This window comes from Pseudobacteroides sp., from assembly GCF_036567765.1.
In the GTDB taxonomy this organism is placed as follows: Bacteria; Bacillota; Clostridia; order Acetivibrionales; family DSM-2933; genus Pseudobacteroides.
Genome location: NZ_DATCTU010000097.1, coordinates 1 through 45,343, shown reverse-complemented (window position 1 = coordinate 45,343; position 45,343 = coordinate 1). Strand labels below are relative to the sequence as shown.

Genomic DNA, 45,343 nt, shown 5'->3' with positions numbered 1-45,343 from the left:
GGTCAATTTTAAGTGTAAATCCTAGGGTTTCGATGTAATCATTTTTCAAATATGCTAAAATCCTATATTCTATGAACTAAAGGGTCAATTTTAAGTGTAAAAACTTTAAAAAAGGGGTCAATTTTACTTGACAATCTACAGTAAAATATAGTTCAAATATTAACGGCATTTATACCATAAGAAATAGATGGAATTCAGGATGGTGCAATAAATGTCGCTGATGCTATTCAGGTAGCAAAATATTTCAATCTTGATATAAGCAGTCCGTCCTGAGTATGATAAAAAAGCAGATTTAAATATGGACTTTACAAAAATATTTCAGATTTAATAATAATTGCTAAAAATTTCGGTAAGACGACTAATTCATATGATTCAAAGCATAGATTTGGTTGGTATTCATCCCTCAGCAATTAACTCGAGGCATGGCGGATAGCAAAATGTAGTTCATATATAACAATATACAAAATACGAAAAGTGGTAATGTTGTAAATCCAGGACATTAAGAAGGCCGGTTTAATTCCGGCCTTTATCAAGCAATCTATTTCAATGTGGATAGCTTATTGGATAACAAGTTAATATAGCTGTCAATTTTGCTGCTATCCCCACTGTCTCTGGTTTCCCATAATCTAATAATCATGTTTCCCTTTTGGAAAAATACATATGTAACATATGTATCAGTTAGTTGAAACATTGTTTCTGCACTTGATCGTAACTGGTTCTTGTACGTAACGAAATATCTATCATTTTCCGTTCCGCTACTGTTCATAATCCCATAATCTTTACTATAATTTTTATAGTTGAAATTGTATGATTTACAGGCATTCTCCACACTGTCAAATACAGATACCTTAATATCTAAATGAGCTCCTTTAGGGTCAACACCTGTTAGCATTTCAATAATTCCATCTGACCGTTTTACTGACACCGCAGTATTTACGCCATTGGTAGTATTAACTTCGAATGAGCTAAATGATTCAATGCTCTCAATAATGTCTTTAACACTTTTTATATTTGAAGAAATTTGCAGATTCGTCATTGGTGTAACAACTATATTTTCTTTTAACCTGACATTTCTAATACAAACCTTTTTTGAAAAAAGTAACATTACCACTGCTATTAAGATCAATAGAATGCCAGTAAGTCTTAAGGCATTAAACCCATTTTTAAATTTAACAATTAGTATAATTCCTGCTGCTATTGTAATTAAAGATGTAACTATAACAATTAAAAAACTTATTAATCCATTGCGAAATGCCATAAATTTTCTCCTCACCTATTTCCTTAAATGGCTTTCAAACTCTCCGTTAAAAAGTCTGACTTTTAGATGCACAGTAATTAACATCCTTCATAAATTGTGTAATAGCATCTTTTGTCTTTTGTTCTGTTGCCTTATACCTCTGACTTCCAAATTTCTCTCCAGAATCTATCGGATCATAGCCACCTGCCGGATTTTTTACAAGATCGTAACGTGGATCATCAAATATCTTTATTTTATCATATCCACTATTAGCATGATGAGCATTCACACCAAGTGGGCCAGTATCCCAATCCATATGTGCATCAATATCTTGATATGGATGTAATGCTTTTCCTAACTGTTCAAGAGATTTTTTACGTTGTTTTTCTCTTTCCTCCATCAGGCTTTGTAAACAACTATTTTTTGCTTTCTCTTCACTCATGAAAACCTTTTTGATTTTATAGGAATATGAATTTTCTATATTTGCAACATTGTTGGCATAATCTTTTTCAGCATTATTCCATGTGTCAACAGATTTTTTATAATACTCATCAAAGTGTTGCTGTCTTGTATCTACGCCAGTACCTTTGGTTTGATCAAAATGCCAATCCTGTGTCGCTTTAAGGAAAGGACTTGTTGTAGGGTCTGAATCAACACCGTTATCAGCATTTCCAACTATACTTCCATATTTTTCATTATCTAATAATTTTGAGGCTATCTCAGTTGTTACATCTTTATGGACTAATTCGCCCCAATGTCCACTTGGGTCAAGATACTTAACAGGATTATTTTTTACATATGAATAGAGGTTTAATCCATCGCCTCTGTATGTGTCTTCTTGTGTAAACCTACCAACTACAGGGTTATAGAACCTAGCTCTAAGGTAATATTGTGCTGTAACTTGATCATACTGCTCTCCAGCATACCTGAATCTATTCTGCACCTTCTCTACAGCTTCAACTGTATTACCAAATGCATCATACTGATACCGATTCACTACACTTCCGGCTGCATCAACCAATGCCGTTACATCACCGTGGGCGTTGTTGATATAATAATAACTCTTGCCCGTAACTTCCTTGTGAGCAAGAAGCTCATACCCCCTGATGGAAGAATGCTTGAGGCTTCCGCTTCCATCTAGTTCCGACACTATATCTCTTCCGCTGAACACAAACCTACTAACATTGCCGTTTTCCTGCACCTCATACCTTAGACCTTCAGGGTCATAAACATTTTTAATAAACCCTCCTGCCGGGCTCTGTACAGATGCTGTCCTGTTAAAGCAGTCGTATGTATACTTTGTTATACCCCTATTGCCGCTCTCCTGAATCAGATTGCCGTGGGGATCATACTGGTAATTAGTATGTGCAGCTCCTTCAACCTTCTCTACCAATCTATTTCTTTTGTCATAGCTGTATTCTTCTTTGATATTACCCTTTATTCTACTTATTCTGTTTCCTGCAAAGTCATATGTAAATATTTCTTCAACATCAGGATAAACCACTTTTTCCAGCCTGTTAAGCTTATCATAGCGAAAGCTTGTAACGCTTCCATTTTCAACTTTTTCAACCTGATTCCCATTGTTATCATAGAAATACATATGTGAAATTATTTCTTCACCGGCTTTATTCCTTGATATGATGGATGCTATATTTTTATCATTATCATAGCTGTATTCCACAGTTGTTCCATTACTATAACATATTGAGGCTACAGTACTATCAAGGTTGTAGATGTAGGTGGCTTCCTTTTGTTCTGCGTCCCATACCTCCGAAAGCCTTCCAAGTTCATCATACTTATAAGTTGTAAGTTTTCCTGAGATATCTTTAAGCTCAATAAGGTTGCCTTCTTTATCATACTTGTAGTTAAGAACAGGCTTTCCATTTGCTCTCTTGGACTTCAACTTTAAATTAGGAGTATACTCATAAAAGTAACTGACAGCACCATTGACAGCAGCTTTAAGGCTTCCATCCAGATTGTAGGAGTATTCTTCCCGATAGCCTGATGCCATATCCCTTTTTAAAACAATGTTATCATCCTGATTATATATATATTCACTGATTTTTCTGTTTCTGTCAACCTTTCGAACTAACCTTCCCTGCAAATCATACTTAAAGGAAATACTATCCCCCGCAGGATCTACAATCCGAGAAAGCTTATTTAAGCTATTGAACACATACTCGGTGATATTTCCATTTCCGTCTGCAGCACTTACAATATTTCCGGCATGGTCATAGCTGTATTTTTCAACACTTCCGTCAGCCTTCTGGATTTCTGAAATTCTTCCCCACAAATCAAGCTTGTGCTGGGTCAGGTTTCCTTGGCCGTCTTTAATTCCTGTTATATTGCCCATTGCATCATAAGTGTACTGCTGTGATGCGATTCCCCTTTGTTTTGCCCCAGGTGTTGATATTTCCTTTATTCTTCCGCCAATATCATACTTGTATTCTGCTGATAGCATTGCAGCATCCATCTTCTCAACAAGCTCACCGGCACTATTGAACATTCTCTTTTCTACCACATTTCCAAGAGCATCAATTACCCCTGTTAACCTGTTAAGGCTGTCATATGTAAAAGATTTTCCTATTCCATCATCGGTTTTTGGATCATAGTTTTTAGGAGATACCCTCTTTATCACATTGCCTGCATCATCATAAAACAGCCTTGTGACACCGCCTTCCCTGTCGATAACCCTAACCCTTCTGTTCATACTGTCATAATCATATTTTATTGAGTTTCCGTTGCAATCAGTTTCTTTAGTCAGATTGCCTGCTTTATCATACTCATATTTGGTAATACGAATTTCATCTTTATCTATAATTTTTCTGACCTCGGTGATTCTTCCCGCCTTATCATAGCTTATATGGGTTTTATAACCGAGGGGAGTTGTAATACAGGTCAGGTTGTAGTTGCCATCATAATTGTAAAGCGTCTGGGAAATAGCCTTTCCTTCCACTTTTTCAACAAGATCGTCTCCATCTACTTCCTCAGTCTTCTTTTCCAATAAACCTACACTATTATATCTATATCTTATTATTTTATTCTTCTTATCGTTTATCTTTATTATCTCAGTGGTTCTGCTGCCAAGGCAGTCATAGGAATATTGAATCCTTGCTCCAGTGGAATCGGAAACCTCAACTATGCGATTATTTTTATCATATACATAGCTTATGACATTCCAATCCTCAGGGTATTCCTTATCATCTACATACTCCCTTGAAACCTTTTCCTCAATCCTTCTTCCGGCTTTGTCATAGTTGTAAAGGGTAATGCTATATAAAGCCTTTGAATCCTTTTCATCAACAGGTGCCCTCTTCTCAATGAGCCACCCTGCTGCATTGTATTTGTATATAGTTTCATAGCCTTTTGCATTTGCCTCTTTGATAAGCCTGCCGCCATCATCGTACTGGTAGGCTTTTACCACATTCCCTTCAGGGTCCTTTATCATGGTAAGCCTATTGAGCTCATCATATACATATTCGCAGCCTGCACCATCATCAGTGTAAACATCATACTTTCCCGGTTCAATTGTCTTTATAACATTACCCACAGGATCATATTTTGTCCTTCCGACTCCTCCTGTTGGATATACATCTTTTATCCTTCTCTGGCTCTGATCATATATGTACTCGATACCAATGCCATCAGCAGCATCCTGATCATATAAGTTAGGGTTAATCTCCTTAATTACATTTCCATGGATATCATACTTTAGCGCCATTACATTGTTCAACGGGTCAATGGTTTTAACAAGCCTATCCATATTGTCATAATAAAATTTGTAACCTGTTCCTGAATTCTGCTCACCCGGAAGGAGTTTTTTTACGAGGTTGCCCATCAAGTCATATTCCATCTGGGTAACGTTACCTAATGCATCAATTTTTTTAATCACCTTGTTGATTTCATTATATGTATACTCTATAGTGCCGTAGGGTATGGTTATACCAATCATTCTTCCGGCTTTGTCATATTTATATTTAAATATATTGCCCTCAGCATCCCTTATTAAGGTAGGCTTATCAATATGGTGGTCTTCATATTCAAATTCTGTTATATTACCTTCCGGATCAACCCTCTCCAAAAGTCTTCCATGTTCATCATAGAAATATCCGGTTATAGAATATACATCATCATCAATTCTAACCTTTTCTTCAATAATATTTCCATTTGAATCATATAAAAACAATGTCGCGGAACCACCTGATGTCGCAGTTTTTATAAGGTTTCCAAAGCTGTCGTAATAGTTTGAGATTGTATAACCGTTGGGATATATCTCCTCAAGCAAATACCCCTCTTTATCATAAACATATTCTGTTGTCCTTCCTAGGCGATCTGTTACAGAATCCTTGTTGCCGTAAATGTCATATGTATAGATTTCACTGGTGCCATCTGGATAAACCCTCTCGGATAAAAGGTTTTGCTCGTTATATCTGTACCTTTCAACCACATTTGTTGCATGGAAAATAAAGACGTTCTCCTTATCATCTTCATTATATGTAATTTCAGTTATATTCCCATTTTTATCAAGTTGTTTTATTACCCTTCCCTTCTCGTCGTACTCATTTTTGACATATGGAACACCATTTTGGTCGGTAACTGTTGTAATCCATTTGGCTTCATATGTGTATTTTACTGTTCCGCCATTTGGCAGGGTAACCTCTGTGAGATTGTCCCCTGAGTATTTATATTTTACAATTCTCCCTATATTGTCTGTAATCTGGAGTACTTTACCGGAATTACATAAAAACGTTATTATTTTTCCACCAGGAGTTGTGAGGGTATCAATTTCACCTTTATGGTTGTATGCTAAAAGAAGTGTATTATGATTTTTATCCGATACAGATATGAGTTTTCCGTTTTTATCATAATTAAGGGTTTTTTTATCTTTACTTTTCAATAAGAATTGGCCTGTTTCCAATTCTGTCAGCTTATCTGACTCATCGTCATCGCTTACGTTTGCCCACAGGCCTTCATTTTTTTCATACTCCCTTACACTGCCATCCGGGCAAACGAGAGTCAGTTCATCGCCACGTCTTTCTATCCTGCTTTCAAATTCAAAGGTCCAGCCTTTTCCCATAGGGCCTGTTGATTCATCAGTTGAATTATACTTTCTTTTTATCTCAAGGTTTATCCCTCTGTCTTCAATCAAAAGGTCTTTTGCATCTATGTAAAAGCTTCCTGTTACCACATTAATAGGATCCCCTGAGGTACATACATTTTTTGCCGCCTGGCTTGTATTTTTAGGACTTTTTGACTTTTTACCGTTCCCTTTTCCTTTTTTTAAAGCCCTATTCTTTTTCTTTCTGTTTTCCTGCTTTAACTTCCCGGCCTTTAATTTTTCCAAATCATTTTTAGAAACCTTTGTGCTTTTCCAATTCATATTTTAGCACCTCACTTTAACGAGTGTACCCTTTATATCTGTCTTGCCATCCATTTTTATACTGCTTGCATTGCATACCATATCAATTCCCTTAGCTGCTTTAATATCTATCTTATCTGCATTTATAATCAGATCATTATCGCATTTTATTTTAAGCTCACTGTCAGTAAGTATTTCTATTCCCTTGTCTTCATGCAGGCTTATTAATACCTTGTCATCCTTTGCAGAAAAGGCAAGCTCCTTTTCTGTGTATTTGTTTTCCTTCTTAAACTTGGTCCTGAAATACTTCTCCTCTGGCTTTCCAATCTTGTCTCCGCCTTTTATCTTTCTTCTAACGGAATCAACAACAACGCCTTCTTCCTCTTTGTCAGTTGGAAAATAAAGTTTAACCCGGTCTTCCAGTTCAGGCATGCAGTACCATCCCGTATTTCCTTCCGAGGTATGTGTAGTTGCATAAGGAAACCAATATGCCTTATCCTTCTGCTGCTCCTTGTCAATATCAAGGTGAATCCTTACGTTATCTTCCTTTACTTCTATTACTTTACCTTCTACTGCTTTTTTGCAGGCCTTGCTGTTTAATAGAATATCTTGTGTAAGACCCTTTTGGGGTGTAAGAAAATATGAATGTCTTAATACACTGTTTTCAATATAGCTTATAGAACTATTCACATATAAATTAATACTGTTAAACGTTACAGAATCCCCAATATTCAAAACTTTATCAGTCTCTACTTCAAAGTAAGTAAAATCAGCGATATCTATACCGTCTACCTTATTTTCCGATAGAATTCTATAGTCTTCAACCTTTTTGCTTACATTGTAATTAAACTCCTCAAGGCTGCCTTTGCTTCCTCCCTCAGGGATTCCAAACCAGAACTTGGGTTTATCCGACAAGTAGTCTGCAACAAGACCTGTATTAAAATGTGAAGCCACCCTCTTTAAAAATTCCCAGTCAGTTTCATCATACTGAATTATAAACTTTTTTAGCTTCTCACCCTTCGCCGCCATATCTATAGAATCCCCCGGATAATCAGCTATAACCTTTTTTACAAGATCGGTATATGCCATGTCCTTATCTTGAAAAGAACGCCTTTTTAACTTAACATCCATATTGAAAGTAGATGAGGCCCCAACAAGCTCAATATAATAAATACCTCTTGCAGCCTTTATTTCTATTTCCGTCACAATACCCTTAAAAAGCTTGGTAGATGCAGAATTATCATCTGTCTGGGTAACTTCAATCACATCCTTTATGGTAGCCTGTTCAACATATTTTTCCTTGTTTTCATCTGATAAAATTCCAGATATGTGTATTTTGGAGTGATCGTTTATTCTATGCTCTATCCTCATGTTAAGGATAGTTTTAATATTATAAGGTGATTTGATCTTTATATTACCATACGCAATTGTAGTTTTGCTTCCCATAAAATCCCCCCCGCCTAAACTTTTAAGTTAAATCAAAATATAACTTCCAGAGTTACTGTCCGTTATCTGTTATACTAATCATCCCGCACCACATGCACATTGTCTTTGAGCTATCCAACATTGCAGGAAAATATTCCAATAAAACATCCATTTTTACATTAAACCAAGGTGTAACCGTTGCAGGTATGCACGGCATCTTTTGAAGCACACCGCTTGCTGCTGCTGTTGCGGCTGCAACTGTAGGATTGGCCAGGCTGCTGCATAATCCGAAGGGCATTATGTTCATCATTGGCTTAAAGTCCATCATGTTTCCCTGTGCCTTGTTGTTTATATAGATTTTGTGGTCTACCGGAACCTGAAAAGTACTTTCCTGACTGCCAAAGGTACACTTTAGCTTTGCACCCTGTACTACATAGCTTGCCATAAATAATCCCTTCTTTCATTGTTATATTAAAAGTTTATTGCTTACCCTGAGCCACCTTTTCCTCATCTTTCATTTTATTAAGATCGATTATTTTGTCTCCATATTCAACTTGTTTCTTTTTGGCTTCAGTAATCTCTTTCATCTCTTTTACTTCTTTCTTATCCTTAATATCTTTGTAGTCATCTTTATTTGGTAACCCAACTATGATCTCACATATCTCAATAGCTTTTTCATATCTTCCGATAGCCTTCTCATACTCCTTGTTTTCATAGGCCTTTGCATCTTTAACAAACTCCTCCATCTCTTTCCACTTATCCTTAACTTCTTTTGTGAAGTTTGTTAAAAGCTCTTTATCCTTTGCTTGGCCTGCAGCAGCTGCCTTTGCTTCTTCCAGCTTCTTCTCTACTTCCTCTATCTTTTTTTCAAGTTTATCTACCATATCGTCATAGTAAATATCCTCTGCTTTTTTTAAAGCAGCCTCATATACAGGCAGCGACTCCTTAAATTTACCGTCATCAAAAAGCTTGTTACCCTTACTGAATTGTTCTTTTACATCCAAACAATTTTTTGTGTTTTTTATCTTTTTATCTAATGTATTATACAACTCTTCTTTGCTAAATACATTGTTATCGTACTGTGAGAAAAACTTAAGACTGCCCATGGCATCGGTATAGCTTACCTTGGCGTTTTCAAAATCCTGTTTATCATACTGCTCATCACCCTCAAGAACTTTTTTTAATATGGAATGTTTTGTTTCTACTCTTTCAAGTGACTCTTTCTCATTAATAGCTTTAACAGCTTTTACTGCGTTAGCATAAGCTTCCTCTGCCTGATCATATAGCTTATCCTTAAGATTTTTGTCTCCGTCCTGCTCAAACGCAATTGCATCCTTCTCAAGATTTTTCTTTTTAACATTTCTTACAATTAGACCAATTGACGCAACAATTATTACAGGCACTAGGACCATTGCAATCTTTTTAGCCATTTTAAGCCTTTTATCCTGCCTTGGACCTTCTTTAAAAACCTTATTCATAAGTATTACTGCCAATGTATAATTATTTATGACCTTATTCTGCCTTGATAAAAACAAATCTTCAAGACCGCAGATAATTTCATTGGGCTCTTTACCTTCCTTTAAAGCTTCTACCAGATCCAAGCTGTCGATGTTTTCCCAAAAGCCTGATGTAGCTAGGATAACCGAGTCTCCGTCACACAGCTTAAACTTCTTTGATATAAAAGGAGTGAAGCCCTTTGCATGACCGATAAAGTTTGTTAGATTGTTACGCTCATCATGAAAATTGCACTCTTCGTCAGAAATCTTTCCTGCATCAACCATCATCTGTGCAACACTTTGGTCCTTGCTTCTGAAGCTGAAACCGCCATTCCTGAAGTGGTAAAGCCTTGCATTACCTGAAACAACCCAAATAATATTTGAATAGTCGGTAATCATTATTATCATGCTTGATTTAAGCCTCACACTTGTACTGTTCGCAATAAGTGTTTTGTGTACATGCATTATATAATTCTTTATTTTTCTTCTCGACATGGTTGGATTTTCCAGGAAACGTTCAAAAAAAGAGTTGGCTGCCAATTCAGCACTTTTTACCTCTTCATCCGAATCTAATCCATCGGCAGCAATGTAACATGCCACATCATCCAATTCCGTATATGCAAAAAAGTCTTTGTTTGTTCTATAAGTACCTGCTTCTGAAGTAAAACCTGTTTTAAATTCAATGCTGTTCTTCCTCATTTTTAACCTCCGGCATACATTACCCCTATATGATTAAGAATTGCTTTATTGGCATACTTCCAAAATCACTATAGTGGCATTATCCTGCTTTGGAAAATTCTTAGCTTTTATCATTTCAATTATCTCTTCAGCGGCCTCAAATGGTTTTATCTTTTCCATAAGAATGGTTTCCATTTCGATCTCTGTAATGCTGTTATATACACCATCACTGCACAATATTACCTTATCTCCATGTTTAAGCTTAATAGGCTTCTCACATATCTCAATATCCTTTAAAACTTCTGCACCCAGATAGCTGGTAATTCTTTTTTTCATAGGATTGTTCAGCATCTGGGCCTCAGATATTTTACCTGATATGTACTGCTGCTCAAGCTCCGATTCAAAAATGTGCTTCTTATTTAAGTTTATTAGCTCGCCATTTCTGAAAAGTGCTATGGCACTATCACCTATTGAAGCCCAGTAAAGCATTTCATCAGTTAAAACTACAGATACAAGGGTTGTACCCGATCTGGCACCCTTGGATCTGTCAAGGATCGCTCTGTTACTTAAACGCGATGTATTTCTGAAGAATTCTTCTATGGGAAAAATACTGTAGGAGTTGGAAAACTCCTCAACAAATGTATTAACTGCAATACTGGAAGAAACCTTACCGTTTGTATATCCTCCCATACCATCTGCCAGAACGGCCATTACTCCCTTTTCATTTTCTACAGTGGAAAAGCTGTCTTCCTGCTCGTCCCTTTTACCTATTGTCTGCCCGTTGCCAATGACAATATAGTTATCCTTTTTGGCATTTATCAATCGATACCTTACATAAAAGAGCAAACAGACTACTAATAAAGATGTGAGCACAAAAACATAGGGACCCTGCAAGTAATCAGTCATAAGAATCAATCCTCTTTATCATCGTTTTCCCAATCAAAATGCACACCGCATAAAGGAATAAATATCAATTTGCACTTTCCTAATTCAATAAGGTCATAGGGCGATAATTCAACCGGCACATAAGCAACCTCATTGTTCCTATAGACATCTCCTCTGCCGTCTCCGGGAATAAGAAAGAAGTTTCTTTGCTTTTGATTATAGCTTATTGCAGCATGATTCTTTCTGGAAATCGACATATCTCCGAGTATGGCAATATCCATCTCATCCGATCTGCCTATAAAGTTTCTTCCTTTTCTTATCTTGTAGTCTTTTCCCTTTTGCTCACCTTCGATACAAACAAGCCACCCTACAACAGGCTCAATTCCTAAAGGATCATCGGTTGTTTGTGTCTTCTCCCCATCTATTGCAGGCTGTGGAACTCTTCTTCCAGACTTCTCAAGACCAGCATCACAAAAAGGACATTTATTCCCATATCTTTTTGTATTATACATGTGCCCATTAGAGCATCTAACCAAATCGCTCATTTCAATTCCTCCACCTATTTATATACTATTTCATAATCAACTTCGTATTTGCTATATATATCGTATCCCCGGCACTCAGTTCATATGGCTTACCTGCTTCGAGTTTTTGCTTGAAGTCGTCGTTTTCTTTTTTAAGTCCGGTACCATTGGATGATCCTATATCCTCAATATACCAACAGTTATTGGAAAAATTCATTACTGCATGCTGCCTGCTAACCAAAGATGAGTATGTAGTTTCAGAAAGGTCTATATCAACCTCATTTTCATTAGAATTCTTTCCGATGAGTAATGATACCTTGCCTTTAATACTCCATGTCTTGATGCTGGAACCATCATCATCTACCAATACAACCTTTGTTATATTGGAGCTTGTCGTGCTGGTAAATCCGATTGTGATAACCTTGAACACTCCAAAACATACAATCAGCAGAATGGCTGCATAACCCAGATAGTCAAGTATGGGCTTGCCATTATCAACGAAGAATATAAAGTATAGTGTTATCAGAGTTATTACAACTATAAGAATATCAATTATCATAATCCACAGAGCTTTTTTCTTGTCAGAATAAGTCTCCATCTTTTTTTCATTGATATATTTCTTAAAATTATTCTTTACATCGGGTACTTTCCCGCTTTTATTCATAAAGCAACCCCCTCAAAAATAATCGACCTTACTTTTTCCTCTTGAATCCAAAGAATTGTTCAAAAGCTGCTGTGGTATCAAGAGGATTTTTCTTCTTTTCTCTTTGTTTTTCTGTCTCTATATTAACTTTGTTGGTTCTAGGGTTAAACCCGAAAAAACGCTCAAAGCTTCTTTCAACTTCTTCAAAATCAAATTTGGCAGGTTCTTCCGATTCAGATCTGGTGCTTTTCCTTTTGTCCTCCTGCCGATAGGAAGAATCACTGCTGCCATTAAGCTTGGCATCGTATGATTTTCTCTTATCTTCATCACTTAATGTGTCATACGCTTCTTTTATCTCAATAAACTTTTGCTCTGCCTCTTTGTTGCCCTGGTTCAAATCTGGATGGTACTTTTTTGCCAGCTTTTTGTATACTTTTTTTATATCCTCCAAAGTTGCATCTTTTTGAACTCCAAGAACTTCGTAATAGTTTTTCATAACACTGATCCTTTCAAGGCACTTTAGATACTCAACTGTAACAATCAATCAAATTTAATCCACTTCTACCCTTTTAAGTTTAATTCCAATATAATCGCTTCTGATAATACTTTCTACTACATCGAGATTGACAATAATAAAGTTCTCTCGAACTCCACTTACTGAGAATATGTGCTGACAATTTAATTTACTTCTGTCAAGCACCAGTCTCTTTATTGTACCATCCGGATTGAACTCGCTTGATTTAGAGAGACATTCAACCTTTTTAGGCACAACAAGATGGTACAATGAGGTTTCCATATGCTTGGGAACACCTAGTATAACCGGTTTATAAAACTCATCCTTACCATACCTTTCAAATACCTGCTTAATCTTATCGGATATAAGCAAAACAGGTTTTTCAATAATGTCTATAAACTCACTTTCGTCCTTCTCTTTTATGTAAACCATAACGGGGTCGGTATTTAATGCTTCCAAATCTCTGCTTTTAACCAGATCCTTGTCAACTACCTTTGACAATCCTGACGGCTCCGCAAAGTTTATGAATCTTTCGTCCTGTGAAATTATATAGTAATCCATCCTGTTTCACCTGCATTTATAATTTAAGATTAAATAGGCTTTTCACTTCTAATATATTTAAATAATTATTATGTTCTTTCTCTGCTCTTGATCTAATGCCAGTGATTGTGCATCACTGCCGGAAACCATTGCATCCTTAAGATTTGCTTTGTTAAAATTAACATTTTTTAGTATGGCTCCCCTCAAATCACAGCACCTAAGGTCAACATTTTCAAAATTAACACCTTCTAAGTTTGTATTGCATAAAACAGCTCCTGACAATTGGGCATTTTTAAAACTACTTCCTGTAAGATTGCTTCCTGTAAAATCACTATAGGCTAAGTCTATTCCCTCATAATCCCCTTCTGACAGATCCAGATCTTTTAAAATCTCACTGCGGTATCCATATTCATACTTTCCTTCAAGCCATGATTTTATGTCACCAGAGTTTTTAACCCTTCTGTCTTCCTTGTAAACTATACAACTTGATGCTTTATACTCACCTACACTAATATCAACTACTTCTTGCCTTTTTAAGGCTATATACTCATCTAGCTTTACAGCCTCGGGTATTAGCAGCCTTGCAAGATTAACAATATAGTCATTGTAGTATGATATTTCCTTAAACATTATTCTCTCAATATCCGGTTTTAGCACCTTGTTCATATAAAGCTTTCTGCTTTGCTCAAGCTCTTCCATAAACTCATCAAGGTATTTATAAGCCCATGCAGCATCATATTCTACAGTACAATCTGTTTTATCAAGGTAATATAGATCGCTAAATGCGTCTAGACGGTAATTATGTCGTTTTTCCAATATTCTGATTCGCAGAAGAGAAAAACAAATATGAGCTATGCTGTCTTTTATGCCTTCCTGCTGCAGCTTTCCCGCCTTTATGCATAGATTCTTAAAAGCATCCAGCATTCCTTGGGCAAGAATGTTCTTGTTAGTTTCATAGAAACTACTCAGCTCGCCAAGCTTTTTTTCCCTGATTTTTAAAACATAATTATCATTAAAATGCCCTATAGCCTCAAACCTTTTCATAGAAAGCTTCCTTTCTACATAAAACCAAATTTTTAGCATGTATGTTTAGTTTAGTAGATAGGATCTAAAAGGCAGAAACATCTGCCCTTTAAATCCTATTAAACGCTATTCGTTTAAGCTTTGATTACTAAAGTTGCTCATAAGATTACCTTATGCTCCGTATCCGCCTTCAATCTTAACGTCTTTGATGTTTTCCCTCTTCTGCTTGATTATAAGAGTAAATTTACCTTCACCTTCAGTTTCATTGAATTCTTCTATGTAGTCAACACAGAAAGCTTGAGTAAAAGTGTATTCTCTCATAACAAAGCTGCCTGCAGTTTGAGTAACTACAATATTCTTATAAGGCAATGCACTTTCAAGTGTCCATTTAGCCATTTTCTTAGTATCTTCTTCAGCAGCTTGCAATAAATTGCCCCTAATTTCAAGGATTGCTCCAACGTCATGTGACCTTGCGTTTGAATCATCAGGAGTATCTGTTTTGTAAACAACAGACTTTATAACTTTCTCGTCAAGATTAAAGGAATCTCCTCCTCCCCCTATACTTGCAGGTGTTGCAGCTAGTTTAAATGCCATAATTGAACCCTCCTTATTGTTTATAATATTTTTTATATATATTAATACTCAACCAAGCATTAATACCGGTCTTAACATTGATTTTAATTCTTTGTAATCAATACTTCCAGGTTCTTTACATTACCATTGAATGTCAAATCAATCTGGCACATGTTTGTCATTTCATCTATTGAATAATTCAAGTCATCTCCCGGTTGAACAATAGAGTTAATGAATTTATTGTCATTCTTCCAAACTTCCTTCTGGCTCTTCGGATTGTTGCTGAAGAATGATTCTATTTTATCTTGCTTGAAGTCGTTTGATGTGAACCTCAAAATTCTTTCAATATATGTACTAACTGTGGTTTTATAGATGGAATCAAATCCGCTGTCTGTCATAGCAAGGCTTCTGGCTTTATAAACAGTAATCCTCTTTACGTCCTTACCATCAACCTGTGCGTTTTCAGAAGAAAATACAAAACCAAAGCTTCTTTTATTTATTTCATCTTTTATATTATTGGTAAAACCAGTTATTTCCTTAGCCATTGTTGTTACCATTCTTAAGCTATAATCTTCTCTTTCGATATCAAATCTTACGCCTGGATAATTCCTGCTGGCGTTTTTGAAGATTTCCTTAAGGTACTCGGGGCACTGGTATGCACCCACAATACCAGCCGCTACATATGAAGCATCAACATAAACGCCCTGTATCCAAAGCTTCATTATATCTTCTTTTGAGTCGGAAACTTTTACTTTTCCATCCTCTGTTTTTTGAATTATTGTATCAATAACAACGCCCGACTTGTCTTTAGGTATGATTGTAAAGTTAGGCAGACAAGGGATTGCAAACTCACTGTAATCCTGCCTTGTCATCATTTGACACTTATCCATGTATTTATCAACACCCATTGTTGCTAAGTTGTTGAAGGTAGTTTCGTCGTTTGCCTGGAAGTTGAAGAATACCTGCACCCTATATTTTTTAAGTGTCTGCAGCAGTGCTGTAAGGGATTCCATTGTATTTCCTTCCTTTTTAACTTCCTTATTTCCGGCAAATATGGCTCTTCCTATTTTTGGTTTTCCGGCAGACTCTAATTCAATTGCCGGAACGATTCCGAACCAAACAGTATTTGAAAAATCATTTTTTGCATTTACTGTATTGAGGTATGTTTCAAGCCTTGGCATATTGTTGCTTTTTACAGTCATATCAAGCTTATTATTTGATATAATAAGTGAAGGCCTCATTCCTCTAGTCTTTGTGTTGTACTGGTCAAAGAACATCTTCACACCAAGTATCTTTTCAACTAATGGTTTGGATGCTTTTACAAAGTCATCCTTTGCCTTTGTATAAAACTCAAGGTATGCCCTGTAATTTGCAATTTCCCTGTCAATATCAACTTCTGTCAGAGTAGCAGGAAGCGGGCAGAATGTTCTTACCACAAGGTCCTTGACGTAAGAAGAAGGTGAATCGGTAACTGAATCATAGTCTGATTCAAAAATTGTTACAAGACTGTTATTGCTGTTTTCTGAAACGAGCATCAGGGCATTGCTCTCTTCCTTGGGGGCTTCAATTATTTTGAGTTCTCCTGTTTCACCTATTGTAAGCATACCTACCTGCACTGCCTGAGCCTCACCGCCGCCTTCACCGCCGCCTAACAGAAGTCTGGTCTTGATATCTTCTATCGCCAGGGGTAGCATAGCCATAACATTGTTATAATTTTGTCTTGCTTCTTCAAATTTGTAATTGAGTTTGTCTCCTAAATCAAGCTTTTTTGGATCTCCTTCATCAAGCTCCTCATATTTATCAAATAGGTAGTGGATTTCTTTTCTTGCTTGTCTTATGTCATCCATTACCTTTTTGGGAGATATCATATCAAGAACCTTATCGAATCTGAAGTCAACGTTAATGATACCTTGGCTTCTTTTTGTATCAATCAAAGTGAAAAGCATTTTAAGAAAATCGTTATTATGATCAAGTTTAATTTCTGAAATATATTCGGGTGGTATATTCTCAGGTCTTTTCAGTGTATAGACAACCGCACCCTTTCCATCATCAGCGGCTGCATTGAAAAACGAATATACACTCGGTGAGAATTTCTCCAAAAACTCATCGAAGTTTCTGACAAGCAGCTCCCTGTTTATCTCTTTGATTTTTTCGTCATCAAGACTGTCTATTCCCTTAACATCACCCACAAGAGTAAGAAGATCCAATCTTTCCGGGTTGATTTCTTCAAATAGAATGCTTCTATTTGTTTGATTAATGATATCCATTTTTATCCCCCTTAGTTTCTCAAATAATAAAAATCTTTAAGGCAGTGCCTCTGTGATTTTTAACTTCTTCGTATATAAAATGCATTTTGACCATTAAAATCATAAACCGCTGGCAGTAACAACGTCATTCTTATCTTTTTTCTGCTTTAAATAAAGGCTGAATAATCCTTTCCCCGATGACGAAGAATATGTTTCTGAATAGTCCACAATGAAAGCATTAGGAAAAGTTACCTTTCTTACAGTCTTTTTATCTTCTCCTATAACTTCAACATCAACATTTCTGTAAGCCTGGCCGTCGTCAGACGGCAGCAGAGACCAGGAGTATAGACCTATAGTGGATTCTCCATACCCTATCTTTCCCACTATTTCAAGTACATTTCCTACAAAATTTGATTTGGCATCAGAATCATTAGGCGTATCAACCCTGCAGCTTACTGACTCTATACAATGCTCTAGATTAATACCTCCGGATATTGTTACTTTAAAAGGCATATCTCAGCCCCCCCTTATTATTTATTTTAAAATTAATGTTATTTCTTTCTTTTCTGGATTCCATATTGTTTCCAGCCCCAGATTTTCACTTACAAATCTTAATGGAACCATCGTTCTTCCATTAATTATAAAGGGTGCGACATCCAATTTTGTCATAGAACCGTTAATCATTGCATAATCAATATCAACATAAAGCCATATTTCTTTGCCTCCATGTGAAATGGTAACTTTTCTTTCTTTTTCGTTCCATCCGGTCTGTGCTTTTATGATATCTGCTATATATCTTACAGGTATTCCTGTCCTTCCATTCCTTATTGTAGGTGCTACGCCTGCATCCATCTTATACTCTGTGCCGTTAACAGTATAAACCGATTTACCTACATAGAATCGTATAAATGCACCTGTAGTAGGGGCTGGTGTAACTTTCGGATTAACAGTTGCTGTTGGCGATCCATACACAGAAGACGTTACCGTCGGATTGCTAATACCAATATCCTCTTTTGTTAAATCAGTCTTGGTTAGTCTGGCAAAAAGATCTTTTAATAACTTTAGCTTTTCCTTTGGTATATTAGTTGTACTTTTCGTGGTGCCTGTAGTTGTATCTTTGATTGTATCCTTAATATACAATGTGTTTAAGTACAGCTTTTCAATACCCCATGTGTCGGTAAGCTCATTGTTACCTATATACAACTCCTTAAGATTGAGAAGACCATTTATAGAAGAAACGTTTCCAATTAAATTATTGTTTAATTTCAGTACATTAAGCTTTTTCAACTCCTTCAGCGGAGTAATGTCCTTTATTTTATTCCCTGACAAATCCAGAGTAGTTAAACCCTGAAGCCTGCTAATTATGCTGATGTCTGCTATAGCATTACCACTTAGTGTAAGACTTTCAAGATTGGTCAAGTTCTTTAGCGGCTCTATGTTTACTATGCTGTTAGTTGAAAGATCAAGTTTCTTAAGGTTTACCAAATAATTGAGACCTTGGATTGTAAGAATCTTTTTATTGCTTGCATTGAGGTCTGTAATTACTCTTATATCCTTTGGTTCCAACTTTCCCTCAGGTTTTTTTATATTCTCCCTGATGGCCTTTTCAAGATTGCTGTCAAACTTCAAATCAATAGTGATGTCAGTCTGCCTGATATTCTCATAATACTCAGCTATAGGTGCAAAAACGTCCAAATTGGGGTGATTATCCTTTACAAATAACGCAGTTATACCCTTTAAATTTTTAAGGACGGATAAATCACTGATATTGTTGTCTGTCAGGTTCAAGTATGTAAGATTCTCAAAATATTTGAGTTCGTCAACACTATTTATACCTTTTCCAGACAAATCCATTACCAGAACATCCTGTACATCAAATTTGAATATATCCCCTTCAGGCTTTTTAATCAATGCACGAACTGCAGCTTCAAAAGCTTTATCCTTAAATTGAATGGGGGCATACCCATTTACATAAATTCTTTTTTGCTCAGGTACAACATTTACTTCTCCACCAAACTGTTCCACTATATACCTTAGCGGTACCATATATACATCTTTTGGTGTCGCAGGATAAGTCCCCAACACATTAAATGGAACCTGGTGAGAAACCCCGTTTATTATTATAGTTTTGTTACCCCTTGCTATTGTTATCTCCCTATTCAATTTGGAATAAGTAAGTTTAAATGTATCGGTTGAAACAGGCACAGCTTTGATACCAAGTGCGTTACATAGTGCCTCCATCGGAAAATATGTAATCCCGCTAACCTCAACGGGTCCCGGCTCTGCTTTAAGTTCATTGTAATTTAGATATACAGTTTGCTTTGGTGCATCCTCAGCATGGAATACCGTTCCAAAACTGTTTAAACACAATATAAATGCAACCATTGTTACAAGGCTTATAATTGACTTCCTTTTTTTAATTACCATGTTTATCTCTCCTCTAAGCTAATTTATATTATCAAAAAGCAATATGCGGTTTTGTAGGTGTCGGCGTAGGTTTAGGCGTCGGTGTTTTTATCTTGGTTGGGGTCGGTGTCCTAGGCGGCCTTGTTGGTGTTCTGGGTGGTTTTGTTGGAGTTTTAGGCGGTTTTGTATATATTACTTTTTTTGTATTTGTCGGTGTTGGTTTAACTTTTGTTGGCGATGGCTTTGGTGTATTTGTAGCAACAACAATCGGCGTGTTGGTCGATACCTCAGCTGTAGCTACAGTTGGCACCTCAGTGGGAGTTTCGCTTGGCTCCTCGGCTGGCTTTACCACAGGTACTTCCGTAGCCTCAGGTTGCACTTCAGAAGGAACAGGCGTAATATCAGACACAGAGGTAGTCACCGTTGGAGACGGATTAGAACCAGGCACATCTTTGCCCGGAATAATAAATGCCGCTAATAGTATGGCTATAAAATTAACTGCTATCAGCCCTCTAATAATGTTTAAGACTTTTAGGTATTTCTCATTATTATCCATTATATCCCACCTAAATATATAAATTTTATAGCAATTAAGAGTATAACTCCTTTGCATGAATAAGATATGACATTGTCTTCAACCAAACCCTATGTAATATCTGACCATATTTAGTGTATCTAATAAAATATGCTAAATATTGATATTTAACAGCAAAAAAATATAAGAAATTACTATTAAGTGTACGCCAATCTTTGCCGATAATATTATATTTTGTTGATTATGAAAAAATTCTATCATACGCATTTTAACATGTCAATGTGTTCCATATAAGGTATATTTGTATTTTATTTGTATTTTCTTTGTATTAAACTCATAAAAAAAACCCCACATTTGACACGCCAATTATGTTTATTTTTAATTGGCAATCCGCTATGTGAAGCATTACCCTGCAACAATTGACAATTTATTTAATTTATGTTCATAAAGCACTCAACCCTTTAACTGATGTGTGCTGTCACCAGAATATTTATGTTTTCGTTTTTGCCTATAAAATTCTACGTAAGTAAACGCCTTTAAGGGCTTGATTGACGAAAATCTCTTCCTGTAATTGAGAGAAAGATTCTTCATAATTGTCCGTGAATAGCTCCTAGATATCTCATAATTGCAATCCTTAAGTTCCTCAATATCATCTCTAATACGCCTGTCCTGCGAGCTTGGCGGTGTTATTCCGCTTAAATAGTAATATATGGTAGCAGCAACGCTGTAAATATCCGAGAATCTACCTTGCTTTGAGTCCTTGGAATAAAACTCCAATGGTGAATAACCTGGAGTAAAGAATATTTTCTTTGCTTTTTTATCTTTATAGTTTACTGCTGAACCAAAGTCTATTAATACAGGCCCTCTGTCTTTATTTATAATTATATTGGCCGGCTTAATATCTCTGTGTATTATACCCTTTTTATGAACATGATCAACTGCATCTATCAAAGGTATAAACAGTTCTTTAAACAGATTTGGAATAGATATCACCTTTTCATCCTTCATATGTTTGTTAAGAGTTTTTCCTTCACAATACTCCAAAACAATGTAACCTGTATCGTTTTCCTTAAACTCATCAATACATCGTATTATATTCTTATGATTAAACTTTTTTAGAATTGTCCCCTCATTTAAAAAGCCCTCCACCGCCTCGTCATATACCTTTTTATATGACGGCATCCTGTAGACCAAAGTCCTCCCATCCATGTCTCTTAAAACTTTGCCCTTCGGATAATATTCCTTTACTATGCATTCCAAACCGCATGTTATATCCTCACACAAGTATACTATGGACAAATCGCTGACATGCAGTTCTTTTTTGATTTTGTAACGTTCCTTAAGTATAACTCCTTCTTGAAGCCATTCATACTCCATTTAAGCCCTTACCTCCATCGAACCGCCCATTATGGCAAAGTTTACTATAACTCAATAATAACTTTGACACATCACTAAGTCAATATACTAAGGCATGAATGAAGAATAGATAATGATTGTACAATAACCATGGGTTTTGTAAAAAGATTATACAAAAATCGTACAATGCAAAAAATATTGATAAATTTGTAAAATATGATAAAATTAATTCAAATAGATGGAAACATTACCGTTGTTTAGATCATAAAAGTTACTATATGAAAAGTATCATTGATTTTACATTTGGCGGAGCAACTTTTCATATTTATAAAATATTTATATAAATTTTTTTGAAGAAATGGAGGGAGTAATATGTCAAATATTATTGCTGGTCACGAGATACAGATATTGCCATACGATATTCATCCCACTGAACTCACCATTGTACGCAGAATCAACGAACACGTTCGTGTTAACTTTACGGCTATTGTTCCGGAAGGCCAAAAGGATAAGTATATACAGATGACTGATATACAGTCCAAGATTGAAATCAATCATAATGGGAAATCTTCATCTACGCAGCTTTTTAAGGGCATTGTAACTAATATTGAAGTCAGATCTTTCAGGGATGTGTTCTATCTTGAGGTTGAAGCCGTTTCCTATACATATAACCTTGACATAAAACTTATAAGACGCTCCTTCCAGGATAAAAGTATGGCATACACCGACCTTGTGAGAGATGTTATTAAGGATTACTCCGGTGCAGACTTTATAGATGAGGCAGCAAAAGCCTCCAAGCTTGACAAATTTATCATCCAGTACGATGAGACCGATTGGGAATTTTTAATTCGAATGGCTTCGCGATTTAATACAGGACTTGTTCCCGATCCAATATCTGATAAACCTAAATTCTGGTTTGGGGTGCCTCAGGGAGGAAGCAAGGAGCTTGATGAATTTAATTTCAGTGTATCAAAGAAAATAAGTGATTTTAGATATTCGTCGGAAAACTTCATAGAAGGCATTGACGATAAGGATTTTATCTATTACAAGGTGGAAACAGATAAAGTATTAAACATAGGGGATTCTGTGAACTTCCAGAAAAAAGCCCTCTATGTATGCGAATCCATCGGCGAACTTATCGACGGCGTATTTAAACATGAATATACACTATGTCCTAAAAAAGGTTTAAGCCAGGATCTTATATTGAATGAAAAGGCAGTGGGCTGCTCGGTAGAGGGAAAGGTAATCGAAATAAAGGAAGACAATATAAAAGTCCATCTGGAAATTGATGAAAAGCAGCCTAAGGATAAGGCTTTCTGGTTTCCCTATTCAACGGCTTATACCACCGAAGGAAACACTGGATGGTACTGTATGCCGGAGCTTGAAGACCGCGTGAAATTGTATTTTCCTACGAATAAGGAAGAAGAGGGAGTTGTTACAGATTCAGTAAGAAGGCGAACAAAGGGCGGAGACTTTATAAAGGACCCTGATGTTAAGATATTCAGAACCAAGTTTGGTAAGCAAATACTGTTTAATGATAAGGAGATCATCATATCTGCCAAAGATGGTGAGGTTCTTATAAAACTTATCGAGGATAAAGGCATCGAAATATATAGTAAAAAGGATATTAAAATAGTTGCAGATAAAGGAATCTCCATGGAGTCAAAACAAACAATACAGATATCTGCAAATACAGGTATCGGAATCAAATGCAAAAACAGCCTGATTGAAATGAACGGGGTCACTACAATAAAAGGCGATCAGGTTAAGACCAACTAAGGATTATATTGAAAGTGATAAATACTATTTTAAGGAAGAATAGATATGGAAGACATGACTAACTTGAAGGATGTAATAATCCCTGAGAGATTAAGCAAAATGAAGGACTTGCAGCAGCATAAGCTTTTAAATGACATCATGAGGGATTTCCTTACAAACCTTATAGATTACCAGGACAGTGCCAACAAAAAGCTTGTCGAAAGGGTTTTCAGCGAAATCCAGGATGATGAAAGCAGATATGATGTCTTTGTTACAATTGCAAGCAAAGAAAATGTTAGTCCTATAGACGAATTCTTGTTTCCTGTTTTCCCTGAAGAATTAGAAATTAAAGAGATTAATTCTTTAGATATACTTGATGGAATAAAAAAGGGTGAAGACATAAAGCTCTCAACTATATTTCTTAAGTGCAGCTATACTGAAATTAGAGAAATAGCCAAGAGTGCCCGTAAATATTCCGGTGAGATTATCACAGACAGCAAGAAATACAGGATTAAGGTAAAGCTTGTTCACAACAAAACCTATTCAGATGAAGTTGAAAATATATATAACATTTTCCAAAAAAACAGTATAGCCTGGAAAACACTTAATAATCCATACCTCAATAAGTTTTTTGATGTAATACTTACAGGCTGTGAAGGTATGATCAATGAAGACGAGGAAATACAGGAGATCAACTTTAACCTGGAAGAATATGAACAGTACAGGCTGTCTGATGTGGTCCTTATGTGGAATATTCAGAAGTTAAACCTTAAAAGCGATGGTTTCCCAATGCCTGCCATAGATAATGTCAACTTTGAACATGCCATATCATTAAATAAACTTGGATATGAAAACGGTTATCTGGTAGATGTGAATGAGGCCCTTGTAAAATATATTAAGCGAACTGAAGAGGAACTAATCATCATATCCCCCTTGGAGCTGGCAAGCACCTGGGATATACTTAAGATTGCACAAAATCCCGAGGAAGAAAAACGCAAAACCAAACATGAACTGGTATCCAACCGTCGTAGAGCAGGTTTCATAAATAGATTTGCTCAAAAACAGAATTCACTCATAAGGACCAAGGGTGAAATAGCCAGGATAGCCAATTCTTTTGATGTATCAAAATACTTTGAGCTTATCAGTATAGAAATACTTCCCGGTAAAATAGGATCATCAACAACCTATGATCTAAATGCATTTATAGTAGATGATATCCGAATCGGCAATGACAAAAAGATCATGCACTTAAAATTCAGGTCGGATTATATGGACAATTACTTGATTCATGACCATTTAAGCTTTATAGTGTCTGAGATCCAGATGTATTTTCCCGAATATGAATGTAAAGGGGAGCTTGTATGAATTATATCTGGGATATTATCATAAAAGCACGACAGCTCGGAATAGATGAGACAAAAATCAAGTTTTTAGCTGCTAAAAGTTATTCTCCATACATGGAGCTCAGCAACGAAAATATAAATTTTAAGGATGTCCAACAGGAAGTAGAATTAAACCCATACTACAGATTTTATGAAATTTTCAAATACTTTTTCAGCCTAGACAATTTTGAGGACATAGAGCTTAGGGAAACCCTATTTGATGTAACTATTCACTTCCTTACAAGCATAGACCTCATGTCGGGCATGAACAAAAGAGAGTTCTACTCCAGATTTGTCATAAAGGACATTGACAATGGGCTCTTTGGTAGGGAAATCAAAGAAGGCTTTCAATTATTTGAAAGGATGGATAGAATAATCATAGCCCAAAATATTATAAGGCTGTATATTACCGGAGAAGGACTATATCTTTTGAAGGATACTGTGAGAAGGATTTTTCATAAATCCACGATTTATGCCAATTATGAAACAATTGATGAATTGCTGTTCTATATACCTTATGCTAGAAATGAGCTTAATGTTGACAAGTTTGAATTTATAAAGGACATATTTCTGCCTATCAAGTTCCGTGCTGAAGTGTACTGGATGGATCATTTCGGGATTATAGGAACAGATGAAACCATGAAAATAGATAATATCGCACTATATTAATTCTTATAAAATGCTTATATTTTGAGGGGGGATTTTTATTACTATTATATATAAAGATGGCATAAAAAGATTATATAAAAGAGCTGAGCTTATGGAGATGACCACCTACCAGCTTCGTAACATCTGTTACGACGAGAGACTTATCACAGGTATTGCTGATAACCTTGATAGGGAAAGACTCATATCTACCATATTAAAATACAGAAGTGCCGAGGAAAGCCTCCTTATCAAAGAATATAGGGAAATCGGCTTTGAAAAGATCAATAAAATAATCAAGACATACTTGGTTACTCCCCTTCAGGATAAGGAAAAGATCAAGATACCTGCTAAAATAACTCTATATAATGATATGGGTCTAAAAAAAGAAGATATGTACAGGATTGAGATTGAAAACGATATTGAGGAATCCAATGTACTTCTCATTAATGAAAATAACAATCTTTGCGGAATTTTTAATCTTGTAAAGGATCCTACAAAAGAAAATATTTACTTTCTTGTTGTAGAGAACAATCTCAAGATTGAGAAAATAAATAGCAGAAATTATAGCTTTCTATTCTTCAAAAAAGATGATTCGGAGTACCTTTATAAAGTCTATTATTCAGACAAGCCTCTTCCTACGCCAAATCTCCAGTACTATAAAATTCCTGTAATAGACCTGGAGTTTAAAGAGCTTGAAGAAACCGACACAGTTCTTGCAATTGACTTCGGTACCTCCAATACCACAGCAGGTGCCTTTTTGAGCAGCAGCTACGTATCTTCACCATGTTATAATGATATTTTGAATGAACGCATAAAGCTAAATGAAATTAATGTTGTAAAGTTTCTGGATGTAACGAAAAAAGACGAGAAATGGGTAGAAATCATACCTACACTGGTCTACGTAGCGGACTGTTTGGATTCTCAGAATGTTAAATACATATATGGATATGAAGCAAAAAACATTCTAAGAAGGTTTGATTATACCGGCAAAGCCAGTTTTTTTCAGGGCATTAAAAGATGGGTCAACAATTATCATAAAATGGAAGAAATATACGATGATAGGGGACGCACTGCATTAGTAAGCAGGGGCGATATAATAAGGTCCTATATTAAACATATTATTCAGACTGCCGAGCATCAGTTTAAATGCAAATTCAAAAACATACATATATCCAGCCCTGTAAAGCTCAAACAGCAGTTCTTAGAAATGTTCCAGGAAATTGTCCCTGAGTACAGGCTTGAAATCGAAGATGCCCTTGATGAAGGTATTGCAGTTTTATATAATACAATTGCCGACCAGATTGATAAGAACAAGTGTATTGACGGAGATGAATACAATGCACTGATAATAGACTGCGGAGGCGGAACTACCGACCTGTCCTCCTGTTCTTTCAGGATTGAGGAAGGCTATATTTCCTATAAAATTGATATTAACACAACCTATGAAAATGGTGACACCAATTTCGGAGGTAACAATATAACATACAGAATACTGCAGTTTATGAAAATTCTTTTTGCACAATATTACAAAAATAAAAATGAGGTTTTTGACATTGACCATCTCATCGACCTTCCAAGTGGTGATATATTTAGATACGTTGACGAATATGGTGTTTCCATGGTATATGAGAGGTTTGAGCAATTCTACAATGAGGCAGAAAAAGTAATTCCTACAAAATTTAAAGAATACGAAAACAAATTAGGTGAAGATTATCAGCGTGTCAAAAACAATTTCTACTTCCTCTGGGAAATCGCTGATAATATGAAAAAGGAATTCTTCCAAAAAACCAACATACTCAGAAACAAGTTTAATTGTACCGATATAGACGGCCAGGAAAGCGACCTACATATCACCACCCTTAATAAATGGTGTATTTCAATAATAGATAAAGGTACTTTCAAGACGGTATATGATGTTCCTGATATTGTATTTAATATAAAAGAAATCAACAAGCTTATAAAAGGCGATATATACGAAATTGTAAGAAAGTTTTTGGATACCTTTTACCAGAACAGAAAACTGCAGGACTATTCCATAATAAAACTTACAGGACAATCTTGTAGAATAGATATTTTTAAAGAAGCATTAAAGGAATTTGTGCCGGGTAGGAGCATAGAGTTCAAGCAAAGGAAGGAAGAAGACGAGAGCATTCCTGACCTTAAGCTATCCTGCTTAAGAGGAGTTTTACGTTATCTCAATTCCAAGAAGATCGGAGATATTGAGGCTGTCATAAGGAATAATGTTCCTGTTATACCTTACTCTGTTAGTGCTCTCACCTTCAATAAGCAGGAGAAATTGCTCATATGCAGCTTAGACAAGGTAACTCAGGCAAGAGGCTATATATCAAGGCCAATTGGAGTATTGGAAATAGAGTTTTCATTAAAGAGCCATGAAGGTGCTTTAAGGCAAAAGTATATATATAAGAACGATTTTAACGACTATAGACGAATCCTGCCTGAAGAAGTAACACAGGAGTACCATGGAAAAATAATGCAAGAAGACACAGATACAATACACAACGGTGAGGTTCGGTTCTTCCTATATGCTCACGATAGAAACTGGGGATTCCATGTAGTACCGATTGCCAGAAAGGAAGATCATCTCTATATCGGCAAAAAGAAGTTCTTTGCCTTTGAAGATGATTTATCCGAACTTGATTTCTTTGACGGTTTAAAATAGTAATACGGCTGAGGGAGGAGTTTTAATTGTTTTCGAATATTTTCCCTAACTTTGGAAAGGGCAGAATACTAAAAAAAGAGATGTTGGAGAATTTAAGGGATTTTCCAAGAGACTTTTTCGACATCTATTTTAAAGAATACTCAAATGGCATAATTGGAGGTACCGATATACATATAGGTGGCAACAACATCACCGTCAAAAGCGGTATTATTAAGCATCACGGTCGGATATATATGCTTACAGGCCAGCACGAATTTCCCTATTACAACACAAACAAGGAAGTTGTGATAAAGGTAAAATTCCTTGGTGACAGCTCTGAAGGAGACTTTAGCACATATAAAACCAAAATTTTTATAGACGATGTAATTGAAAAAAGCGATGATGAGCTGGAACTGGGTAGATTTAAGCTTCGTGAAGGTGCAATATTAAGGTCTGTTTACACTGACTTTTATGATTTTGCTACCGAGTTTAATACTGTTAATATAATAAATGCTGAGTATTCGGGATATAGTAAAAGCACCCTTAGCCCTGAAATATTAAGATATTTTTCAAGGATAGTTCTAAAGCACAACTCTGAAAACATATATGATGTCAGCTTTGCAATGCATTGTATAAGTGAAAATGAAGTTACCAGGGATATGATTCTGTATTACATAGCCAATCGTCTAAAAATGGAGTATAAGGATTATACCAATTTGCAGATTTATAAGCATTTAACAACAATTGTTAAAGAAATTGAAAGCGGCATAAAGAGGGTTGAATCACGCCCTAACAGGCCAAATAGAATAATTGTGGATTAATGCAGGCTGGGAGAAATTCTCCCAGCTTTCTTTATGAGAAAAACTATTATATATTTTATTATATTAAAAGTGTTGATAAATTTAATAGATTTATCACTTTAACTTAGCTATCAAAGCACAATCTCGAGCTTTATGAGCTTCGCCAGCACCTTAACGTCCTTCTTAAACAGAGTAGTCGTTACAAGGCTTCCCCTATTGCTTACAACAAGAAACTTTGAAGCGTCTATAGATTTAATTTGCCTTACAACCCTTCTCCCATTTATCTCAACAAAATAGATTCCGTCTTTTTCAAATTCATGAGTGCTGTGACACAATGAAACATCGCCCTTACCTATCCTAAAACCTGCCATGTCATCATCCTCTATGGACAAATAAAACACCTTATCCTTGGGATAGCCTTCAACCTTATTGGAAATTATGGGCATCTTCTTAGTATCCATAGCCTTGTCCATCTTATAATTGTATACCGGAACCGCTGCTAAAACTCCTGCCAATGCATCGTTCCAAACATCCTGCACAGGCTTTTCAACTATCCTGACTACTTTAGGATCAGGTTCAGGCTTGTTATATTTTTCATCATCGTATAAGTCAACCTTGCTTATTTCTTTCCTCAATGCCTTTGATATTTTATTTACCAGTTCCTCACTCAATATTTTTTTGCCTGATTCAACATCAATGATATAGGCTTCCGACACGCCAACAATTTTTGCAAGCTGCTTGTGTGTCATACCGACTTCCTTTCTCAGCCTGCTGATTTCATTACCTAGTCTACTCATATATATTCTCCTAGTTTAACGATATTTGTTTATACTGCTGCATTTCATCAATACGTATTATAATTTATTATCAAATTAGTTGTAATTAAACGAAAACTCTATTTCAATAACCATTATATTTTAAAAAAGTATCCCGTTCAAGATACTTGTCCTAGTCATGACTAAAATATTCTTTTTTCTACTAAATTAATATTCCCATAAATAAACTCAATTGGATTTAAAATGACAGAATTTTAATGAAAATAAGTAATTTTTTCGTTGAATTAAAATTTATTATATGGTATTTTTAAAATTACGATTGGATGGATAAAACATGAATTCCAGGAATATACTGCCTAATACAAAATTGTAATGCATATAAATACTAAGGGCTTTTGAAAATACATAATACATTTTGTAGCAAAACATATATGGCAACAATTGCAAGGAATATACTAATTATAATTTTTAAGGAGGAGTAACAATGATTTTGAAAAAAGGTTTTGTTAAGTATTTGTGTTTTATTCTATCAAGCATCCTGATTGTGAGCATGATGTCCACTGTCAATCTATGGGCAGTTACAGAAAATACTAAGGCTGTCATTGCTCATGATACTTCGTCATCAACAAAAGTGCCTGTGGATGAGAATGGTCTTGATTCACAGAAAAGAATGGTTTCTTACTTCGGATCACCTATTATTGACGGTGATATAGATGATGTTTGGAATAATGCACAAGAGGTTAAACCACAATGCATAATAGGCAATGTTTATGCTTCAGCCACTTTTAAATCCTTATGGGATGACAATGCTTTGTATGTCCTTGCAGAAGTAAAGGACGAATATTTGTCTGTACAATCCTCTAATCTATATATGCAAGATTCAGCAGAAATCTTTTTAGATGAGAAAAATGACAAAACTGTAGACTATAATGTTGATGATTTGCATTTTAGAGTAAATTATGAAAATTCCCCTTCCTCTGATATCGGTGATATAGAACGGTTTTACACTGGCACTAAAAAAACTGATGATGGCTATTTGATTGAAGCAAGAATTGCATTGAAGGACAAGCCTTCAAATGGAAAAGTTCTTGGATTGGATTTACAGATTAATGATGGACTAGGTCCAAACAGAGTCGGTACCATTAATGTTTTTGATTCTACAGGCAATGGTTGGAGAGACACCAGTGTATTTGGAGCAGTCTTGCTTACCGGAAAGGCAGATGGTGCAGTCAGTGGAGTGAATCCTTATAACCTTATGAATCTTATTAATAGTGCGAAAAAAATTGATTTTACACGTTATACAAATGAAAGTGTAGTAACAGATGCAATAAAAAAAGCAGAAGAAGTTGTTGCAAAAGAAAATGTCACTCAGAAGGAAATTGATGATGAATTAGAAGCCTTAAAGACAGCTATTGGTAAGCTAATTCTGACAGAAGAAGCAGCTAACGAAAAAGAATTTAAGTTGGTTCCTGATGAATATAGAGCAGATAATGAACAGCAAGGAACTATTGAAAAATTAGAGTATAGCGTAACTAATGCAGTTTATTCAGAAATAAAGGACACTAAATATCTAAATGTATACCTCCCTTACGGATATAACACATCTGATAAGAATAAAAAGTATAACGTTTTATACCTTATGCACGGTGGCGGAGAAAATGAGAATTTAGTATTCGGTGGACCTGGTGAGAGAAAAGAACTGATGAAAATCCTTGATAATATGATTGCAAAGGGAGATATTGAGCCACTTATAGTTGTAACACCTTCATTTTATGGTGGTAAAAATGATGTGGCATATTTTTATCAGGAATTGACCGATACAGTTATTTCCTTGGTTGAAACAAAATATAATACCTATTTACCATCAGCAAGTTTGCAGGGTATTAAGGCTTCAAGAGATCATCGAGCTTTTGGCGGATTCTCAATGGGTTCGGTATGTACATGGTACACGTTTATTAACTGTATTGACTATATCAAATATTTTATGCCGTTAAGCGGTGACTGTTGGGCACTGGGTCAGAAAGCTGGAGATAGTGACGCTCAGAAAACAGCAGAGTATCTGAATAGCATTCCTAAAAATGCTGGTTATACTGCACCTAAAGATTTTAAGGTGTTCTGTGCTACAGGTAAAATGGATCCTGCATATAATAACATGAAACCTCAGATAGATGCTTTAAAACAATTAAAGGATAGTTTCATATATTCGTCAGATACAACAAAAGGTAATTTCTATTTTATTGTAAGCGAAAATGGCACACATAATTGGAGTTTTATAAATCAGTACATCTATGACATATTACCTGATGTATTTAAAGATGAAAAATTAGCTCCTGTTCCAACTAGTACTATTGTTCCAACCAGCACTCCTACAACCAGTACTAACTCAGGCGGATCACAAGTCAATAATCAAACTTCCACTTCAACTCCAACTGCTACACCAACTGCAACTGCTACACCTACACCCGGTACAAAAACAGAGGAAAATAAGCCAAAACCGGCAGTTGGTTTTAATGACATATTGAATCACTGGGCAAAAGATTTCATAAACGATTTGATAGCAAAGAATATCTTAAGCGGCTATGAGGACGGTACAATCAGACCTGATAAAAACATATCAAGGGCTGAACTTACAGTAACTGTACTTAAAGCGATGGGATTAAAGCCATCTGAAAAGCCCGCATTGGATTTTGCCGACAAAAACAGTATTCCTTCATGGGCGGCAGGCTATATAGCATTGGCTAAAGAAAAAGGCATTATATTGGGATTTGATGATAAAACATTCAAACCTGATAAGAATTGCAGCAGACAAGAAGCAGTAACCATTATCATGAAAGCATTTAATCTTGGGGAATCAAATAATAAGCTAAAGTTTATAGATGCAAAAGATATATCAGACTGGGCATACAAGTTTGTAGCAAAATCCACTGAGTCCCAAATTGTCAATGGATATGAGGACAATACATTTAAACCCGGCAAAAGCATTACCAGAGCTGAAATATTTACTGTACTATCCAAGTGTTTGAAAAATAAAACCATATAGCGGACTTTTGTTTCCTTCAAAACCATCGTGAGCAATTAAAAATGATTTACTGAGGTTTAAAAGAAACCTTATAATCTTAAGAAGCATTAAGCCGGCAGCGTTTGAACATTTTTCAACAACTGCCGGTTTTTTATGTATGTATTATTAATAACACACTAATAACCTTTTTATCTTCATATTGATTGCTACTCATAAGAATTACAAAAGAGGCGTCTACCTATATTTGGCAAACACCCCTTTAGTCATGAGGAACGATAAATTCATTTATTTTTATACAACTGAATTAAACAAACGAGCAAGAATAATAACATCTGCCATGTTAATAGCACCGTTTTTATCAAAGTCACATATCTCGCTATAAACTAAATCACCTTTTACTGAATTAAATTTAGTAGCAAGAACTATTACATCAGCCATATTTATATAACCATCATCGGTTAAATCATAACTAATCTTCTTTGTAGGAGTTGGTACAGGTGTATTTGTCGGTGTGTTTGTTGGAGTATTTGTTGGTGTTGGAGAAGCCAAACCTTTAAATATTAGCTGTGAATACTGATATAAGCTTTCCTTCCACATAACAAAATCATGCCCACCTGCTCTTGTAAAATATGTATGTGCAACACCATTTTTATCCAAATGATCATGAACTCCCTTAGCATTGTTTATAAGACTATCTTGTAAACCACAGGAAATATAAATAACTCTCATATTTTTCTTAACCTTTTCTGCATCAGGTACAAGTACAGTTGGAGAATTAGTATTTGGTGCTGGTGAAAATGCACCAATATACGCAAATAAATCCATGTATTTAAAACCGAAATTCAATGACTGTCCTCCACCCATTGATAAACCGCCAATAGCTCTATTTTCGCGATTAGTAAGTACAGGATACTGTGACTCTATGTAAGGAATCAAATTATCTTTCAAATCATATTGAAAATTATCAAAAGCTGCTACCTTATCAGAAGCATAAATATCTCCAACTGACCTGTCATCAGCCATTGCACGGCCATTTGGCATAACTACTATCATATCGGCCAATTTATTTTCTGCATATAAATTGTCAAGAATATTTTGAGGATTACCTCCGTTTTTCCATTCATCATGATCGCCACCAATACCATGCAATAGGTAGAGCACATTGTACTTTTTGCTGGTTGAATACCCGGGCGGAGTATAAACGTTTACTTTTCGGTTAGTTTTTGTTGTAGTCGAATAATACGTCTGTGTTGTTATTGTTCCATGTGGAACGTTTTTTACTTGGTCAAATCCCGACGGTGCATCTGCTGATACAGTAATAGCTGAAAAATTTATGCATGTAACAACCACTACACTGCTAAAAAATACACACAAAGCCTTTTTAATCATAGTATAAACCTCCAATAAAATTTTGTTGATATTTATTAATGTAAATATCTATTTTGTTATTCATCTGGATATTTTGTTGAATAACTCCCCCTTTCAATTCTTTCTTTAGCTCATTTAACCAAAACAATACTATCTTGGGTATGGATAAAAAATTATATAAATATTGCAGTTCACAAATTTTTAGCATTTCATAATACTTTATTCGTTAAAAAATATTTTTTTGTGTTCTATCTATTTAAAAAATTCAAATATATTTAAGTATGACTTCTTGCTCACCTTTAAAGTAATCCTCAACCATATCATCATACCTAGTTTTTGATATTATTTTGTGTTTTGTGTCATACTGTTAGATACTATATTATCCATTCTTACATTTATGTAGTAATTATTTAAATTCAGATCTTTTTTGAATTGTAATACTCCCCTGGCATCCAATTTATATCTGTATGAACGTAATTACCTGTTCAGTAGAAAACAGCAATAAACATTTAACTTCCGCATCAAATTATACTGTATTTTTATCCAAACCGAGAGATTTGGCAATTGATATAAATGGTGGTATTTTCCTCTTCCACAGTAATAATTATCTCATATGGAGAATTCAAAGCCATATCAAATGAGTAATAATTAAAATGTTACTTCCTAATTTATAAAAAATATTATTTAATAAATCATGTTTAATGTTAACATTTTATGATATAATGATAATTTGTATGGAAAAGCTATTGTGTCTTTCCATACTTTAGGAGGTTGGTTTCATACTGGATAAGATATTCTTTTCTTAGGAATTATGCTGCTCATTATTAAAGAATTTTTGGGCCTGGTAATAGGTGATACTAAAAGCATATCCTTAGATATTAGCTATTTTATTGAAAATCTTATTTGCTCGGGTATCTGTAGGACTGCTTCAAAAGCTGGTAATTTTGTAATGAATGGCAATAACCTGCTTTCTTATTATCAAAAAGATATATACATATAATAAGACAGATGGAATTTAAGATCTTTGAGTGAAGATCAGAAAATCTGGGAAAAAAATATTATAGAAAAAATAAAATCATTATATGATTACTTAAATAAAAGCACTAAAAAATGAATAATGGTATATAGAAGGAGATAGAAGTGGATAATTTAATTTTTAAAGATTTAAATCTTTCTGGGGAGGTACAGAAAGCTATAGCAGAAATGGGATTTGAGGAAGCCACCTCAATACAATCTCAATCCATACCTCATATAATGGAAGGAAAAGACGTAATAGGTCAAGCTCAGACCGGAACAGGCAAAACATGTGCCTTCGGTATTCCTGCAATTGAAATGCTGGATCCTGACCTTGATGGAATTCAGGTTCTTGTGCTTTGCCCTACAAGAGAACTTGCGATACAATCGGCAGAAGAGCTTAAAAATGTATCCAAATACAAAAGCAAGGTTAAAATACTGCCTATATATGGAGGACAGCCCATTGAGCGTCAGATAATGGCTTTAAAAAAACGTCCCCAGATAATAATCGGAACCCCAGGGCGTATTATGGACCACATGAGAAGGCATACCCTAAAGCTTGCCAATTTGAAAATGGTTATATTGGACGAAGCTGATGAAATGCTTAATATGGGCTTTAGAGAAGATATTGATATAATATTGGAAAAGGTTCCGGAAGAAAAACAAACTATTTTATTCTCTGCCACAATGCCAAAGGAAATATTGGAGCTTACATCCAAATACCAGAAAAATCCCACGCACATAAAGGTTTCCCACAAGGAGCTTACAGTTCCAAGCATTGAGCAGTATTATCTTGAAGTAAGTGAAGGGGCCAAGCTTGAGGTTCTTTCAAGGCTTATAGATACAAATAACATAAAGCTTTCACTTGTTTTTTGTAACACTAAAAAAAGAGTTGATGAGCTTGCTGTCAACCTGCAGTCCCGAGGTTATGCTGCTGAAGCCCTTCACGGTGACATGCGACAGGAACAGAGAGACAAGGTAATGAACAGGTTCAGAAAAGGCCGATTTGATATTTGTATTGCCACCGATGTTGCCGCTCGAGGAATAGATGTGGATGATGTGGATGCTGTTTTTAACTACGACATTCCAAATGACGAAGAGTATTATGTTCACAGAATAGGAAGAACAGGCCGTGCAGGCAGATCAGGAAAGGCCTTCACATTTGTCACAGGTCGTGAAATTTATAAACTTCGGGATATTCAAAGATATACCAAGTCATCTATCACTCTTATGAAACCTCCGACTTACTCGGATGTAGAAGAGAATAAGATGAACAGCATGATTGAGTCAATTAAAAATGCCATTCTCGATGGACAGTATGATAAATATATAGGCTATGTTGAAAAAATTGTGGATACATTAAACGATCAAAACACTGAAGAAAATTTTATTACATCCCATGATGTGGCTGCAGCATTGCTAAAACTGTATACATCGCAGACTGGAAAACACATACTACCTGTCAAGGAGATTGATGAAGACCCTCCTGAGATAGATGGAGAGATGGTCAGGCTATTTATCAATATAGGCAGAGCCAACAAGATACAGCCTAGAAATATCGTTGAGGGTATAGCTTCCTCAACAAGTTTACCAGGTAAACTTATCGGTGCTATAGAAATCTTTGATAACTATACTTTTGTTGAAGTACCTAGAGAGTATTCTTCGGAAGTCCTTGATTCAATGAAGAACTACAAAATGAAGGGCAAAAAGATCAATATAGAAAAATCGCATGCAAAAAAGAAATCAAAATTAAGCAGACCGCGAAAAGAATAATCCTTTAATTAAAACCCTCATTTCACTTCGTTTTAAATACCGAACTGTAAAACTAATTATATACAGTTCGGTATCTAAGCAATTTTTATATTCTATAATTTCTAAAACAAAAGTTCTATTCCTATAATTTAGTGCTCAGAAACCACTTTAATAATGTCTATAATACTACTCTCTACTATGCTTATTAGGAGACATATGTATGACGCTTGTAATAACATTGATTACAATTTTTCTTACCTTTTTGTTCTTTCTTTATTTCTCATTCAAATACGGCGTTATGGGGGTTAAAATCAAAGTTGAAAAGCAATTTCTATTTTCGGTTTTAAGCAATATTTTCTCCGGCACCGCAATTTTTAATCATACTTTAAAAAATCAGATTATTAAGATATCCATAAGCACTGATAATATAATCAACCGCTGTGAAGGCATTTACGCAGCAATGGATGTTGCGGAGATTAAAAATACAAAAGTAATAATGCTTACCTCTCTAAAAGATGATGACATTATTCTTGACTCATTTACAGCGGGGGCAGTCGATAATATTAACAAAGAAAATTATAGGGAGATCCCTTTGGCTATAAAAAGGGCTTTCGCAGTACAGCACAATGGTGCAGCTGCGAAAGCCCTTTACAAGATTTTATTTTAGAAATCTACCCTGCTTGTTATATAAGCACTCAAATGCCAGCTGGTATCTTCTGAATAAAACTTAAAGTATTCCCCTGCAGGTCCGCTTATTCCATAAACCTTTCCAGGAATCTCTTTAGCAATAACTACGCCATCTTTTCTTATATTAAATATTCCTGTTATGGAATCTTTGTCTGAAGTTTTTGCCACTACCAGTTCATATTCATAATCAGCCTTCTGAATGTCTTTAAGAACAGTCAGTTTTGCCTTGAAAACAGCATTATTGGTGCCCTCCATCCAACTTATAACGCATTTTCCATCGAGAACCTTAACTTCCCCGTCAACCGGTCCCCAACTGTAAAGCGGCCTATCGGAAATTATGTTATGTACTATACCTGAAGGAGCAGGTGTAGGCTCATTTATCAACCTGTATGATACAACACTAAACAAAGGCAGCTCTGTGGGCAGTATTGGGAGTATTGTCATAACATAACTTCCCTTTACCTCAACTTCCATTCCGTTATACTTTTCTAGCCCGGTTGTGTTACCTATTAGCTGATAAACTCCGTTTTTAGTACTCAATTGGTACTGATAAGGCAATTTTGATGACTCTGTTGTCATTATGTCAACCAGCTTAAGAGTTCCCTGAAGTACATCATAAACCGGTTCCGTAGTAGGTACAGGTGCAGGCTCACTTATCAACCTGTATGATACAACACTGAACAAAGGTGTTTCTACAGAAAGCAGCGTCATAACATGGTTTCCCTTTACCTCAACTTCCATTCCGTTATATTTTTCTAATCCTCTTGTGCTTCCAATCAATTCGTAAACTCCGCCTTTAGTACCCAAAAGGTACTTGTATTGCTGCGATGGCACCAACGAATCAGAAGTACTAACAGGTGCATTTATTATAACCTTTAAAGTTCCCTGGAGAACGTCATAATTTGGTGTAACGGTTGGCTCTACAATAATCTTGTAGAATTCTACTATAAAAATTGGTGGGTAGATCTTAAGCATACTTATAGTACCTGCAACCTCAACCAAATATCCATTATACCTCTCCATTCCCTCAGTTTTTCCATTAAGGGTATATAATAGGCCATCCTGGGTTTTTAGTGAAATTTTATACGATACACCAATATCGGTAGCAGGGTCCTCATACTTGCTTACATCGAGAGTACCCTTTAAAATTGTTAACGGCACAGCTGTCGGTACACTAGTGGCTGTAGGCCTGCTAATCACTGTGTAGCTGTCCACAATAAATATAGGAGGATATATTGCGAGCATGCTTTGAGTTCCATACACTACAACCTGAGCACCATCCAATTCTTCCATACCCTTTGTGTTTCCGGTAAGGCTGTAGGAGATATCCTCTGCTGCCAAACTAAATGAATATCCGGTCTCTGACTTATCAACCTTCAATGTTCCCAAGATTTTTTCCTGTACAGGAGTAGGTACAACTATAGGAGGGGTGGAAATAATCCTAAATGATTTTACTTCCAGGAGTATGCCAACTTGTCCTGATATAATTCCTTTCCTCATTACGCCTGTTACAGCAACATTCTTGTCAACGCATTTTTCAAGCCCTGAGGTAGCTCCTATCAAGTTGTATATTTCCTTCTTTTCTGTGACAAGAGTCAACTGTCGGCTTTGGACCTGGCTTACCTTGATTGTACCTTGAACTGTAACTGTTTGACTTACTGCCTTTGTCGGTGTAGGTTTTGGTGTAGCCTTAACCTTTGTTACTGCTGCTTTTGAAGCTGCCCCTTTTACTGCTGCAAATGATGGCACAACACTGCTGCTTAAAACCAGAGTAAAACATAGTACTAACATTAGCAAACTACTAAACCTCTTGAACATACAATAACCTCCTTAATTTTTTCTATTATGCCAGTTAATTTAGACTTAATCTGCTATCCCAATCTATAAAACGACAACAAAAATAAGCCTAAAATAAAAAGCATTAATTGATACTGTTATATTTAGACGAGTTTAGTTTTTAAAAGTTCCAATATTTTAATTTTTTTGCTGCAGTTTCATATACTGATAATCAGTTAAGATTTGAATAATGTTTGTGCAGTTAAGATTAAAAAGCAGGTTATAGCATACTAGATTATCTGTGCTGTAATAACATTTGGAAATGAGCTTAATTTATCCTTATAGGATTGCAAAAACTGCATTTTGCTTCCACTCATTTTATTTAACATTTCACCATCAATGCTGTCATCCTCATACAGTTCATTCACATAGACAAGAAACTCATTGCACAATTTAACTAATTCAAGTTCAATATCCATAGTTACCTCTCTCCATTGAATTATAGTACTTACATGACTTACACGACTATTTTATTGAATTGCCAAATTTTTGTCAATAAAAATAGTATTTTTTATTAAAAATAAAGCACTTTAAACCTTAAAATAACCAGTTGCTTATGCCCTGCCTTGGGACTGCCTATCAACTGAAGAACAAAGTCTAAAGTGCCTTATCAATAGTTAATTAATCTGATACCCTGTTTTCCAAGCTCTTTTGAGTATAAATCATTATCAGAACATCTAATTCCTGACTTACTCTTAAAATGTCTTCTGTACTTCCTGACTCCATAACCTCATGAAGCTTGCTTCTTAGGTCTTCTAGTTGTTCAAACATAGTCACCCCCATAATAAACTTAATATTAAAATTATATTTTAAGGAATGTTTTTAAAAGCAATTCCTTTTTATTTAAGTAATCCCACATAATTAATACATTTATTTGCATATATACTTAACATTCGAAGTTAAATTGTAAATGTTTAACACATACATATTTTAAAATAACATTTTATACATGTCAATACAATTATTATTATTATATACTTTTTATTCCATTTATTTGTTTTTAGTAGAAAATAATTACTAATTTTAGAAGTTACTAAATGAAATATCAAGGACCTGATATTTCTTAGCATCGGAATCATCAAAGTGCCACCACTCGCTTCTTATTCTCTTGAATCCATATTTAACCATAACTCTGCCTAATAACTCCCGGTTATTAATTTGTTCCTTGGGGCAATCTTTATAATCCAATTTTGCCCTCTTTGTAAATTCATCATATCCTGAAGGCATTCTCACTTCTTTCCCGTACTTATCCACCAGAGTCACATCTACTGCCGCACCTCTGTTGTGATTGGAGCCCTTTTTGGGATCTGCAACAAATGATTTGTCCGATGCTGCATCCCATAATACCTTCTGAGCTGAGTGAGGCCTGTATGCATCATAAATTTTTATTCTGTATCCCATTTTTTTAAACTCATTATTGGCCTTAATAAGTTTTGCAGCAGTATTTTTGTTGATGATACACTTGGCAGATGGATATATTATTTTCTTTGTAAAATTGTCTTTTGTTGCATATTTTATATCAATAACAAATGTGTTATCAAGCTTTAAAAGCTCAACTAACCCTTTAACTTCCTTTATTTTTTCCTTGGTTTTGGTTGAAGGCGTGGGTGTATTAGGTATAGGCGTTTTGGATATAGCTATAGTAGGTATAGCCGCTAGAATTGCACTTGGTTTAGCAGATACAGACATAGTACTTGTTATAGCTGCAACATTTATGTTATCATTAGCACTGCCATTTTCAATGAGTAGTGCATTGTCATATGATATAAAAAATATTATTAAAATGGACAAAAATAAACAAAAACGCCTTTTAATCATAGTATTCACCTGTATTCGCCTTCATAGCAATTGATTTATACTTTCAGTTGTGATATTATGAATTGCTGATGAGTCAAAAGTATATTTCAGGTAGTGTTACCTCCACTACAATATATGGAAGATAACCTGCCGCAAAGTAAAAATTATGTTTCGCTTAAATCCTCATGTGCCTTGCATTTGAGGCTTTAAGATAAATTTAGTGCTTCTTTAACGCTATCCTGCAAATAGGATCTTGAGGACAAACGTCCCCAAGGTCTTATTTGTTTTCACCCAAATCAAGTATCACTTGTATCCTCAGCAATCTACCTTTATTAATCCGTTGCAGCTTCCAGTAATGCACCTCCCACCCTCGGGGGTAACTACAAATGTATTTTCAATACCAACCATTCCAATATCCTTTATGCCTTTCTTGGGTTCAAGTGCAAAAACCATATTCTCCGTCAAAGGGTCATTGAAACCTTCCGCAATGACAGGCAATTCATCTATCTGCAAACCTATACCGTGTCCAAGGAATTTAACCCTTCTCTCTCCATAACCCATAAAGTTATTTAGAAGTTCACCATCTAGTTTACCCATGATAGTATTGTAAATAACAGCTGGTACTTCTCCCGGTTTTAACAGGCTTGCAATTTCATTTTGTATGTCTACACATTTATCATGTTCTTTAATAGCATCTTTCGGTAAAAACTTTCCAAACATATATGTCATGGTCTTATCAGTGTGATAGCCCTCAACCCCACAGCCAATATCAATAAACACCAGATCACCTTGTTTAAGCTTTCTCTCCCTGCTCCCTAGAAGGGGAGTAGCAGGGCCTATTCCAACATGCCCTCCAGGACCATTAAAATAGGTGGGATATAAAGAGCTTTCACCAAAGCAAATATGACCTAATCCAACATCGGTGTCAAACATGCTAAATCTGGATACTCCATGATGGCCCTCTTCAATAAGTACTGAGTAAAGTTCAACTGCCATCTCAGCCTCGCTCATTCCCTCCCTGAGAAGCTTTGGAACCCTGTCTTCCAGGACTTTTCTATGTATTTTGCCTGCTTGTTCCATTAAAGTCAGCTCGTACTGACTTTTTACTGCTCGCACAGCCATTATCTGCATATCAAGAGATTTGAATTCCTTAAAGGGAAAGTACTTTTGAAACCTTTGATAATGAGCCAGCGGAAGAATTTCCGTTTCAACATAAACGGTATCGGGGAGTTTTTCATATGCACCCGCTGCGTCTCTGAAGCTTCCCATCTGCCTTATGTAAGGAAATAACGACTCCATCTTTGCTCGTTCAAAGCTTCTTCTTACCCAATATACTGCATCATTATTCCTTTCTATTATCAGCATTCCTTCCTGCATTGTTCCCGTAAAATAATATTGGTTTATCTTGCTGAAAATAACTGCTATCTCCCAATTGGGTTTATCTCTGTCCATCCTGTCTCTAAATTGCTTCATTCTGACTTCAAGCTCATTTTGAGGTACTTGTGTTTTCATTTTACTTCTCCTGTGTTAATATATTATGAAAAGTTATTTAATCTTTTACACTTTTTATTTAAGCATCAATGAAAATTTGATCATGGCATAGTTATGCAAATTTTACAAATAGCCGACATTATAATTATAATAATATATTAATCTATTTTCCATGCTTATGGAATAGTTCTTTTAAAACAGGTGAGGTGATAATAGTATGAAAGGGGTTTTTACTTTAATATTTTCTATCTGCTTTATTACAAGCATTTTACCCACCCATGTATTGGCCAAGAACGCTCCTAAACAGGGTATAGTGTGGCAGGGCTCCGATGTCTACATAACATTCAAGCACAATTCCAAAGTAGACATGCATCTCATTTTTGGGCCTTGTGGGATAAATAACACCTTTAATCTCAAGTCCATCTATACAACAAGCAATTCCAAAAGAATTTTCCCGTGGGTTACCGACAAATCAAATCCATTTTTAATATCCAAGACAGATTGGCTAGGCCCATATGTAGTAAAAGCTCTTGTCAAAGGAGATGACAGTAACCCTGCATTCACAGGAGGCTGGCATGGAAGTAACGGCAATGCCACAGGTGCTGCCACTGCAAAAACAACCAGCATTTCTGTAAAAGTAAACGGAAAGGCTATTACTAAAAATAAGTCTTACTATGGAAACGCAGAGGTTACAGTGATAAATCTCATTCAAGCCTATAACACTAAAAAAAAGGGGACCTTCGTTTTAAAGGAAGTAGTAAAATACAGCTTCACACCAAAAAAAGTGGGGATATCCATTACTACTACTGCCCTAGAAGACGTCTTGCTGGAAAGATACTACGGGCTGCAGGCTCAGGTAAATTCATGGAAGGGCAAAATTCAGTACAGTAACGGTAAAACAGGTAGTTACGGCAAATATTCCGATTCCGGTCCTGCTAAAAAATCAACTGCAAATTCTTATGTTATAGCCTCCTCAAGCAATGCATATAAGCTTAGGGCAAAAATAGATAGCAGTGTAGGACTCGGTAAACTTGGCAATCTATCTCCTGAGCTACCGGCAATCTTTATGGAGTCGTATGGCAAGGTATACTTCAACCTTGTTAACGGAAAGAATAAAAAGATTACAAAAGGCCAATCCACAAACTGGAAAGGCAGTTATGAATTCCTGTAATATATAAAGCAATAACAGTAATAGAATGTTTATATATTCTATAGAAGGAAGATCATAAGCATCACTTTATCACTTTAAATTTATATTTCCATTCATCAAAATAAAAATTTCTGCCGCTTTCTATCTCTCCCCTTTGGAAGTCAACTGCATCAGATCTCAAGTATTTTTTATCCGGTTTTAATTCAATGGAATGCCCTTTATTTGCTACCATCCTGAAGTAATCCATATTGCCGAAATAAAAATCTCTTATTTCATTGCTTTTTTTGCTCCCCAAGACTTTGGATACGGATGTAAAATATACTCCCATATAAGTGTCAACGGGAATCCATCCATATGGTTCAATGTAGGTTTCAGCCCAGTCATGAATAAACTGTCTGGTGTTATAAGCTGCTAAGCCTGACTGCCAGCGAGCAGGTATACCTTCACTTCGGCACATGCTTATAAACAGCATGGCCTGCTGCCCGCAATCTCCATAACCCTTTTCCAATGTATACTCGCTTATGTTTCTTAGCGTGGAGTACTCCACGCAATAACTATATTTAATGTTGTCACAAATCCAGTTATATATTTTCTTTGCTTTTATATACGGGTTGGTTTCACTTCCAATAATCTTATCTACCTGCCTGGTGATTTTATTACTGAATGTAATATGCGGCTCTTCCCTGGTGTATTTTTTATAAACATCACTATTTACATTATATTTACCTACCTTTAACGGGTCTACCTTTCTGTAATTGCTGTAGGAAGTATAGCTGTACTCAACTTCAAACGGGCCCGGGTTGTCATTGGAGGTAGTTATCTCAAAAAAAGCCGATCTGATGGGGCTTTTTTCACTATCGATTGATTTAACCGGATATGAGGATCTTATTAGCTTAATATTATTCTGACTTTCAAATGCAATTGGAAAAGGAATCCAGCAGGAAAGTTTCGCACCTTTGTTCACAAGACCTTTGTTTAAAGTCAAGCTGTGGCTTATCTGCATTTTATACGGAGCTCTTACAACACCATCACTCCCGGCCTTTGTGGTTTTTATTTTGATTATGGTATTATAAACTTCATTGGCAAAATTGATGTTATTGTTATAATCAATTCTTCTTGCATTGAGCTCAGGATACCTAAAAAACAGATTACTCTTGCTTGAATTCATAAATCTCTTTTGACCATTGACAGTTTTTATGTCAAATCTGCCTTCTTTTTGCCACTTTACAAACTCATTTTTCCCAAATCCTTTAATGCTTTTTGAGAGTTCTGCAAAAAGCTGACTTTCGTCAAGCTTATAGTCCAGCGGAATCCTCCTGTTCCTCTCAATCTCATCATTTAAAAGCTTTATTTCTGTCTGACTTAATAAAGCTTTGTTCTTTGCCATATAGCCTGCTATAAGCTTTTTTGCAGCATCAAATTCTCCATGCCTTTGGTTATCATCCACTATAGATAAAAGATCCCTTATAGGATCCTGCTTCTTGGCTGTGGGACCTGCAATAAAAGTAGCACTTTGCCTAACAGGCCCAGCTGTGAAACGATTATCCTGCACCCCTTCTTCCTGCCTAGCATTATACGCAGCACAGCTTGTTAATGCAATAAGGAACAATATAGCTATTATAACTGTAAACTTATTGATCAATGCCTTATACCCCTTAACAAAATATAATAAAATTTTGGGTTCCAATAATACATTATTATGGTAAAATTATTTGTATAAAATCACTATTAATATAAACATTTTTATTACGATAATTATATTAATA

The 45,343-nt window shown here is 35.6% G+C and carries 34 protein-coding genes; 9 read left to right on the top strand and 25 right to left on the bottom strand.

From position 1 onward, the window contains the following. Nucleotides 1-538 precede the first annotated feature (538 nt). The 17 genes from VIO64_RS15540 to VIO64_RS15460 form a co-directional block, all read right to left on the bottom strand. On the bottom strand, nt 539-1,258 hold the full coding sequence (locus tag VIO64_RS15540) for a hypothetical protein (RefSeq protein WP_331919863.1): 720 nt from the start codon (nt 1,256-1,258) through the stop codon (nt 539-541). 46 nt (nt 1,259-1,304) lie between these two features. Further along, the gene (locus tag VIO64_RS15535; protein WP_331919861.1) at nt 1,305-6,617 is read right to left on the bottom strand and encodes an RHS repeat-associated core domain-containing protein; all 5,313 of its coding nucleotides are present in this window, start codon (nt 6,615-6,617) and stop codon (nt 1,305-1,307) included. A gap of 3 nt (nt 6,618-6,620) precedes the next feature. Beyond that, nucleotides 6,621-8,042, bottom strand: a complete 1,422-nt coding sequence (locus tag VIO64_RS15530; RefSeq protein WP_331919859.1) for a contractile injection system protein, VgrG/Pvc8 family — start codon at nt 8,040-8,042, stop codon at nt 6,621-6,623. A gap of 52 nt (nt 8,043-8,094) precedes the next feature. Then, nucleotides 8,095-8,466 carry a DUF4280 domain-containing protein gene (locus VIO64_RS15525; protein WP_331919857.1) on the bottom strand — a complete coding sequence of 124 codons (372 nt, stop codon included), beginning with the start codon at nt 8,464-8,466 and terminating at the stop codon, nt 8,095-8,097. Between the two features lie 34 nt (nt 8,467-8,500). Continuing rightward, a complete protein-coding gene (locus VIO64_RS15520; protein WP_331919855.1) occupies nt 8,501-10,216 on the bottom strand; it encodes a hypothetical protein in 1,716 nt (571 codons plus the stop codon). A gap of 45 nt (nt 10,217-10,261) precedes the next feature. Further along, on the bottom strand, nt 10,262-11,101 hold the full coding sequence (locus VIO64_RS15515) for a PP2C family protein-serine/threonine phosphatase (RefSeq protein WP_331919853.1): 840 nt from the start codon (nt 11,099-11,101) through the stop codon (nt 10,262-10,264). A gap of 5 nt (nt 11,102-11,106) precedes the next feature. Continuing rightward, entirely contained in the window at nt 11,107-11,625 is a 519-nt protein-coding gene (locus VIO64_RS15510) for an FHA domain-containing protein (RefSeq protein ID WP_331919851.1), read from the bottom strand. A gap of 25 nt (nt 11,626-11,650) precedes the next feature. Then, entirely contained in the window at nt 11,651-12,268 is a 618-nt protein-coding gene (locus tag VIO64_RS15505) for an FHA domain-containing protein (protein WP_331919849.1), read from the bottom strand. Between the two features lie 28 nt (nt 12,269-12,296). Next, the gene (locus VIO64_RS15500) at nt 12,297-12,791 is read right to left on the bottom strand and encodes a DnaJ domain-containing protein (RefSeq protein ID WP_331919847.1); all 495 of its coding nucleotides are present in this window, start codon (nt 12,789-12,791) and stop codon (nt 12,297-12,299) included. A 6-nt stretch (nt 12,792-12,797) separates the two neighbouring features. Continuing rightward, nucleotides 12,798-13,322 (bottom strand): hypothetical protein, encoded by a 525-nt coding sequence (locus VIO64_RS15495; protein WP_331919845.1) that lies wholly within the window; start codon nt 13,320-13,322, stop codon nt 12,798-12,800. A gap of 57 nt (nt 13,323-13,379) precedes the next feature. After that, a complete protein-coding gene (locus tag VIO64_RS15490) occupies nt 13,380-14,345 on the bottom strand; it encodes a pentapeptide repeat-containing protein (protein WP_331919843.1) in 966 nt (321 codons plus the stop codon). Nucleotides 14,346-14,495: 150 nt separating this feature from the next. Then, nucleotides 14,496-14,918, bottom strand: a complete 423-nt coding sequence (gene tssD / locus VIO64_RS15485) for a type VI secretion system tube protein TssD (protein WP_331919841.1) — start codon at nt 14,916-14,918, stop codon at nt 14,496-14,498. An 83-nt stretch (nt 14,919-15,001) separates the two neighbouring features. Next, nucleotides 15,002-17,164: a transcriptional regulator gene (locus VIO64_RS15480; protein ID WP_331919839.1), complete on the bottom strand. Its 2,163-nt coding sequence runs from the start codon at nt 17,162-17,164 to the stop codon at nt 15,002-15,004. 99 nt (nt 17,165-17,263) lie between these two features. Continuing rightward, nucleotides 17,264-17,656, bottom strand: a complete 393-nt coding sequence (locus VIO64_RS15475; protein ID WP_331919837.1) for a membrane-associated protease 1 — start codon at nt 17,654-17,656, stop codon at nt 17,264-17,266. Nucleotides 17,657-17,677: 21 nt separating this feature from the next. Further along, entirely contained in the window at nt 17,678-19,570 is a 1,893-nt protein-coding gene (locus VIO64_RS15470) for a stalk domain-containing protein (RefSeq protein WP_331919835.1), read from the bottom strand. Between the two features lie 31 nt (nt 19,571-19,601). Continuing rightward, nucleotides 19,602-20,105: a hypothetical protein gene (locus VIO64_RS15465; protein WP_331919833.1), complete on the bottom strand. Its 504-nt coding sequence runs from the start codon at nt 20,103-20,105 to the stop codon at nt 19,602-19,604. A gap of 432 nt (nt 20,106-20,537) precedes the next feature. Further along, nucleotides 20,538-21,461: a serine/threonine-protein kinase gene (locus VIO64_RS15460; RefSeq protein WP_331919831.1), complete on the bottom strand. Its 924-nt coding sequence runs from the start codon at nt 21,459-21,461 to the stop codon at nt 20,538-20,540. Between the two features lie 351 nt (nt 21,462-21,812). Here VIO64_RS15460 and VIO64_RS15455 point away from each other — a divergent pair, with 351 nt between their 5' ends. The 5 genes from VIO64_RS15455 to VIO64_RS15435 all read left to right on the top strand — a co-directional run bounded on the left by VIO64_RS15455 (nt 21,813) and on the right by VIO64_RS15435 (nt 28,708). Continuing rightward, on the top strand, nt 21,813-23,219 hold the full coding sequence (locus tag VIO64_RS15455) for a hypothetical protein (protein WP_331919829.1): 1,407 nt from the start codon (nt 21,813-21,815) through the stop codon (nt 23,217-23,219). 45 nt (nt 23,220-23,264) lie between these two features. Further along, nucleotides 23,265-24,563 (top strand): hypothetical protein, encoded by a 1,299-nt coding sequence (locus VIO64_RS15450; RefSeq protein ID WP_331919827.1) that lies wholly within the window; start codon nt 23,265-23,267, stop codon nt 24,561-24,563. Further along, entirely contained in the window at nt 24,560-25,249 is a 690-nt protein-coding gene (locus tag VIO64_RS15445; protein ID WP_331919825.1) for a hypothetical protein, read from the top strand. Before VIO64_RS15450 ends, VIO64_RS15445 begins: the two co-directional genes overlap by 4 nt. Nucleotides 25,250-25,340: 91 nt before the next feature. Continuing rightward, complete coding sequence (locus tag VIO64_RS15440) at nt 25,341-27,908, top strand: molecular chaperone (RefSeq protein WP_331919823.1); 2,568 nt, start codon at nt 25,341-25,343, stop codon at nt 27,906-27,908. Between the two features lie 26 nt (nt 27,909-27,934). Continuing rightward, nucleotides 27,935-28,708, top strand: coding sequence for a hypothetical protein (locus VIO64_RS15435; protein WP_331919821.1), 774 nt, complete (start codon nt 27,935-27,937; stop codon nt 28,706-28,708). Nucleotides 28,709-28,818: 110 nt separating this feature from the next. Here the strand turns inward: VIO64_RS15435 and VIO64_RS15430 are convergent, their stop codons facing one another. Further along, nucleotides 28,819-29,484: an XRE family transcriptional regulator gene (locus VIO64_RS15430; protein WP_331919819.1), complete on the bottom strand. Its 666-nt coding sequence runs from the start codon at nt 29,482-29,484 to the stop codon at nt 28,819-28,821. Nucleotides 29,485-29,947: 463 nt separating this feature from the next. On the opposite strand from VIO64_RS15430, the gene VIO64_RS15425 reads away from it, so the two are divergent. Then, entirely contained in the window at nt 29,948-32,503 is a 2,556-nt protein-coding gene (locus VIO64_RS15425) for a sugar-binding protein (protein WP_331919817.1), read from the top strand. A gap of 270 nt (nt 32,504-32,773) precedes the next feature. Here VIO64_RS15425 and VIO64_RS15420 read toward each other — a convergent pair whose 3' ends face one another. Beyond that, entirely contained in the window at nt 32,774-33,871 is a 1,098-nt protein-coding gene (locus VIO64_RS15420) for an alpha/beta hydrolase-fold protein (protein ID WP_331919815.1), read from the bottom strand. Nucleotides 33,872-34,990: 1,119 nt separating this feature from the next. Between VIO64_RS15420 and VIO64_RS15415 the strand changes: the two genes are divergently transcribed. Both VIO64_RS15415 and VIO64_RS15410 read left to right on the top strand, forming a co-directional pair. Next, a complete protein-coding gene (locus VIO64_RS15415) occupies nt 34,991-36,637 on the top strand; it encodes a DEAD/DEAH box helicase (RefSeq protein WP_331919813.1) in 1,647 nt (548 codons plus the stop codon). A 199-nt stretch (nt 36,638-36,836) separates the two neighbouring features. Further along, nucleotides 36,837-37,283: a hypothetical protein gene (locus tag VIO64_RS15410; protein WP_331919811.1), complete on the top strand. Its 447-nt coding sequence runs from the start codon at nt 36,837-36,839 to the stop codon at nt 37,281-37,283. On the opposite strand, the gene VIO64_RS15405 is transcribed toward VIO64_RS15410, so the two are convergent. The 5 genes from VIO64_RS15405 to VIO64_RS15385 form a co-directional block, all read right to left on the bottom strand. Continuing rightward, on the bottom strand, nt 37,280-39,121 hold the full coding sequence (locus VIO64_RS15405; protein WP_331919809.1) for a hypothetical protein: 1,842 nt from the start codon (nt 39,119-39,121) through the stop codon (nt 37,280-37,282). The genes VIO64_RS15410 and VIO64_RS15405 overlap by 4 nt on opposite strands. Before the next feature lie 248 nt (nt 39,122-39,369). Beyond that, nucleotides 39,370-39,558 (bottom strand): hypothetical protein, encoded by a 189-nt coding sequence (locus VIO64_RS15400; protein WP_331919807.1) that lies wholly within the window; start codon nt 39,556-39,558, stop codon nt 39,370-39,372. 202 nt (nt 39,559-39,760) lie between these two features. Beyond that, nucleotides 39,761-39,910 carry a Spo0E family sporulation regulatory protein-aspartic acid phosphatase gene (locus VIO64_RS15395; protein ID WP_331919805.1) on the bottom strand — a complete coding sequence of 50 codons (150 nt, stop codon included), beginning with the start codon at nt 39,908-39,910 and terminating at the stop codon, nt 39,761-39,763. 252 nt (nt 39,911-40,162) lie between these two features. Continuing rightward, nucleotides 40,163-40,957 carry a D-alanyl-D-alanine dipeptidase gene (ddpX, locus tag VIO64_RS15390; RefSeq protein WP_331919803.1) on the bottom strand — a complete coding sequence of 265 codons (795 nt, stop codon included), beginning with the start codon at nt 40,955-40,957 and terminating at the stop codon, nt 40,163-40,165. Nucleotides 40,958-41,251: 294 nt separating this feature from the next. Continuing rightward, nucleotides 41,252-42,448 carry a Xaa-Pro peptidase family protein gene (locus VIO64_RS15385; protein ID WP_331919801.1) on the bottom strand — a complete coding sequence of 399 codons (1,197 nt, stop codon included), beginning with the start codon at nt 42,446-42,448 and terminating at the stop codon, nt 41,252-41,254. 196 nt (nt 42,449-42,644) lie between these two features. Between VIO64_RS15385 and VIO64_RS15380 the strand changes: the two genes are divergently transcribed. Continuing rightward, nucleotides 42,645-43,598 (top strand): hypothetical protein, encoded by a 954-nt coding sequence (locus VIO64_RS15380; protein ID WP_331919799.1) that lies wholly within the window; start codon nt 42,645-42,647, stop codon nt 43,596-43,598. 61 nt (nt 43,599-43,659) lie between these two features. Here the strand turns inward: VIO64_RS15380 and VIO64_RS15375 are convergent, their stop codons facing one another. Continuing rightward, nucleotides 43,660-45,219 (bottom strand): transglutaminase domain-containing protein, encoded by a 1,560-nt coding sequence (locus VIO64_RS15375; protein ID WP_331919797.1) that lies wholly within the window; start codon nt 45,217-45,219, stop codon nt 43,660-43,662. Nucleotides 45,220-45,343: the final 124 nt, after the last annotated feature.

Coding starts and splice junctions, on each gene's coding strand:
- VIO64_RS15540 (WP_331919863.1), bottom strand. CDS start 1,258: ATGGCATTTCGCAATGGATTAATAAGTTTTTTAATTGTTATAGTTACA.
- VIO64_RS15535 (WP_331919861.1), bottom strand. CDS start 6,617: ATGAATTGGAAAAGCACAAAGGTTTCTAAAAATGATTTGGAAAAATTA.
- VIO64_RS15530 (WP_331919859.1), bottom strand. CDS start 8,042: ATGGGAAGCAAAACTACAATTGCGTATGGTAATATAAAGATCAAATCA.
- VIO64_RS15525 (WP_331919857.1), bottom strand. CDS start 8,466: ATGGCAAGCTATGTAGTACAGGGTGCAAAGCTAAAGTGTACCTTTGGC.
- VIO64_RS15520 (WP_331919855.1), bottom strand. CDS start 10,216: ATGAGGAAGAACAGCATTGAATTTAAAACAGGTTTTACTTCAGAAGCA.
- VIO64_RS15515 (WP_331919853.1), bottom strand. CDS start 11,101: ATGACTGATTACTTGCAGGGTCCCTATGTTTTTGTGCTCACATCTTTA.
- VIO64_RS15510 (WP_331919851.1), bottom strand. CDS start 11,625: ATGAGCGATTTGGTTAGATGCTCTAATGGGCACATGTATAATACAAAA.
- VIO64_RS15505 (WP_331919849.1), bottom strand. CDS start 12,268: ATGAATAAAAGCGGGAAAGTACCCGATGTAAAGAATAATTTTAAGAAA.
- VIO64_RS15495 (WP_331919845.1), bottom strand. CDS start 13,322: ATGGATTACTATATAATTTCACAGGACGAAAGATTCATAAACTTTGCG.
- VIO64_RS15490 (WP_331919843.1), bottom strand. CDS start 14,345: ATGAAAAGGTTTGAGGCTATAGGGCATTTTAATGATAATTATGTTTTA.
- tssD (WP_331919841.1), bottom strand. CDS start 14,918: ATGGCATTTAAACTAGCTGCAACACCTGCAAGTATAGGGGGAGGAGGA.
- VIO64_RS15480 (WP_331919839.1), bottom strand. CDS start 17,164: ATGGATATCATTAATCAAACAAATAGAAGCATTCTATTTGAAGAAATC.
- VIO64_RS15475 (WP_331919837.1), bottom strand. CDS start 17,656: ATGCCTTTTAAAGTAACAATATCCGGAGGTATTAATCTAGAGCATTGT.
- VIO64_RS15470 (WP_331919835.1), bottom strand. CDS start 19,570: ATGGTAATTAAAAAAAGGAAGTCAATTATAAGCCTTGTAACAATGGTT.
- VIO64_RS15465 (WP_331919833.1), bottom strand. CDS start 20,105: ATGGATAATAATGAGAAATACCTAAAAGTCTTAAACATTATTAGAGGG.
- VIO64_RS15460 (WP_331919831.1), bottom strand. CDS start 21,461: ATGGAGTATGAATGGCTTCAAGAAGGAGTTATACTTAAGGAACGTTAC.
- VIO64_RS15455 (WP_331919829.1), top strand. CDS start 21,813: ATGTCAAATATTATTGCTGGTCACGAGATACAGATATTGCCATACGAT.
- VIO64_RS15450 (WP_331919827.1), top strand. CDS start 23,265: ATGGAAGACATGACTAACTTGAAGGATGTAATAATCCCTGAGAGATTA.
- VIO64_RS15445 (WP_331919825.1), top strand. CDS start 24,560: ATGAATTATATCTGGGATATTATCATAAAAGCACGACAGCTCGGAATA.
- VIO64_RS15440 (WP_331919823.1), top strand. CDS start 25,341: ATGGAGATGACCACCTACCAGCTTCGTAACATCTGTTACGACGAGAGA.
- VIO64_RS15430 (WP_331919819.1), bottom strand. CDS start 29,484: ATGAGTAGACTAGGTAATGAAATCAGCAGGCTGAGAAAGGAAGTCGGT.
- VIO64_RS15425 (WP_331919817.1), top strand. CDS start 29,948: ATGATTTTGAAAAAAGGTTTTGTTAAGTATTTGTGTTTTATTCTATCA.
- VIO64_RS15420 (WP_331919815.1), bottom strand. CDS start 33,871: ATGATTAAAAAGGCTTTGTGTGTATTTTTTAGCAGTGTAGTGGTTGTT.
- VIO64_RS15410 (WP_331919811.1), top strand. CDS start 36,837: ATGACGCTTGTAATAACATTGATTACAATTTTTCTTACCTTTTTGTTC.
- VIO64_RS15405 (WP_331919809.1), bottom strand. CDS start 39,121: ATGTTCAAGAGGTTTAGTAGTTTGCTAATGTTAGTACTATGTTTTACT.
- VIO64_RS15400 (WP_331919807.1), bottom strand. CDS start 39,558: ATGGATATTGAACTTGAATTAGTTAAATTGTGCAATGAGTTTCTTGTC.
- VIO64_RS15395 (WP_331919805.1), bottom strand. CDS start 39,910: ATGTTTGAACAACTAGAAGACCTAAGAAGCAAGCTTCATGAGGTTATG.
- ddpX (WP_331919803.1), bottom strand. CDS start 40,957: ATGATTAAAAGGCGTTTTTGTTTATTTTTGTCCATTTTAATAATATTT.
- VIO64_RS15385 (WP_331919801.1), bottom strand. CDS start 42,448: ATGAAAACACAAGTACCTCAAAATGAGCTTGAAGTCAGAATGAAGCAA.
- VIO64_RS15380 (WP_331919799.1), top strand. CDS start 42,645: ATGAAAGGGGTTTTTACTTTAATATTTTCTATCTGCTTTATTACAAGC.